Source organism: Rhodococcus sp. NS-SX18 (assembly GCF_057367935.1).
The window spans coordinates 1196507-1251428 of sequence record NZ_CM170633.1; the positions used below are offsets into that span (position 1 = coordinate 1196507).

57 protein-coding genes and 1 pseudogene (2 of these 58 cut by a window edge) are annotated in these 54922 nt (G+C 70.4%); 26 read left to right on the forward strand and 32 right to left on the reverse strand.

Annotation, left to right across the window (positions count from 1 at the left end):
• Nucleotides 1–65 carry the final stretch of a class I SAM-dependent methyltransferase gene (locus AC2IPW_RS05555; RefSeq protein WP_486376457.1) on the forward strand. Its footprint begins 655 nt before the window's first position, so only the last 65 of its 720 coding nucleotides appear in the window; the start codon falls outside the window, past its left edge; it ends in the stop codon at nucleotides 63–65.
• Nucleotides 66–206: 141 nt separating this feature from the next.
• Nucleotides 207–494 (forward strand): hypothetical protein, encoded by a 288-nt coding sequence (locus tag AC2IPW_RS05560; protein WP_054372928.1) that lies wholly within the window; start codon nucleotides 207–209, stop codon nucleotides 492–494.
• Nucleotides 495–593: 99 nt separating this feature from the next.
• Here the strand turns inward: AC2IPW_RS05560 and AC2IPW_RS05565 are convergent, their stop codons facing one another.
• A complete protein-coding gene (locus tag AC2IPW_RS05565) occupies nucleotides 594–1511 on the reverse strand; it encodes an MBL fold metallo-hydrolase (protein ID WP_486376458.1) in 918 nt (305 codons plus the stop codon).
• Between the two features lie 129 nt (nucleotides 1512–1640).
• On the opposite strand from AC2IPW_RS05565, the gene AC2IPW_RS05570 reads away from it, so the two are divergent.
• The 4 genes and pseudogenes from AC2IPW_RS05570 (at nucleotide 1641) to AC2IPW_RS05585 (ending at nucleotide 4891) form a co-directional block, all read left to right on the forward strand.
• Complete coding sequence (locus AC2IPW_RS05570) at nucleotides 1641–2579, forward strand: aldose 1-epimerase family protein (RefSeq protein ID WP_486376459.1); 939 nt, start codon at nucleotides 1641–1643, stop codon at nucleotides 2577–2579.
• A 261-nt stretch (nucleotides 2580–2840) separates the two neighbouring features.
• Entirely contained in the window at nucleotides 2841–4139 is a 1299-nt protein-coding gene (locus tag AC2IPW_RS05575) for a citrate synthase (RefSeq protein WP_486376460.1), read from the forward strand.
• Nucleotides 4140–4165: 26 nt separating this feature from the next.
• Nucleotides 4166–4516, forward strand: a pseudogene (locus tag AC2IPW_RS05580) (FKBP-type peptidyl-prolyl cis-trans isomerase); the annotation flags it as partial.
• 21 nt (nucleotides 4517–4537) lie between these two features.
• On the forward strand, nucleotides 4538–4891 hold the full coding sequence (locus AC2IPW_RS05585) for an FKBP-type peptidyl-prolyl cis-trans isomerase (RefSeq protein ID WP_274521210.1): 354 nt from the start codon (nucleotides 4538–4540) through the stop codon (nucleotides 4889–4891).
• A gap of 73 nt (nucleotides 4892–4964) precedes the next feature.
• Here AC2IPW_RS05585 and AC2IPW_RS05590 read toward each other — a convergent pair whose 3' ends face one another.
• The 4 genes from AC2IPW_RS05590 to AC2IPW_RS05605 all read right to left on the reverse strand — a co-directional run bounded on the left by AC2IPW_RS05590 (nucleotide 4965) and on the right by AC2IPW_RS05605 (nucleotide 7981).
• Entirely contained in the window at nucleotides 4965–5252 is a 288-nt protein-coding gene (locus AC2IPW_RS05590; protein WP_486376461.1) for a hypothetical protein, read from the reverse strand.
• A gap of 88 nt (nucleotides 5253–5340) precedes the next feature.
• On the reverse strand, nucleotides 5341–6663 hold the full coding sequence (locus AC2IPW_RS05595) for a sensor histidine kinase (protein ID WP_486376462.1): 1323 nt from the start codon (nucleotides 6661–6663) through the stop codon (nucleotides 5341–5343).
• On the reverse strand, nucleotides 6660–7355 hold the full coding sequence (locus AC2IPW_RS05600) for a response regulator transcription factor (protein ID WP_486376463.1): 696 nt from the start codon (nucleotides 7353–7355) through the stop codon (nucleotides 6660–6662). The genes AC2IPW_RS05595 and AC2IPW_RS05600 overlap by 4 nt, the downstream gene beginning before the upstream one ends.
• Nucleotides 7352–7981: a TetR/AcrR family transcriptional regulator gene (locus AC2IPW_RS05605; RefSeq protein WP_486376464.1), complete on the reverse strand. Its 630-nt coding sequence runs from the start codon at nucleotides 7979–7981 to the stop codon at nucleotides 7352–7354. The genes AC2IPW_RS05600 and AC2IPW_RS05605 overlap by 4 nt, the downstream gene beginning before the upstream one ends.
• Before the next feature lie 104 nt (nucleotides 7982–8085).
• Here AC2IPW_RS05605 and AC2IPW_RS05610 point away from each other — a divergent pair, with 104 nt between their 5' ends.
• A complete protein-coding gene (locus tag AC2IPW_RS05610; protein ID WP_486376465.1) occupies nucleotides 8086–9885 on the forward strand; it encodes an acyl-CoA dehydrogenase in 1800 nt (599 codons plus the stop codon).
• Here AC2IPW_RS05610 and AC2IPW_RS05615 read toward each other — a convergent pair.
• Nucleotides 9882–10451: a dihydrofolate reductase family protein gene (locus AC2IPW_RS05615; protein ID WP_486376466.1), complete on the reverse strand. Its 570-nt coding sequence runs from the start codon at nucleotides 10449–10451 to the stop codon at nucleotides 9882–9884. The genes AC2IPW_RS05610 and AC2IPW_RS05615 overlap by 4 nt on opposite strands.
• Nucleotides 10452–10533: 82 nt before the next feature.
• Here AC2IPW_RS05615 and AC2IPW_RS05620 point away from each other — a divergent pair, with 82 nt between their 5' ends.
• Complete coding sequence (locus tag AC2IPW_RS05620; protein ID WP_486376467.1) at nucleotides 10534–11148, forward strand: TetR/AcrR family transcriptional regulator; 615 nt, start codon at nucleotides 10534–10536, stop codon at nucleotides 11146–11148.
• On the opposite strand, the gene AC2IPW_RS05625 is transcribed toward AC2IPW_RS05620, so the two are convergent.
• On the reverse strand, nucleotides 11117–11605 hold the full coding sequence (locus tag AC2IPW_RS05625; protein ID WP_003936388.1) for a CinA family protein: 489 nt from the start codon (nucleotides 11603–11605) through the stop codon (nucleotides 11117–11119). The two genes, AC2IPW_RS05620 and AC2IPW_RS05625, sit on opposite strands and share 32 nt — an antisense overlap.
• Nucleotides 11606–11685: 80 nt before the next feature.
• Here AC2IPW_RS05625 and AC2IPW_RS05630 point away from each other — a divergent pair, with 80 nt between their 5' ends.
• On the forward strand, nucleotides 11686–12738 hold the full coding sequence (locus tag AC2IPW_RS05630; protein WP_486376468.1) for a carboxylate-amine ligase: 1053 nt from the start codon (nucleotides 11686–11688) through the stop codon (nucleotides 12736–12738).
• Here the strand turns inward: AC2IPW_RS05630 and AC2IPW_RS05635 are convergent.
• On the reverse strand, nucleotides 12713–13465 hold the full coding sequence (locus tag AC2IPW_RS05635) for a pyrimidine reductase family protein (RefSeq protein ID WP_486376469.1): 753 nt from the start codon (nucleotides 13463–13465) through the stop codon (nucleotides 12713–12715). The two genes, AC2IPW_RS05630 and AC2IPW_RS05635, sit on opposite strands and share 26 nt — an antisense overlap.
• 116 nt (nucleotides 13466–13581) lie before the next feature.
• Here AC2IPW_RS05635 and AC2IPW_RS05640 point away from each other — a divergent pair, with 116 nt between their 5' ends.
• Nucleotides 13582–15144, forward strand: coding sequence for a YhjD/YihY/BrkB family envelope integrity protein (locus tag AC2IPW_RS05640; RefSeq protein ID WP_486376470.1), 1563 nt, complete (start codon nucleotides 13582–13584; stop codon nucleotides 15142–15144).
• Nucleotides 15141–15434 (forward strand): DUF3618 domain-containing protein, encoded by a 294-nt coding sequence (locus AC2IPW_RS05645; RefSeq protein WP_003936384.1) that lies wholly within the window; start codon nucleotides 15141–15143, stop codon nucleotides 15432–15434. The genes AC2IPW_RS05640 and AC2IPW_RS05645 overlap by 4 nt, the downstream gene beginning before the upstream one ends.
• A 91-nt stretch (nucleotides 15435–15525) precedes the next feature.
• On the opposite strand, the gene AC2IPW_RS05650 is transcribed toward AC2IPW_RS05645, so the two are convergent.
• The 8 genes from AC2IPW_RS05650 to AC2IPW_RS05685 all read right to left on the reverse strand — a co-directional run bounded on the left by AC2IPW_RS05650 (nucleotide 15526) and on the right by AC2IPW_RS05685 (nucleotide 24112).
• On the reverse strand, nucleotides 15526–17418 hold the full coding sequence (locus AC2IPW_RS05650; RefSeq protein ID WP_486376471.1) for a propionyl-CoA synthetase: 1893 nt from the start codon (nucleotides 17416–17418) through the stop codon (nucleotides 15526–15528).
• A 120-nt stretch (nucleotides 17419–17538) separates the two neighbouring features.
• Entirely contained in the window at nucleotides 17539–19041 is a 1503-nt protein-coding gene (locus AC2IPW_RS05655) for a carboxyl transferase domain-containing protein (RefSeq protein ID WP_486376472.1), read from the reverse strand.
• 9 nt (nucleotides 19042–19050) lie between these two features.
• A complete protein-coding gene (locus tag AC2IPW_RS05660) occupies nucleotides 19051–20247 on the reverse strand; it encodes an ABC transporter permease (protein WP_486376473.1) in 1197 nt (398 codons plus the stop codon).
• Nucleotides 20244–21134, reverse strand: a complete 891-nt coding sequence (locus tag AC2IPW_RS05665) for an ABC transporter ATP-binding protein (RefSeq protein ID WP_003936380.1) — start codon at nucleotides 21132–21134, stop codon at nucleotides 20244–20246. Before AC2IPW_RS05665 ends, AC2IPW_RS05660 begins: the two co-directional genes overlap by 4 nt.
• A 33-nt stretch (nucleotides 21135–21167) precedes the next feature.
• Entirely contained in the window at nucleotides 21168–21713 is a 546-nt protein-coding gene (locus tag AC2IPW_RS05670) for a hypothetical protein (protein WP_003936379.1), read from the reverse strand.
• Complete coding sequence (locus AC2IPW_RS05675; RefSeq protein ID WP_003936378.1) at nucleotides 21710–22000, reverse strand: helix-turn-helix transcriptional regulator; 291 nt, start codon at nucleotides 21998–22000, stop codon at nucleotides 21710–21712. The genes AC2IPW_RS05670 and AC2IPW_RS05675 overlap by 4 nt, the downstream gene beginning before the upstream one ends.
• Before the next feature lie 103 nt (nucleotides 22001–22103).
• Nucleotides 22104–22478 (reverse strand): RNA-binding S4 domain-containing protein, encoded by a 375-nt coding sequence (locus AC2IPW_RS05680; protein WP_003936377.1) that lies wholly within the window; start codon nucleotides 22476–22478, stop codon nucleotides 22104–22106.
• Nucleotides 22475–24112: an ABC-F family ATP-binding cassette domain-containing protein gene (locus tag AC2IPW_RS05685; RefSeq protein ID WP_486376474.1), complete on the reverse strand. Its 1638-nt coding sequence runs from the start codon at nucleotides 24110–24112 to the stop codon at nucleotides 22475–22477. The genes AC2IPW_RS05680 and AC2IPW_RS05685 overlap by 4 nt, the downstream gene beginning before the upstream one ends.
• An 86-nt stretch (nucleotides 24113–24198) precedes the next feature.
• On the opposite strand from AC2IPW_RS05685, the gene AC2IPW_RS05690 reads away from it, so the two are divergent.
• On the forward strand, nucleotides 24199–25023 hold the full coding sequence (locus AC2IPW_RS05690) for an aldo/keto reductase (RefSeq protein WP_289377706.1): 825 nt from the start codon (nucleotides 24199–24201) through the stop codon (nucleotides 25021–25023).
• A gap of 218 nt (nucleotides 25024–25241) precedes the next feature.
• Complete coding sequence (locus tag AC2IPW_RS05695; RefSeq protein WP_054372909.1) at nucleotides 25242–25748, forward strand: pyridoxamine 5'-phosphate oxidase family protein; 507 nt, start codon at nucleotides 25242–25244, stop codon at nucleotides 25746–25748.
• A gap of 75 nt (nucleotides 25749–25823) precedes the next feature.
• Here the strand turns inward: AC2IPW_RS05695 and AC2IPW_RS05700 are convergent, their stop codons facing one another.
• Entirely contained in the window at nucleotides 25824–26888 is a 1065-nt protein-coding gene (locus AC2IPW_RS05700) for a S1C family serine protease (protein ID WP_486376475.1), read from the reverse strand.
• On the reverse strand, nucleotides 26885–27985 hold the full coding sequence (locus AC2IPW_RS05705; protein WP_486376476.1) for an NAD(P)-binding domain-containing protein: 1101 nt from the start codon (nucleotides 27983–27985) through the stop codon (nucleotides 26885–26887). Before AC2IPW_RS05705 ends, AC2IPW_RS05700 begins: the two co-directional genes overlap by 4 nt.
• 150 nt (nucleotides 27986–28135) lie before the next feature.
• Between AC2IPW_RS05705 and AC2IPW_RS05710 the strand changes: the two genes are divergently transcribed.
• From AC2IPW_RS05710 to AC2IPW_RS05730, 5 genes are all read left to right on the forward strand, one after another.
• Complete coding sequence (locus tag AC2IPW_RS05710) at nucleotides 28136–29023, forward strand: SPFH domain-containing protein (RefSeq protein ID WP_003936371.1); 888 nt, start codon at nucleotides 28136–28138, stop codon at nucleotides 29021–29023.
• Nucleotides 29024–29038: 15 nt separating this feature from the next.
• Complete coding sequence (locus AC2IPW_RS05715) at nucleotides 29039–29239, forward strand: type II toxin-antitoxin system antitoxin (protein WP_486376477.1); 201 nt, start codon at nucleotides 29039–29041, stop codon at nucleotides 29237–29239.
• A gap of 70 nt (nucleotides 29240–29309) precedes the next feature.
• Nucleotides 29310–30041: an enoyl-CoA hydratase gene (locus AC2IPW_RS05720; protein ID WP_003936369.1), complete on the forward strand. Its 732-nt coding sequence runs from the start codon at nucleotides 29310–29312 to the stop codon at nucleotides 30039–30041.
• A gap of 55 nt (nucleotides 30042–30096) precedes the next feature.
• Nucleotides 30097–31212 carry an MBL fold metallo-hydrolase gene (locus AC2IPW_RS05725; protein ID WP_289377701.1) on the forward strand — a complete coding sequence of 372 codons (1116 nt, stop codon included), beginning with the start codon at nucleotides 30097–30099 and terminating at the stop codon, nucleotides 31210–31212.
• Nucleotides 31213–31322: 110 nt separating this feature from the next.
• A complete protein-coding gene (locus tag AC2IPW_RS05730) occupies nucleotides 31323–32087 on the forward strand; it encodes a ZIP family metal transporter (protein ID WP_416062885.1) in 765 nt (254 codons plus the stop codon).
• Between the two features lie 6 nt (nucleotides 32088–32093).
• On the opposite strand, the gene AC2IPW_RS05735 is transcribed toward AC2IPW_RS05730, so the two are convergent.
• Together AC2IPW_RS05735 and AC2IPW_RS05740 are read right to left on the reverse strand one after the other, a co-directional pair.
• On the reverse strand, nucleotides 32094–32438 hold the full coding sequence (locus AC2IPW_RS05735) for a hypothetical protein (RefSeq protein WP_003936366.1): 345 nt from the start codon (nucleotides 32436–32438) through the stop codon (nucleotides 32094–32096).
• A gap of 51 nt (nucleotides 32439–32489) precedes the next feature.
• Complete coding sequence (locus tag AC2IPW_RS05740; RefSeq protein ID WP_486376478.1) at nucleotides 32490–33413, reverse strand: LysR family transcriptional regulator; 924 nt, start codon at nucleotides 33411–33413, stop codon at nucleotides 32490–32492.
• Between the two features lie 99 nt (nucleotides 33414–33512).
• On the opposite strand from AC2IPW_RS05740, the gene AC2IPW_RS05745 reads away from it, so the two are divergent.
• From AC2IPW_RS05745 to AC2IPW_RS05760, 4 genes are all read left to right on the forward strand, one after another.
• Nucleotides 33513–33878 (forward strand): YybH family protein, encoded by a 366-nt coding sequence (locus AC2IPW_RS05745; RefSeq protein WP_486376479.1) that lies wholly within the window; start codon nucleotides 33513–33515, stop codon nucleotides 33876–33878.
• Nucleotides 33879–33942: 64 nt separating this feature from the next.
• The gene (locus AC2IPW_RS05750) at nucleotides 33943–36420 is read left to right on the forward strand and encodes an HAD-IC family P-type ATPase (protein ID WP_486376480.1); all 2478 of its coding nucleotides are present in this window, start codon (nucleotides 33943–33945) and stop codon (nucleotides 36418–36420) included.
• 96 nt (nucleotides 36421–36516) lie between these two features.
• Nucleotides 36517–36801 carry an antitoxin gene (locus AC2IPW_RS05755; RefSeq protein WP_054372901.1) on the forward strand — a complete coding sequence of 95 codons (285 nt, stop codon included), beginning with the start codon at nucleotides 36517–36519 and terminating at the stop codon, nucleotides 36799–36801.
• 125 nt (nucleotides 36802–36926) lie between these two features.
• Nucleotides 36927–37154 (forward strand): antitoxin, encoded by a 228-nt coding sequence (locus AC2IPW_RS05760; RefSeq protein ID WP_054372900.1) that lies wholly within the window; start codon nucleotides 36927–36929, stop codon nucleotides 37152–37154.
• A 224-nt stretch (nucleotides 37155–37378) separates the two neighbouring features.
• Here the strand turns inward: AC2IPW_RS05760 and AC2IPW_RS05765 are convergent, their stop codons facing one another.
• From AC2IPW_RS05765 to AC2IPW_RS05800, 8 genes are all read right to left on the reverse strand, one after another.
• Nucleotides 37379–38041 carry a TetR/AcrR family transcriptional regulator gene (locus AC2IPW_RS05765; protein ID WP_416062889.1) on the reverse strand — a complete coding sequence of 221 codons (663 nt, stop codon included), beginning with the start codon at nucleotides 38039–38041 and terminating at the stop codon, nucleotides 37379–37381.
• Between the two features lie 110 nt (nucleotides 38042–38151).
• Nucleotides 38152–38904, reverse strand: coding sequence for an enoyl-CoA hydratase/isomerase family protein (locus AC2IPW_RS05770; RefSeq protein ID WP_486376481.1), 753 nt, complete (start codon nucleotides 38902–38904; stop codon nucleotides 38152–38154).
• A 2-nt stretch (nucleotides 38905–38906) separates the two neighbouring features.
• Nucleotides 38907–39569, reverse strand: coding sequence for a TetR/AcrR family transcriptional regulator (locus AC2IPW_RS05775; protein ID WP_416062891.1), 663 nt, complete (start codon nucleotides 39567–39569; stop codon nucleotides 38907–38909).
• 31 nt (nucleotides 39570–39600) lie between these two features.
• Nucleotides 39601–40749 carry an acyl-CoA dehydrogenase family protein gene (locus AC2IPW_RS05780; protein WP_003936356.1) on the reverse strand — a complete coding sequence of 383 codons (1149 nt, stop codon included), beginning with the start codon at nucleotides 40747–40749 and terminating at the stop codon, nucleotides 39601–39603.
• A gap of 13 nt (nucleotides 40750–40762) precedes the next feature.
• A complete protein-coding gene (locus AC2IPW_RS05785) occupies nucleotides 40763–41953 on the reverse strand; it encodes an acyl-CoA dehydrogenase family protein (protein WP_003936355.1) in 1191 nt (396 codons plus the stop codon).
• Nucleotides 41950–43620, reverse strand: coding sequence for a class I adenylate-forming enzyme family protein (locus AC2IPW_RS05790; protein ID WP_486376482.1), 1671 nt, complete (start codon nucleotides 43618–43620; stop codon nucleotides 41950–41952). Before AC2IPW_RS05790 ends, AC2IPW_RS05785 begins: the two co-directional genes overlap by 4 nt.
• Before the next feature lie 28 nt (nucleotides 43621–43648).
• On the reverse strand, nucleotides 43649–44380 hold the full coding sequence (locus AC2IPW_RS05795) for an SDR family NAD(P)-dependent oxidoreductase (RefSeq protein WP_054372895.1): 732 nt from the start codon (nucleotides 44378–44380) through the stop codon (nucleotides 43649–43651).
• A 38-nt stretch (nucleotides 44381–44418) separates the two neighbouring features.
• Nucleotides 44419–45213 (reverse strand): enoyl-CoA hydratase-related protein, encoded by a 795-nt coding sequence (locus AC2IPW_RS05800; protein WP_003936352.1) that lies wholly within the window; start codon nucleotides 45211–45213, stop codon nucleotides 44419–44421.
• 217 nt (nucleotides 45214–45430) lie between these two features.
• Between AC2IPW_RS05800 and AC2IPW_RS05805 the strand changes: the two genes are divergently transcribed.
• On the forward strand, nucleotides 45431–46279 hold the full coding sequence (locus AC2IPW_RS05805; protein WP_486376483.1) for a 3-hydroxyacyl-CoA dehydrogenase family protein: 849 nt from the start codon (nucleotides 45431–45433) through the stop codon (nucleotides 46277–46279).
• Nucleotides 46280–46355: 76 nt separating this feature from the next.
• On the opposite strand, the gene AC2IPW_RS05810 is transcribed toward AC2IPW_RS05805, so the two are convergent.
• The 3 genes from AC2IPW_RS05810 to AC2IPW_RS05820 all read right to left on the reverse strand — a co-directional run bounded on the left by AC2IPW_RS05810 (nucleotide 46356) and on the right by AC2IPW_RS05820 (nucleotide 51571).
• A complete protein-coding gene (locus AC2IPW_RS05810; RefSeq protein ID WP_003936350.1) occupies nucleotides 46356–47711 on the reverse strand; it encodes an MFS transporter in 1356 nt (451 codons plus the stop codon).
• 342 nt (nucleotides 47712–48053) lie between these two features.
• Complete coding sequence (locus AC2IPW_RS05815; protein WP_486376484.1) at nucleotides 48054–49205, reverse strand: acyl-CoA dehydrogenase family protein; 1152 nt, start codon at nucleotides 49203–49205, stop codon at nucleotides 48054–48056.
• 188 nt (nucleotides 49206–49393) lie between these two features.
• Nucleotides 49394–51571: an acyltransferase family protein gene (locus tag AC2IPW_RS05820; RefSeq protein WP_486376485.1), complete on the reverse strand. Its 2178-nt coding sequence runs from the start codon at nucleotides 51569–51571 to the stop codon at nucleotides 49394–49396.
• 119 nt (nucleotides 51572–51690) lie between these two features.
• Here AC2IPW_RS05820 and AC2IPW_RS05825 point away from each other — a divergent pair, with 119 nt between their 5' ends.
• Together AC2IPW_RS05825 and AC2IPW_RS05830 are read left to right on the forward strand one after the other, a co-directional pair.
• Nucleotides 51691–52356: a universal stress protein gene (locus tag AC2IPW_RS05825; RefSeq protein WP_486376486.1), complete on the forward strand. Its 666-nt coding sequence runs from the start codon at nucleotides 51691–51693 to the stop codon at nucleotides 52354–52356.
• Nucleotides 52357–52420: 64 nt separating this feature from the next.
• Complete coding sequence (locus tag AC2IPW_RS05830; RefSeq protein WP_486376487.1) at nucleotides 52421–54058, forward strand: Na+/H+ antiporter; 1638 nt, start codon at nucleotides 52421–52423, stop codon at nucleotides 54056–54058.
• 26 nt (nucleotides 54059–54084) lie between these two features.
• Here AC2IPW_RS05830 and AC2IPW_RS05835 read toward each other — a convergent pair whose 3' ends face one another.
• Nucleotides 54085–54594 (reverse strand): DUF4385 domain-containing protein, encoded by a 510-nt coding sequence (locus tag AC2IPW_RS05835; RefSeq protein ID WP_289377693.1) that lies wholly within the window; start codon nucleotides 54592–54594, stop codon nucleotides 54085–54087.
• Between the two features lie 179 nt (nucleotides 54595–54773).
• On the opposite strand from AC2IPW_RS05835, the gene AC2IPW_RS05840 reads away from it, so the two are divergent.
• Nucleotides 54774–54922, forward strand: the beginning of a protein-coding gene (locus AC2IPW_RS05840) for a sensor histidine kinase (protein WP_003936344.1). It continues 1063 nt past the right edge of the window; the window shows 149 of its 1212 coding nt (coding positions 1–149); it begins with the start codon at nucleotides 54774–54776; its stop codon lies beyond the right edge, outside the window.

A 54922-nucleotide genomic window follows, 5' to 3' on the forward strand; every position in this document is an offset into this window, starting at 1 on the left:
CACAGATACAAGAGCGCCTCGGTCTCGGCCGCAGCCTGGTGCTGGTCGCCTCCAAGACCTCGTGAACGAACGGTAGCGGCGCTCGGCGGATGGCGGTGCCCCCTGCCGATCGTCCCGGGCCGTGTTCGAGTCGGAGTTCGTGCGATATCCACGCGGGCAGGGCACGATGGACGGACGTGATCGCAAGCCCTGAAGCGGGAGCCGGTATGCCATCGAATCGTTCCGTCCGATCGCCGGACCGCAACGGAGCGGGGACCGCGGCCCTCGTTGCGGGCATCGTCGCCGCAGGGTGTGCCTTCCTCCCCTTTCTCGGTGATCTGGTCACGATCCCCGCAGGTGTGGCTGCGGTGGTGTGCGGCTGGGTCGGCCTGGGCCGGGTGGACAAGGGCTCGGCGACGAACCACGGGGAGGCCCTGGCGGGTGCGGTCCTGGGGATTGCGGCACTGTTCGTGGTGTTCGTCGTCTTCGCGGCAACGCACACTGCGAGCGGATGACCACCCGCACATTCGCGGAACCCGCGCCGGCCTCTCACCGATCGGCGCCGGGCCGTTCGTTTCCACGGGGTACCGGGATGCTCGGGGTAGGAGAATCCGTCACCGCCACGGATCCTCGCGCCGCCACACCTGCGGCAGGTGCAGCTCCACCCCGTCGCGCTCGGCGAGCGCGCCGAGGACCCGCATGGTGACGTCGAGGTCGTCCCCGGCGTAGGGCAGCGCGCGCAGCGGCCGGTCGAGCGGGCGGAAGAAGTCGTCCCAGTGCACGAGCACCGCCCGGCGCGCGCCGACCGTGCCGACGGTCTCCGCCCAGTAGCTGCGGATGTACTCCTCGCTCTGCACACCGAGCTGGCCGACGCCGAGATAGACGACCTCCGCGCGCCGGCCGGCGAGCGCCCCCGGCCGGAAACCGGCACTGCCCTGGATCAGCAGGGAACGGCCGTCGGCGTGCGCGACGAACGTCGACCACGCCTCACCGCACCGGTACGCCCCGGCCCGCGCGGGCGGGACGACGGGCGCGTCGATCGTGCCCGGGTAGCGGTCCGGCGGACAGTGCTCCGACGCGACGAGCGTGACGGTGAACCCGCCGAACCGCAGCGGCTCGCCGGGCGTGGCGACGACGATCCGCTCCGGCGGGAGGCCGTGCCCCCGCCCGACGTTCGCCGTCGATTCGCCGCCGACGAGCACCGCACCCGTCCGCTCGGCGACGACCGCGGAGTCGAGTACGTGGTCGAAGTGGCTGTGGACGGGTAGGACGGCCGCGAGTCGCGTCGCGCCGGCCCGGGTCAGGCACGCGTCGATCCGGGCCGGGTCGGGTGCGAGCCGGCCCAGCGCGACGGCACCGAGGCCCGGGCGGGTGAAGAAGCCGTCGGTCAGCAGCGCGTCGGTGCCGTCGTCGACGAGCAGGGTGGACACCCCGAGGAACGTCACGGCCGGGCGGGACGCCGCCGTAGCGGCGGGGACGTCGAACCGGTCGGCGTAGGCGGCGAGGTCCGGGCGGCCGAGGCGCAGTCGCATCCGGTCATCGTAGGCGCGGAGGCACCCCGGCGGGCCGATCCGCCCGACGACCCCACCGCGATGGGCGAGGTCGCCGCCGCGATCGTCGATTCCCCGACCCGCCGCGCCCGTCCGCGGGACACTGGGCCCATGTCCGATCCGACGAACTACCGGATCCGAAGGGGTGGGTACCGCGCGGAGGTCTCCAGCTCGGGGGCGGCGCTGCGGGTACTCGAGCACGAGACGGCGGACGGGCCGTACCCGCTGACGGAGAGCTGGCCGGCGAACGAACGGCCCCCGCTGCGCTCCGGCACGGTGCTCGCCCCGTGGCCGAACCGCATCCGGGACGGGCACTTCTACTTCGACGGCATCGAGCACCAGCTCGCGCTCACCGAACCCGAACGCGGCAACGCGGTCCACGGATTCGTCTGGCATCGAGATTGGGTTCTGGTTTCCCACAACGACTTCCGAGTCGAGCAGGCGCTGGATGTGGGACTGCACAAGGGGTGGCCGTACCAGCTGCGGCTCACCGTGAGCCACGAGGTGGGCGACGACGGCCTCACCGTCACGCACACCGCCACCAACGTCGGCGGCTACCACTCGCCGTTCGGGCTCGGCGTGCATCCGTACGTCCGAGCGGGCGATGCGCCGCTCGACGAGTGCACGCTGCGCCTGGCCGCCGGCACCCGGCTGCCGATCGATCCCGGCCGCGGACTGCCGAACGCGTACTCGCAGCCGGTCGAGGACACCGACTTCGACTTCACCTCGCCGCGATCGCTGCGCGGAGTCGAGCTCGACGCCCCGTACAGCGCACTCGACGTGGACGTGGACGGCCGGGCCCGGCACGACCTGCGTGGCCCCGACGGGCGGGGTGTGCGGTTGTGGGCCGGGCGCGAGTTCGGCTGGCTGCAGGTGTTCACCGCAGGCGCCGTGCCCGAGCTCGAGTATCCGGGACGGGGGCGTGCGCTGGCGCTCGAACCGATGACGTGCCCGCCGGACGCCTTCAACCTCGGCATCGATCTCGTCGTGCTGCAGCCCGGACAGACCTGGACGGGCCGGTGGGGCCTGACCGCGCTGCTGTCCGCATGACGGGATCCTGCACCGCCGGTGCGGGACACGGACGGGTGCTCACCGCACCGGCGGCGGGAACGTGATATGCAATATCGGCGCAGGTGAGCGCCGTGCCGGAGGGGATTCTCGGACGCTCCGGTGCCCCGGCGGCGCGTCTGCGCGCAGGTGCGATCGGGGACCTTCGACGGACCCTCCCTGGGCACATGGCCTGCGCAAGGGCTAGGTTCTACGTGAATGTTCGGCAGAATCGCTTTGATCTGAGCTTGAGAGGGATCCTTCGTGCCCGCTGAGAATGACACCCGACCCACCCTCAGCTACCCCGGTGGCGAGCACACAATGTCTATCGCCAAGGCGACGGAAGGCAACGACGGCATCGAGCTGGGCAAGCTCCTTGCGGAGACCGGGTACACCACCCTTGACCCCGGTTTCGTCAACACCGCCTCCACCACGTCGGCCATCACCTTCATCGACGGGGAGAAGGGCATCCTGCGCTACCGCGGGTACCCCATCGAGCAGCTGGCGGAGAAGTCCACCTTCATCGAGGTCAGCTACCTGCTGATCTACGGTGAGCTGCCCACCGCGGAGCAGCTCGAAGTCTTCACCGACCGGATCCGCCGGCACACGCTGCTGCACGAGGATCTCAAGCGCTTCTTCGACGGCTTCCCGCGCAACGCCCACCCGATGCCCGTCGTCTCCAGCGCCGTCAACGCCCTCTCGGCGTACTACCAGGACGCGCTCGATCCCGACGACCCGGAGCAGGTGGAGCTGTCCACCATCCGGCTGATGGCCAAGCTGCCGACCATCGCGGCCTACGCCTACAAGAAGTCGGTCGGTCAGCCGTTCCTGTACCCGGACAACTCGCTGAACCTGGTCGAGAACTTCCTGCGTATGACCTTCGGCTTCCCGGCCGAGCCGTACCAGATCGACCCGGAGGTCGCGCAGGCCCTCGACATGCTGCTGATCCTGCACGCCGACCACGAGCAGAACTGCTCGACGTCGACGGTGCGCCTCGTCGGTTCGTCCGACGCCAACCTGTTCACCTCGATCTCCGGCGGCATCAACGCCCTGTGGGGCCCGCTGCACGGCGGTGCCAACCAGGCCGTCCTCGAGATGCTCGACGAGATCAAGACCAGCGGCGGAGACGTCAAGGAGTTCGTCCGCAAGGTCAAGAACAAGGAGGCCGGTGTCAAGCTCATGGGCTTCGGACACCGCGTCTACCGCAACTACGACCCGCGCGCCGCCATCGTCAAGAAGACGGCGGACTCGATCCTGAACAAGCTCGGTTCCGGCGACGAACTGCTCGAGATCGCGATGAAGCTCGAGGAGGCCGCGCTCACCGACGACTACTTCATCGAGCGCAAGCTGTACCCGAACGTCGACTTCTACACGGGCCTGATCTACCGGGCGATGGGATTCCCGGATCGCATGTTCACCGTGCTGTTCGCGCTCGGCCGCCTGCCCGGCTGGATCGCGCACTGGCGCGAGATGCATTCCGACCCGACCCTGAAGATCGGCCGCCCGCGGCAGATCTACACCGGTTACACCGAGCGCAACTACAACAGTATCGACGCGCGCTGACCCGTCCCCTACCGGAAGACCGACACATGAGCAGCAAGCCCGAGATCGAATTCCAGGAAGGCCCCGCCCCGACCGGTCTGGTCGTCAAGGACCTCACCGTCGGCGACGGCGCCGAGGCGACCCCCGGGGCCAAGGTCGAGGTCCACTACGTCGGCGTCGAGTTCGACTCCGGCGAGGAGTTCGACTCGTCGTGGAGCCGGGGCGAGTCCATCACCTTCCCGCTCAGCGGCCTGATCGCCGGCTGGCAGGAGGGCATCCCCGGTATGCGGGTCGGTGGCCGCCGTCAGCTGACGATCCCGCCGGAGATGGCGTACGGCCCGGCCGGTTCGGGGCACCGCCTCGCCGGCAAGACCCTGGTGTTCGTCATCGACCTGCTCGGGGTCGAGGCCAAGCCCGAGGTGCCGGAGATCGAACCGGCCACCGGGCCGGCCCCCGCCGAACTCGTGATCGAGGACATCACCGTCGGTGACGGGACCGAGGCGCAGCCGGGGTCGGTGGTCGACGTGCACTACCACGGCGTCGAGTACGACACGAACGACGTGTTCGACTCGTCGTTCGCCCGCGGCGAGTCCGTCAAGTTCCCGCTCGGCCGGCTCATTCCCGGCTGGCAGGAGGGCATCCCCGGCATGAAGGTGGGCGGTCGCCGCAAGCTGACGGTGCCCCCGCAGCTCGCCTACGGCCCAGCCGGGTCCGGACACCCGCTCGGCGGCAAGACCCTGGTCTTCGTCATCGACCTCCTCGGCACCGAGTAGGTCCCGCGCACGGCCGAAGCCCCGCACCGCTTTTCGCGCTGCGGGGCTCCGTCGCATCGGGGTGCTCCCGGGGTCAGTGCCGGACGAAGGGAGTGGGGGCGATGTCGCCGCTGTCGAGGAAGTGCCACTGATCGTCGCTGCGGCAGATCCGCCCGTCGAACCGGGAACCGGCGTTGCGGAACTCGGTGCGCAGGAATTTGCCGTTCCGGTCGAAATGCGTGATCGCGCAACCACGGTCGCGACGGTCGCGGCGATCGTGGTCGTCGTGGTGGTCCGAGGACGCGGCCGCCGTCCCGGCGCCGCCGAAGACGGGCAGGGCGATCAGCGCGGCGGTAACGATCAGCTTGCGGCTCTTCGACATTCGGATCTCCTGGGATCGGTGGAGGGGATGCATACGATCCTGCGCCCGCCCCGTCCCGTGTCGTAGGGACCCGAGGGGTGGAATTCGGTCACCCCGCGGCGAACCGCACCGTCAGCCGGGCCCCGCCGAGCGGGCTCTCCTCCAGCCGCGCGGTACCGCCGTGCAACGCCGCCTGCTGCGCCACCAGCGCCAGGCCCAGACCCGAACCGCCCCGGACGGCGCCACTGCCCCGGCGGAACCGTTCGAACACCACGCCGCGCTCGACGGCCGGCACCCCGCGGCCGTCGTCGTCGACGATGAGCACGGTGTCGGTGCCCTCGGCGGCGACCGCCAGCCGGATCCGGCGGGCACCGCCGTGCCGTACCGAGTTGGCCACGGCATTGTCGACGACGAGCCGCAGCCCGCTCGGCAGCGCCCGGATCTCGCGCCCCGGCTCGCCGACCACCTCGATCTGCACGCCGGGATGCCGGCTCGTCGCGTCGGCGGCCGCGGCGTCGCAGATCTCCACCGGGTCGGTGGGCACGAAGTCCCGAGATGTGGACAGATCGCCGCGGGCGAGCCGCTCGAGGTCGTCGAGCGTGGCTTCGACCCGGCTCTGTGTGCGGGTGAGGTCGTCGAGAATCTCGGTGCGTTCCTCGACGCTCAGGACGTCACCCGCCGGATCCAGGGTGGAAAGGACCTCGAGGTCGGTGCGCATCGCGGTCAGCGGGGTCCGCAGCTCGTGAGCGGCGGCGGCTGCGAAGTCCCGCGCCGTGGCGAGAGCGGCGTCGGTGGCGGCCTGGGCGCGGGCGACGTCGTTGAGCATGTCGCCGGCTGCGGCAGCGAGTTCGTCGGCCTCGCGGATGCCGGAGCGCCGCGGCTCGAGAGTGGGTTCGCGGGCCACGATCCGGCGGGTGAGGTCGACCAGGGGTCGCACGGCGCGGCCCCCGAAGATCCAGCCGAGGGCCGTCGCGACCGCGACGGCGATCACACCGGCGACGGCGAGCTGCCGGTGCTGCTCGGTCGTGATGTCCTGTGCCTCGGCATAGGGCACCGCGACGGACAGGAGCGAGGGCAGCCGGTCGGTCGGCGCGGTGTACGTCCGGTAGGCGGTGCCGCCGAGATCGACGGTATGGGCGCCGGGGGAGAGGACGGGCAGTTCGGTCGGGGTGCTGCTGAGCAGTCCGCCGGATTCGGTGCGGATGGTGACGGCGAAGGCTCCGGCGTCGCCCAGCGCGGGCAGGAACAGGCCGGCGGTGCCGGCATTGGCGACCAGTACCTGTGTGGCCGTCTCGAGGCGGCGGTCGAGCTGCGCGAGGTTGTTCCGGGTGATCGCCAGAGCGACGAGCACACCCAGGACCGCGACGACGAGCGTGGTGCCGAGCGCAGTGGCCGCGGCGACCCGCGCACGCAGCGAGAAGCGTTGCATCACGCCGCATCCCGCAGCACGAAGCCCACCCCACGCACGGTGTGCAGCAGCCGCGGCCGCCCCCCGGCTTCGAGCTTGCGGCGCAGGTACCCGACGAACACGTCGACGACGTTGGTGTCCGCGTCGAAGTCGTAGCCCCACACGAGGGCCAGCAGCCGGTCGCGGCTCAGGACGATGCCCGCGTTGCGGACGAGCACCTCGAGCAGTTCGAACTCGCGCTTGGTCAGCTCCACCTCGGTGCCGTCGAGGCGCACCCGGCGACCCGCGGTGTCGAGCTCGAGCCCGCCGGCCCGGACGACGGAGCCGGCGCCGGGAGTGCCGGGCGCGCTGCGCCGCAGCATCGCCCGGATCCGTGCGACGAGCTCGGCGAGCACGAAAGGCTTCGTCAGGTAGTCGTCGGCGCCGGACTCGAGCCCCGCGATCCGGTCGCCGACGGTGCTGCGGGCGCTGAGCACGCAGATCGGGATGTCGTTGCCGTTCGAGCGCAGAGCGGTGACGACCCCGGTGCCGTCGAGGACCGGCATGTTCATGTCGAGGACCATCGCGTCCGGCCGCTGGCGCGCGACGACGTCGAGCGCCTGTGTCCCGGTCGCGGCGGTGAGCACGTCGAATCCGGACAGGCGCAGCCCGCGCTGCAACGAGGACAGGACGTCCTCGTCGTCGTCGACGACGAGGACGGTGGCTGGTTCGGTCACCCCTGCATTGTGCCCGCGCCGAGCATGCCGAGGACGAGCTCGACGTAGTTCCCGGCCAGGGTGTCGACGTCGATGCGGCCCGGCTGGTACCAGCGGGCGACGTCGATGCCGAGCGACAGGATCGCCAGGGCGGTGGTCGGCACGTCCCGGACGGAGAAGACCCCGGCCGCGATGCCGTGCTCGATCTCGGCGCGGATCACGGCATCGGTGTCGCGGCGGATCGCCGCGATCGTCCGGTAGTGCTCCGGGGTGAGGGCGTGCAGCTCGTACTGCGACACCCGGCAGACGGTGTGGTGCACCGCGTGGGTGCGGACGAAACCGTCCACGATCGCCCGCATCCGGCCGGCCGGGTCGGTGGTGGAGGCGGCGGCGGCGGCGACGGCGTCGAGGACGTGCTGATGCCCGATACGGCTGACCTCGAACAGCACCTCCTCCTTGGACTTGAAGTGCACATACAGCGCGGCCGGGCTCAGGCCGGCACCGACGGAGATGTCACGGGTGGTGGTGGCGTGGTAGCCGCGCCGGGCGAAGGACTCCACGGCCGAGCCGATGAGACGACGCGCGACGTCGGATTCGACCTCGGTGAAGATGCCGGCGAGGTCGTCGGTGGTGGGCGTGTCGATCATGCTGGGTTCTCTCCGTCGCCGGGCTGGTCCGTTGACATCATGCACCGTCGTTGCTCTACTAAGTGAGCGCTTAGTGAACTCGCGGCCCTGTGAAAGGAACCTCCATGCCCGCTCCCGTCCTGTCCCGGCGTGACCTCGACTTCCTGCTCTACGAGTGGCTGGACGTCGAGTCGCTCACCGCACGCGGCCGGTTCGCCGAGCACTCGCGGGAGACGTTCGACGCCGTCCTCGACCTCAGTGCGGACATGGCCACCAAGCACTTCGCGCCGCACAACAAGAAGGCGGACGCCCAGGAGCCGCGGATCGGCGACGACGGCAGGGTCGAGATCATCCCCGAGGTCAAAGCGGCGCTGGATCTGTTCGCCAAGGCCGGGCTCATCGGCTCCTCCTTCGACGAGGAACTCGGCGGCATGCAGTTGCCGGTCACCGTGCTGCGGGCGGCGATGGCCTGGTTCCAGGCCGCCAACGCCGGCACCTCGTCGTATCCGTTCCTCACCGTCGGCAACGCCAACCTCATCGCCACCCACGGCAGCGAGGAGCAGATCGCCACGTACGTTCCGTCGCTCCTCGAGGGCCGGTTCTTCGGCACCATGTGCCTGTCCGAGCCGCAGGCCGGCTCGTCGCTGGCGGACATCACCACCAAGGCCGTGCCGCAGGACGACGGCAGCTACCGCCTCACCGGCACCAAGATGTGGATCTCCGGCGGCGACCACGAGCTGTCCGAGAACATCGTCCACCTCGTGCTCGCGAAGATCCCCGGCGGTCCGGCCGGGGTCAAGGGCATCTCGCTGTTCATCGTCCCGAAGATCCTCGTCGGCGCGGACGGGCAGCTCGGTGAGCGCAACGACGTCGCCCTCGTCGGCCTCAACCACAAGATGGGCAACCGCGGCACCACCAATACGCTGCTGAACTTCGGCGACGGCACCTTCACCCCCGCGGGCCGCGCCGGCGCCGTCGGCTACCTGCTCGGTGAGCCGCACAAGGGCCTGTCGTACATGTTCCACATGATGAACGAGGCCCGCATCGGCGTCGGGTTCCTCGCCACCTCGCTCGGCTACGCCGGCTACCTGCAGTCCCTCGAGTACGCCCGCACCCGCACCCAGGGCCGCCCGCTCGGCGACAAGGACCCGTCGTCCCCGCCGGTGCCGCTGATCGAGCACGCCGACGTGCGCCGGATGCTGCTCGCCCAGAAGGCCTACGTCGAGGGCGCACTGGCGCTGGGGCTGTACTGCTCGCAGCTCGTCGACGAGCAGCAGACCGCCGAGGACGAGGACGCGCGTGCCCGCGCCGGACTGCTGCTGGACATGCTCACGCCCGTCGCGAAGTCCTGGCCGTCGCAGTGGTGCCTCGAGGCGAACAGCCTGGCCATCCAGGTGCACGGGGGCTACGGATACACCCGCGAGTTCGACGTCGAGCAGTACTACCGGGACAACCGCCTCAACCCCATTCACGAGGGCACGCACGGCATTCAGGGGCTGGACCTGCTCGGCCGCAAGGTCGTCATGCAGGGCGGGGCGGGCCTGGCGCTGCTCGGCGAGACGATCGGTCGCACCGTCGCGCGTGGTACGCAGGCCGGCGGCGACGCTGCCCGCTACGCCGAGCAGTTGCAGGCGGCGGTGTCCCGGGTGGGTGCCACCACCGCCCGGCTGTGGGGGACCGGTGATCCCGAACTGGCACTGGCGAATTCGTCGGTGTACCTCGAGGCCGTCGGACACGTGGTCGTCGCGTGGATGTGGCTCGAGCAACTCCTCGCGGCCGGGACCCGGGAGGGCGACTTCTACGACGGTAAGCGCGCCGCCGCCCGGTACTTCTTCGCGTTCGAACTGCCGAAGACCGGTCCGCAGTTCGACCTGCTCGACAGCCTGGACCGGACCACGCTCGACGTACAGCCCACCTGGTTCTAGCGGGCGGCGAAGCGGCAGACCGTCACTCCGCTGTCGAAGGTCCTCGCCTCGAGTCGGTCGAAGCGGTGTGGCTCGAAACCGTGCCGGAACAACGGGATTCCGTCCCCGGCGACGATCGGATGGACCTTGAGCACCAGCTCGTCGATCGCCGGCAGCAGCGTGCCGGCGAGCGCACCTCCGCCGCAGAGCCAGATGCCCAGCCCGTCTTGCTGTTTGAGGTTGCGCACGTACTCGAGCGGGTCGGTCGCGACGAGGGTGACCGTCTCGTCCGGCGCCTGCGTCATCGTCGTGGTGAACACGTACTGCCGCAGGTGCCGGTAGGCGCTCGTCCAGCCGGCGTCCCGGGCCGGCTCCCACGTGCGCCGGCCCATCACGACGGTGTCGAAATGTTTCGGTGGCCCCTCGATGCCGAGCGGCCCGCGGGCGGGCGTCGGGATCGTCTCGGGGAACTCCTGCACCAGGTAGTGCGCGTGGTCCCCGTCGAGGGGGAAGAAGTCGAATCCCCCGGCGGGGTCGGCGATGAAGCCGTCGAGTGTGGTCGCCACGTAGTAGGTCAGTTTTCGCACGGAACGCTCCTCGGCCGGTCGACTACAACACCTGTGGTGGTCAAACTACAACAGGTGTTGTATTCGGTGCTACGGTTTTTCCGTGGCAGCGAATCCGGAGCGCCGAGCCCAGCTCGCGGACGCCGGTCTGCGCGTACTCGGCGCGGACGGTGCCCGCAAGCTGACCCACCGCGCCGTCGACCGGGAAGCGGGGGTACCCCTGGGCACCTGCGCGAACTACTTTCCGACGCGGGACGAGCTTCTCGGCGCCCTCGGCGCGCGGATCTTCGAGCGGCTCGCCCCCGAGCCGGACCGGCTCGAGGCGCTCGCCGGCCGGACCCCGGACGTCGACCTCTACGTCGACTACATGCGATATCTCGTCGAGCGCACGACCGCCCAGCCGGATCTGACCGTCGCCCTGATGGAACTGCGCCTCGAATCCCGCCGAAGTCCCGGCCTGGCCGAGGTGCTCGGTGCGACGCTCTCCCGCAACTACCGGCTCGACGTCGAATTCAACGACGCCGCAGGGCTACCCGCCACCGCGCTCGACGTCGCCCTGCTGCACTTCGCGATCGACGGGCTGCTGCTGGACCTGCTCACCACCTCGATCGGCGCCGACGCCACCCCGGACGAACTCGTCACCGCACTCGTCACCCGGCTGCTCGCCCGGCCGGGCACCGGCCCTCTCAGCTCCCCACCCGGCCCGCCAGCAGAGTGAGCGCATGGAAGACCGTCTCGGCCAGCACCTCCTCGGGCTCACCCGGGAAGAACTTCTCCTCGGCGTGCGTCGGTCCGCGACCTGCCACCCCGAACCACACCGTGCCCGGCTCCTGCCCGTCCTGGCTGTCCGGGCCGCCCGCGCCCGTCACCGCCACCGCGACGTCGGCACCGAGGAGGTCGACCGTCGACTCGGCCATGGCCCGCGCCGCGGACTCGCACACCACCGGCCCCTCCGGCACCCGCAGCAGCGAGTGCTTCACCTCCCGCGAGTAGGCGACGACGCCGCCGCGGAACCACTCGGCGCTGCCCGGTGCCGCGCCGAGCCGCGCGGCCAGGGCGCCGGAGGTGAGCGATTCGGCGCACGCGACGGTCAGGCCGCGGTCGGCGGCGAGCTCGCCGATCCGCTCCGCGGTGGCACTCGACCGTGCCGAGCCTTCGGGAACGTCGTCGGGCATGGGGAACTCCTTCCGCCGGATGCTGTCCGGACTGTACCGGCCGGCGTGTCGTCGCCGGCGGCAACGGGTAGCCCGCAACCATGAACTCCGAAACCTCCCGCCCGGATCCGGGCGACGGCGTCACCATCGGTGTGGAGGAGGAGTTCCTGCTCGTGGACCCGGCGTCGGGTCGTCCCACCCCGGGGTTCGACGCGCTGTACGAACAGCTTCCGCAGGTGCCCGGGGTGACCTTCGTCGGCGAGTTGCACCCGACCCAGATCGAGGCGGTGGGCGGGGTGTGCCGGACCCTCGACGACCTGCGGGCCCAGCTGACCGCATCCCGATCGGCCCTCGACGGTGCCGCCCTCCGATGCGGGCTGCGTATCGCCGCCACCGGGGTGCCCGAGCGCGACGCCGGCCCCGGCACCGCCGTCGCGACGGGACGCCGGGCCGCCATCGCCGAGCGGTACCGCGCGCTGGTCGACGACTACCACGCCTGCGGCTGCCACGTGCACGTCGGCGTCGCCGACCGGGACACCGCCGCCGCCGTGGTGAACCATCTGACCCCGTGGCTGCCCACCCTCGTCGCGCTCGGCGCGAACTCGAGGCGGCACGCCGGCCGCGACACGGGCTACGCGAGCTGGCGCATCGTGCAGCAGAGCCGGTTTCCCGGCTTCGGCCTGCCCCCGTACCTGCGTTCGGCCCAGCACGCCGCCGACCTGGTCGCGCGCCTGGTCGGCGCCGGGGTGCTGCTCGACTCGCGGATGACCTTCTGGCTTGCCCGCCCGTCGGTGCACGTGCCGACGGTGGAGATCCGCGCGGCCGACACCGCGGCCACGGTCGACGGGACGGTCGTGCAGGCCGCCCTGGTCCGGGGCCTGGTCGGCGCGGCTCTCGACGATCTGCGCCGCGGCGACGAGGCACAGGCCGTCGAGCCGGATGTCGGTGCGGCGGCGGTGTGGAGTGCCGCCCGGTACGGTCTCGACGGTCCGGCGGTGGACGTGCGCACCGGCGCCCGGATCCCGGCTCGGGACCTGCTCGCCCGTCTGCTGGACCGCGTCGCGCCGGTGCTGCGGACCCACGGTGACCTCGACGTGGTGCGAAATCTGCCGGTCCGGCCCCGGCCGGTCACTCCCCGCGTACCCACCGCATGAGCACGGTGCCGTCGTCGTCGGCGAGGACGTGGGCGGGCCGCATCGACGTCGGCGCCGTCCGCGGGGCGGTGGCGATCCGGCCCGCCGGGCCGGCGGCGAGCAGCGGCGCCAACGTCAGACACAGGTCGTCGACCACACCGTCGGCGATCAGCTGACCGAACAGCCGCGGTCCGCCCTCGCACAGCGCACGACTCCAGCCTGCCGCCGACAGTGCGTTCCGCACCGCGTGCCCGTCGATCGAGTGCTCGGCGACCAGCCGCACGTCCGCACCGGCGTCGGCGAGGGCCCGGCGGCGTTCCTCCGGTGCCGTCTCGCACGTGAGGACGACCGGAGCGACGGTGGTGTCGGTGAACAACCGGCAGTCGGGATCCAGGTCGCACGTCGCGGTGACGACCGCGATCGGCGGAACCTCCGACAGCCCCGACTCGGCGCGCCGCGCGCGCAGTGCCGCGCTCGTGCGGGCGCCGCCGTAGTTCTCGCTGCGTGCCGTGCCCGCGCCGACGACGATCACGTCGGCCAGCGCCCGCAACAGACCGAACACCTTCTTGTCCGACGGCGTGCCGAGCCCACCCGAGCGTCCCTCCACGGCGACGGCACCGTCGAGGGACGACACGAAGTTCACCCGGAGCCACGGGGAGGACAGCTCCGCCGGGTAGGCGTAGAGGGCCCGTAACTCGTCGTCGTCGAGTGGACGGGCCGGGCAGGTCGGATCGTCGAGGCGCCGCATCGCTCGATCACACCATGCTCCGCCGCGCCGGCGGGTTCCGGTGCGCCGCACAGGCGCGGTCGTGGGTGCCCGGTCGCGGCGTTTGGTCCGCCGGTGCCACGGGTACCTCGGGAACCATGACCGCAGATCACCGGGTCCGCGACGGGTCGGAGGCCCGGGCCGAAGATTCGCGCAAACCCGACTCGCCGACCGACCTGACCAAACCGTCGTGGACGTACGTGCTGCGCAAGACTGCTCGCGAGTTCAGTCACGATCAGTGCACCGACCTCGCTGCCGGCCTGACCTACTATGCCGTCCTGTCGCTGTTTCCCGCTCTCCTCGTGGTCGTGTCGCTCCTCGGCGTGTTCGGCCAGGGGGCGACGACGGTGGACACGGTGCTGCAGCTGGTCGAGGATCTCGGGCCCACCGATGCGGTGAACACGCTGCGCGGCCCCGTCGAACAGCTGGTGCAGGCACCGACCGCGGGCCTGGCTCTGATCCTCGGTATCGCCGGCGCCCTGTGGTCGGCGTCCGGTTACGTCGGCGCGTTCGGCCGCGCCATGAACCGCATCTACGAGATCGAGGAGGGGCGGCCGATCTGGAAGTTGCGGCCCTGGATGCTCCTCATCACCGCGCTCGCCCTGATCGCGATGGGCGCGACGGCGCTCATGCTCGTCGTCAGCGGTCCCATCGCCAGGGCTGTGGGAGACGTGATCGGGCTCGGTGAGACTTCGGTGACGATCTGGAGCATCGCGAAGTGGCCGGTCATCCTGCTGCTCGTCATCATGATCATCGCGGTCCTGTACTACGCGACGCCGAACGTGTCGCAGCCCAAGTTCCGCTGGATCAGCCTGGGCGCGACCATCGCGATCGTCACGTGGATCGTGGCGTCCCTCGCGTTCGCCTTCTACGTCTCCAACTTCGGCAGCTACAACAAGACCTACGGCTCCCTCGCCGGCGCGATCGTCTTCCTCCTGTGGTTGTGGATCACCAACCTCGCGCTGCTGTTCGGCGCGGAGTTCGACGCCGAGCTCGAGCGCGGACGGCAGCTGCAGGCCGGCATCGAGGCGGAGGAGACGCTGCAGCTGCCGCCGCGGGACACCCGCAACATCGAGAAGAACGAGGAGAAGCGGCAGGAAGACATCGAACGCGGCCGCGAACTCCGCCTCGCGCACACCGTCCCGGGCCGCGAGATCGCCGACGATGCGGAGGGCGACAGACCGGCCCCAGCAGTCGCACGACCCCCAGAAGTCGCACGACACGGAAAGGACTCGACCATGACCGCGTCCCCCGGTGGCACGCCCAGCGCCACGGACCCGAGTGAACTGTCCACCGCGCAATTGACCGAGCGGCTCACCACCCAGGTGTCGATGCTCGTGCGCACCGAGGTCGGCCACGCCCTCGACGAGGTGAAAGCCAAGGGCACCCGGATCGGAGTGGGCGTCGGCATCTCCGGCGCCGGACTCATGCTGATCTACCTCGGCATCGGCGCCCTCATCGCAACGGCGATCCTGGGCCTCGCCACGGTGCTCTCCCCGTGGCTGGCCGCGTTGATCGTCTCGCTGGTCGTCCTGGCCATCGGCGGGACGTTGGCTGCCGTCGGTGCGTCGCGGGCGAAGAACTCGGCCCCACCGGTACCCAGCGAGACGGTGGAGAGTGTCCGCAAGGACGTGAACACCGTGAAGGAGCATGTGCGATGACCGGTCCCGACCCTGTACGCAACACCGAGGCCGCCGACGCGATGCCCAGCGTCGAGCAGCAACGCGCCGAACTCGCCGAGACGGTGGAGGCTCTCGCCCACAAGGTCGACGTCCCGGCCCGCGCGAAGTCGGCCGCCCAGGAGAAAGTGCACGAAGTCCAGGTGAAAGCGCAGGAACGTCCGCAGATCGTCGCCGCCGTCGTCGGGGGCATCGTTGCGGCCCTCGTCGTGGGCCGGGTGGCGCGTCGTCGCGGCAAGCGCAAGACGGTGCGCCGCCGTCGGAAGCGCTGAGCGGGAGGTCTCCGCGTCGAGAGGGAGGTTGTTGCGGCATCGCCCGGAAGGGCGTCGCAACAACCTCCCTCTCGACGTTTCGAGCGGCGGGTTATCCGCGCAGTTGCTGCTCGAGCGCCTCGAGCACCGACGGGTCCTCGATGGTGGACGGGACCGTGTACTGCTCGTGGTCGGCGATCTGCCGCATCGTCTTGCGGAGGATCTTGCCGGAGCGGGTCTTCGGCAGGGCCTGCACCACGGTGACGTCCCGGAACGTCGCCACCGCGCCGATCTGGTCGCGCACCATCGCCACGAGTTCCTGTCGCAGCGTCTCGGGGTCGATCTCGACACCGGACTTGAGCACTACGTACCCCGACGGCCGCTGACCCTTGAGCTCGTCGCGGATGCCGACGACCGCGCACTCGGCGACGGCCGGATGCGAGGCGACGACGGCCTCCATGCTTCCGGTCGACAGGCGATGGCCGGCGACGTTGATGACGTCGTCCGACCGGCCGAGGACGAAGACGTAGCCGTCCCCGTCGACGTAGCCGGAATCGCCGGTGAGGTAGTAGCCCGGGAACGTCTCCAGATACGACCGCCGGTAGCGGTCCTCGTCCTGCCACAGTCCGGTCAGTGTGCCCGGCGGCAGCGGCAGCGCGATCACGATGTTGCCCTCGGTGTTCGGTCCGACCGGCTTGCCCTCCGCATCGACGATGTCGAGGCGGTAGCCGGGTACCGGCACTGTCGGCGAGCCGGCCTTGATCGGCATGGACTCGAGTCCGCGCAGGTTTGCGGCGATCGCCCACCCGGTCTCGGTCTGCCACCAGTGATCGACGACGGGCCGGTCGAGCACCTTCGTCGCCCACTCGTAGGTGTCCGGGTCGAGCCGCTCGCCCGCCGCGAACAGCGTCCGGAGGGAGGAGATGTCGTAGTTCTCCAGTTCTTTCGCCTCGGGGTCCGCCTTGCGGACCGCGCGGATCGCGGTGGGGGCGGTGAACAGCGCGACGACGTCGTTCTCGTTGACGATGCGCCAGAACGCACCGGCGTCCGGCGTGCCCACCGGCTTGCCCTCGTACATCACGGTCGTCGCACCGATCAGCAGCGGGCCGTAGACGATGTACGAGTGGCCGACGACCCAGCCCACGTCGGAGGCCGTCCACCACACGTCGCCGGGGGAGATGTCGTAGATGTTGCGCATCGACCAGGTCAGGGCCACCGCATGCCCGCCGTTGTCGCGCACCACACCCTTCGGCTTCCCCGTGGTTCCGGATGTGTAGAGGATGTACAGCGGGTCGGTGGCGGCGACGGTCACCGGCTCGGCGGGATCCGCGTCGGCGACGAGTTCGTCCCAGTCGAACCACGCGGCGGCGGACGCCTTGTAGTCGGCCGCCGTGCCCGGGATCATCTCCCGGTTCTTGACGATCACGGTGTGCGGCGGGGTCTGCGACAGCGACAGCGCCTGTTCGACCATCGGCAGGTACTCGACGGTGCGGCCCGGTTCGAGTCCGCCGGAGGCGGTGACGAGCAGAACGGGCCGGGCGTCGTCGATGCGGGTGGCGAGCTCCTTGGCGGCGAACCCGCCGAACACCACCGAGTGCACGGCACCGATGCGGGCGCACGCGAGCATCGCGATCGCCGCCTCCGGGATCATCGGCATGTAGATCACGACGCGGTCGCCGGCAACGACGCCCTGATCGCGCAGCACCCCGGCGAACGCCGCGACCTCGTCCAGCAGCTCGGCGTAGGTGTAGGTGTGCTTGGCGGGGACCATCGCCGAGTCCCAGATCAGGGCGGGCCGGTCGCCGTGTCCGGCCTGCACGTGCCGGTCGAGGGCGTTGAAGCTGGTGTTGAGCGTGGCGTCGGGGAACCAGCGGAACGACGGTGCCTGCGAGCCGTCGAGGGCCCGCGTCGGCGCGGCCACCCAGTCCACGGCGCGGGCCGCCTCGAGCCAGAATCCCTCCGGATCCTCCACGCTCTGCCGGTAGGCCTCCGCGTACGAGCTCATCGATTCGCATCCTCTCTGACCACAGCTTGTGACGCCGACCACCCTATTCGAGATTCCTCGACGCGAGGCACTGCCCGTTCGGGCGGTGCGCCGGACGGCGCCTCGGCGTCGGTGAGCGGGTTACCGCGGCAGCCCCAGCTTCCGGTAGCGCTCGAGCCGCCGCCGGTACCGCAGCGTCGCGTCCTGACCGACGAGCATGCCGAGTTCACGGGCAACGGCGGCCCCGACGCGCTTGGCGAACTCGGTGGGCTCCGCCGCGGCGTCGGGGAACTCGGGGATCACACCGTCGACGACACCGTCGCGCAGCAGATCCCGGGAGCGGATGCCCTGGGCCGCTGCCATCTGTGGGGCGTGCGTGGTGTCGCGGTGCACGATCGCGCTGGCGCCTTCGGGCGGCAGCGGGGCGAGCCAGCCGTTCTGGGCGCACAGCACCCGGTCGGCGGGCAGCAGCGCCAGGGCGCCGCCGCCGGTGCCCTGCCCGAGGAGCACCGACACCGTAGGGGTCGGCAGAGTCACCAGGTCGGCCAGGCAGCGGGCGATCTCCGGCGCGAGTCCACGCTCCTCGGCCTCCTTCGACAACGAGGCTCCGAGCGTGTCGATCACCAGCACGAGAGGAAGGCGGAGCTCGTCGGCCAGCCGCATCGCGCGACGCGCCTCACGCAGCGCGCCCGGACCCATCGTCCGGGCCGCGGACTGGCCGCTGCGGTCCTGACCGAACAGCACGCACGACGCGCCGCGGAACCGGGCGAGGGAGACCAGCACGGTGCGGTCGGACTCGCCCTGTCCGGTGCCCGACAGCGGAACCTGCGCGGATGCCGCATGCCGCAGCAACTGCCGGATGCCGGGACGTTCCGGCCGGCGGGAGAGCATCACCGACTGCCACGCCGGGACGTCGGGCACGTCGTCGGCGGAGGTCACTGCGGGACCCGCCGACGCGTCGACGATCGTCGGCTCGGTGAGCACACGCAGCATCCGGTGCACGAGCCGGCGGACCCCGGCGAGAGGCACCACCCCGTCGATCACACCCTTCTGGGACAGGTTCTCGGCGGTCTGCACGCCCTCCGGGAAGTCCTCGTGGTAGAGCGCCTGATAGACGCGGGGCCCCAGGAAGCCGACGAGCGCACCGGGTTCCGCGGCGGTGACGTGCCCGAGCGAGCCCCACGAGGCGAACACCCCGCCGGTGGTGGGGTTGCGCAGGTACACGAGATAGCCGAGGTGCGCGGCCTTGTGGGCGGTGACGGCCGCCGCGATCTTGACCATCTGCACGAACGCGAGCGTGCCCTCCTGCATCCGGGTGCCACCGGAGGTGGGGGAGGCGAGCAGAGGCAGCTTCTCGCGAGTCGCGCGTTCCACGGCGAGGACGATGCGCTCGGCCGCCGCGACCCCGATCGATCCGGCGAGAAAGGCGAACTCGCAGGCGATCACCGCGATGCGGCGGCCGTGCACGGTTCCGACGCCGGTGATCACGGACTCGTCCACGCCGGACTTCGCCGCCGCGGCCTCCAGTTCGGCGCGGTACTGCTCGTCGGGGTGCACGTCGACGGGGGCGGTGTCCCAGGAGTGGAAGGTGCCTGCGTCGAGCACGCTGTCGATGAACTCCTGCGCCGAGATCCTGGGGGCCATGGCACGACCCTAGCGGTGCGCGCCCATCGCTTCCTTCCACGTGACGACGCGGCCGATGCGCAGGATGGACCTGCGGTAGATCCGCGCCCCGAGCACGCTCAGGGCGGCGGTCACGAGCAGCATCAGCACGATGGTGCCGACGATCTGCAGCGGTGTCGCCACACCGGCGGCGATGCGCAGCGGCATGAGGATCGCCGAGAACGGCGGGATCCAGCTCAGCACGGTGCTCCACGTCGACTCGGGGTCGTCGACCGACGAGAAGGCCGCGAAGAACATCGCGACGATCAGCACCATCAGCGGCGACGCCGTGGCGTTCACGTCCTCCTGCCGTGACACCATCGACCCGGCAGCGGCGTAGAGGACCGCGAAGAACGCGAACCCGAGGACGAACCAGCCCAGGGTGCCGGCGAGCGTGCCCAGGGCCGCGCCGGTCACGGTGAGTGTCCCGGTGGCGAGACCGGCACCGACCCCGGCCACTCCGTATGCGGTGAGTTGCAGCAGCCCCACGGCGCCGATGCCGACGATCTTGCCCCACAGCAGCTGCAGCGGGCGCAGCGTCGACAGCAGCAGTTCCACCACGCGCGACGACTTCTCCTCGACCACGCCCATCGCCACGTACATGCCGAACATCATGATCTGCATGTACAGCAGCACGACCGCGGCGATCGCCAGGGTGGTGCGCTGTCCCTGCTCGGGGTCCGGGGGGTCGAGGGCTTCGACGGTCACGGTGGCGCGGGCGGTGTCCGCGGCCAGCGCCGACGGGTCGACGCCGCGCGCAGTGAGGGCGTCGACCTGGGCCTGCTGCGCGACGGCCGTGTCGATCGTCGCGCGCAGGGCCGGATCGATCTCCGATTCGGCGACGGCGGTGACCGAACCTCCCGGGCCCGGGATCAGCGCGACGTCGAGTTCGCCGTCGCGTACCCGGTCGCGGCCGCTTTCGGCGTCGGGAATCTCGGAGACGTCGACGGAGCTGCCGGTGGCGTCTCCGATCGCGGTGATCGTCGCGCCGAGCGCCGGGTCGCCGACGACGCCGACGGTGGCGGGTTCGTCGTCGCCCGAGAACAGCGACACAGCGACGATGCCGCCGACGATGGCGAGCAGGATGATCGCGTTGCTGATCAGAAAACTCTTCTTGCGGACCTGGGTGAGGAACTCGCGGCGGGCCACCAGGGCCACGGCGTGGACGGGGCTCAACGGGGCGCTCACGCGGCCACCACCTCTCGGAACAGGTCGGTCAGGGTCGGGCGGTGGACGGAGAATTCGTGCACTGGACCGGTGGCGAGGGCGGCCCGGAGGATCTGCTGGTCGTCGGCGCCCTTCCCGAGCAGCAGAACGGTGCGGCCACCACCGTGGGCGACGGTGGTGACGCCGGGCAGATCGGCTGCCCAGCCCTCGGGGGCGTGCGGGGCGTGCACCTCGAGCCGGGCCGCGCCGTGGCCGCGCAGTTCGTCGACGGTGCCGACGGCGCGCATCGTTCCCTTGGAAATGATCCCGACCCGGTGGCAGAGCCGTTGCACGAGGTCGAGCTGGTGGCTCGAGAAGATCACCGGCACTCCGGTTTCCGCCTTCTCGATCAGCACGTCGCTCATCACGTCGACGGCCACGGGGTCCAGGCCCGAGAACGGCTCGTCGAGGACCAGCACCTTCGGGTCGTGCACCAGGGCGGCGGCGAGCTGGACCCGCTGCTGGTTACCGAGGGAGAGCGCGTCGACGGCATCGTCCACCCGCTCGGCGATGCCCAGCCTGCTCGTCCAGCGTGCGACGGCCGCATCGGCGTCGGATCGGGAAAGTCCGTGCAGGCGAGCAAGGTACGACAGCTGCGCCCCGACCTTCATCTTCGGGTACAGCCCTCGTTCCTCCGGCATGTACCCGATGGTGCGGCGCACGTCGAGGTCGACGGGCCGGCCGTCGAGCCGGACCGCACCGGAGTCGGCCGCGAGCACACCGAGGACGATCCGCATGGTGGTGGTCTTCCCGGCGCCGTTGCTGCCGACGAAGCCGAACAACTCGCCGGGTCGCACATCGAAGGTGACGTCGTCGAGTGCGACGACGTCACCGTATCGTTTCGAGACACCGTCGATCGTGAGGGTCACGTTTCCTCCGTATTCCTCGGGTTGTCTTGCAAATCAGTCGATCTCGTCCGGATCAGGGGTGTTCCAGGCCAGGATCATGGCGGGCAGGCAGCCGCCGACGAGTGTCGCGGTCAACGTCATCAGCCCGCCGGCGTACGCCATCCGCGGATGCATGCCGTCGGTCTGCACGCTGCCCACGACGAGGTAGAGCACCGGAATCATGACCAGGGCCTGGGTGACGGTCAGGGCGATGGAGCGAGCGCTGTTGCGTTCCTGGATCTCTCGTTCGTCGAGCGCGGCGCGCGGGGCGTCACCCTGGCGGCCCGAGACGATCTGGAGCGAGATCCAGACGGGGAAGAACACGAGGCACGCCGGCAGCCACAGCAGCGGTGCCCGCTCGAAGAAGTGGCACAGCACGCTCACGGTGAACATGAGAACGAACGTCGCGGCGAGGGCTACCACGAGGACGCGACGTCGCCGGCGAGTACGCCAGCGCGGCAGCATGTTCCGGAACTTCTCCTCGTTCTTCAGGAAGCGCCGGGTGCGGAACGCCTCGTACCGCGCGAGGAGAGTGGTGTCGTGCACGGGCATCTCGGTCACTGTGCGTCACGTCCTTCGGTTGCGGTGCGAATGCGGTACACCTCGGTGGACAGCGGCCCGAATTCGTTGCGGGAGAACACGGCTTCGACCGGCAGGCCGAAGACGTCGCAGATCCGGAAGGCCAGGTCGAGGCTGGGGTAGTGGTCGCCGCGCTCGAGGGCGCCGACGGTCTGGGGATTGACGTCGACGAGTTCCGCGAGTTGCGCGCGGCTCATTCCGCGTTCCGCGCGCAGGACACGGATGCGGTTGTGGATCGGCAGGGTTTCCCCCCGACGGACCGGGCTCATGCAACGAATTGTTGTAAAAACACAACGGTTCGTCAAGTGGGATTCGCCGGATCGCATGCGAAACAACCATCGGTACGGTTGTCGATGTCCGAAACGGGTGCGGCTATTCGAGCAGCCCCCGCAGCCGGTCGAGTTCGCGACGGTCCCGCTTGGTGGGCCGGCCCGCACCGCGGTCCCGGCGCGGGAGGGAGGCCAGGATCTCCCGGGGCGGAGGTGGGGGACTGTGGTCCTCGTAGGCCTGTGCTGCGATCGGTGCACCCACCCGTTTGGTGAGCAGCTGCGTCACGCGCACGATCCGTTCCGCCCCGGCGACCCGCACCCGCACCTCGTCGCCGACCTTCACCGCCTGCGACGGTTTCGCGGGGGCGTCGTTGACCCGCACGTGCCCGCCCCGGCACGCGGCCGCGGCTGCGGACCGTGTCTTGAACAGGCGCACCGCCCAGGTCCAGCTGTCGACTCGCACACTGCCCGCCGTCATGCCGGGTCCTCCGTCAGCCGCCCGCCGTCGAGGTGCCATCGGCGGGTCGAACGGGTGGTGGCCAGCATCCGGCGGTCGTGGGTGACCAGCACCAGCGTGCCCTCGAAGCTGTCGACGGCCTGCTCGAGCTGCTCGATCGCGGGCAGGTCCAGGTGGTTCGTCGGTTCGTCGAGCACCAGCAGGTTCACCCCCCGGGCCTGCAGCAGGGCGAGTCCGGCCCGGGTGCGTTCCCCCGGTGACAGCGACGACGCGGACCGCAGCACGTGATGGCCCTTGAGTCCGAACTTCGCGAGCAGCGTCCGCACTTCCGCATCCGGCCAGTCCGGCACCTGCGCGGCGAACGCGTCCACGAGCGGCTCGTCGCCCTCGAACAGCGCGCGCGCCTGATCGATCTCGCCGATCTTCACCCCCGACCCAAGGGCCGCGGTGCCCGTGTCGAGGCGGATCCGGCCCAGCAGTGCGCGCAGCAGCGTCGTCTTCCCCGCGCCGTTCGGGCCGGTGAGGACGATCCGGTCCCCCCACTGCACCTGCGTGGTGACGGGCCCGAGCACGAAGTCGCCCCGGTCGACGCACGCGCCGTTCAGGGTGGCCACCACCGCGCCGCTGCGCGGCGCCGCGGCGATCGACATGCGCAGCTCCCACTCCTTGCGCGGCTCCTCGACGACGTCGAGCCGCTCGATGCGGCGCTGCGTCTGCCGTGCTTTCGCCGCCTGCTTCTCGGTGGCCTCGGCACGGAACTTCCTGCCGACCTTGTCGTTGTCCTTGGACTTGCGCCGGGCGTTGCGGACCCCGTGCTCGAGCCAGTTGCGTTGCATCCGGGCGCGATCCTCGAGCTCCTGCTTGGTGTCCGCGTACTCCTCGTACGTTTCGCGGGCGTGCTTCCGCGCCACCTCGCGTTCGACGAGGTACGCCTCGTAGCCGCCGTCGTACACCGCGATCTGCTGCTGCGCGGAATCCAGTTCGACGATTCCGGTGACCGTGCGGGCCAGGAACTCGCGGTCGTGGCTGATCACCATCAGCGCGGTGCGGGTTTCGGCGACGAAACGCTCGAGCTGGTCGAGCCCGGCCAGGTCGAGGTCGTTGGTGGGTTCGTCGAGCAGCAGCACGTCGTACCGCGACAGCAGCAGGGCCGCCAGCCCGGCCCGCGCCGCCTGTCCCCCCGACAGGCCCGTCATGGGCGCGTCCAGCCCGACGTCGAGGCCCAGGTCGGCGACGACCTTCTCGGCGCGTTCGGCGAGATCCGCGCCGCCGAGGGCGAGCCAGCGCTCCAGCGCGGGGGTGTAGTCGTCGACGTCGGTGGTCCCCAGCGCCTCGGCCGCGGCGTTCATCGCGTGCTCGGCGTCGGTGACGCCCGTTCGCCGGCCGAGAAAGCCGAGGATCGTCTCGCCCGGGACGCGCTCGGGTTCCTGCGCGAGATACCCCACGGTGGCGTCGGGCGGACTGAATGCGACCGTGCCGGTGACGTCGGCGGTGCCCACCCCGGCGAGCGTCGTGAGCAGGGTCGACTTGCCTGCGCCGTTCGCGCCGACCAGGCCGATCACGTCGCCGGGCGCGACGGTCAGATTCAGGTCGGTGAACAGAGTGCGTTCGCCCCGGGAGGCGGACAGGCCGCTGATGCGCAGTGTTGCAGTCACCACTCGATTATCCCCACGCGGGCTGGTGGGTTTCCGGATGGTGGGATAGGGGGAACATCGGGCGGCCGGAACCCGTTGGGCCGATCATGACCGTTCCCACGATCACCCTCAACGACGGCAACACCATTCCACAGCTCGGCTTCGGCCTCTGGCAGGTCGAGGACGACCGGAGCTACGACGCGGTGACCGAGGCCCTGCGGGTGGGCTACCGCAGCATCGACACCGCGGCGATCTACGGCAACGAGGCCGGCACGGGCCGCGCGCTGCGCGACTCGGACGTCCCACGCGACGAGCTGTTCGTCACCACCAAGCTGTGGAACAGCGACCAGGGCTACGACTCGACGCTGCGCGCCTTCGACACGAGCCTCGATCGGCTCGGCCTCGACTATGTCGACCTGTACCTGATCCACTGGCCGGCACCGGGCCAGGACCGCTACATCGACACCTTCCGCGCCTTCCAGAAGATCAAGGCCGAGGGCCGGGCCCGTTCGATCGGTGTCTCCAACTTCCGGATCGAGGATCTCGACCGGCTGATCGACGCCGTCGGCGAGGTTCCGGCCGTCAACCAGATCGAACTGCATCCGCGGTTCGATCAGGCCGAGCTGCGGGCCTACCACACGGGTAAGGGCATCGCGACCGAGGCGTGGAGTCCCCTCGGCCAGGGCACCGTGCTCGACGACCCCACACTGACGGCCATCGCGCAGGCTCACGGCCGCAGCGTCGCGCAGGTGATCCTGCGCTGGCACATCCAGCTCGGCAACATCGTCATCCCGAAGTCCGTCACCCCCGAGCGCATCGCGAGCAATTTCGACGTCTTCGGCTTCGAGCTGTCCCCGGACGACCTCGACCGGATCCGCGGGCTGCACGACGACAGCGGCCGCATCGGCGGGGACCCCGCCACGTTCTCCTGATCGTCGGCGTCGGCGTCGGCGTCGGCGGCGGCGGTGGTGGCGGTGGCGGTGCAGTGGTGGTGCTGGCGGCCGAATGTGACATGCGTTCGATCTGATCGACGCAATGTGACATTCGGCCACCACATTCGGTCCGCACACTCGGCTTGCGCGATGAGTTCTCCCGGTCCGGCCGGTCGGTACCGATACGGGCTCCGGCCGGAGCCGGGAGAGGAGTCGTCGTGAGTACACCGGTCACCACTACCGTCGATGCGCGTTTCGGGGACGACGGGGAGCCGCCCCTGCCGTGGCCCGACACCGAGGAGCTGCTCGAGTCCGCGCAGCTGTACTGGCTCAGCACGGTCCGGCGCGACGGCGTCCCGCACGTGACGCCGCTGATCGGACTGTGGCAGGCGGGCGGATTCGTCTTCTGTACGGGTCCGGGCGAGCAGAAGACCCACAACCTCCGGCACAACGATGCCGTCGCGGTCACGACGGGTGTCGCGACCTGGGCGGCCGGCACGGACGTCGTCGTCGAGGGGCGCGCCCGCCGGGTCACCGACGGCGACGAGCTGCGCGCCGTCGCCGAGGCGTACTTCGTCAAGTACGGCCAGCAGTGGCGTTTCGAGGTCCACGGTGACGCCGTCGGCCCGGTGGACGATCCGGGTTGGGTCTTCCGCGTCGTGCCGAGCAAGGTGCTCGTCTTCGCGAAGGGGCCGTTCGGTCAGACCACCCACCGGTTCGCCTGACCTGCCCGTGACCGAATGTCACATTCGGTCGACGTGACCGACTGAATGTGACATTCGGCCAAGGGGGTTCGGGGGTCAGCGTGGCGGGCCGGCGTCCAGCACGACGCGGGCGGTGTGTTGCCGGCCGGCGGCGTCGAGCCAGCCGATCTCCACGCTGTCGCCCGGTCGGCGCGCCATCAGCATCTCCTCGAGGTCCACCGTGGTCGTGACGGGGCGCCCGTCGAACGCGACGATGACGTCGCCGATCTCGAGGCCGGTGCCGGCGGCGGGGGTGCCGTAGCCGACCCACAGCACTTCGGCGCCTGTTTCCTCGTTGCCGGTCCGGTCGGTGGTGACGCTCACTCCGAGCAGCGGCGTCGGGCCGACGTGCACCGTCCCGGCGCTCGTCCCGGCACGGACCTGGTCCACCACGTCGAGGGCGGTCCCGATGGGCACCGCGTACGCCTCGGGTGGGTCGGGGACGGCGGCCGGGTCCGGTTCGACCGCCCCGGCGGTGTTGACCCCCACGACGGTGCCGAACGCGTCGACGAGCGGACCGCCGGAGTCTCCGGGCCGGATCGCCGCGCTGACCTGCAGCATTCCGCGCAGCCGGCGTAGGGATCCGTCCATCGAGTCGCGTACCGACACCGTCTTGTCGACGGCGACGATCGTGCCGGGTGCGGGCACGACGACGCCGCCGCCGTCCGCGTTGCCGAAGGCCGTCACGGGCGCGCCCGGTTGCGGGAGCGGAGTCTCGGTCACGGCCGCGACCGGCAGATCGGCGGCGGAGCCGAGTTGCAGTACGGCGATGTCGAGGGTGGAGTCGTAGCCGAGCACCGCGACGTCGTAGCTCGCGCCGGTGTGAGGACTCACCGCGCTGATGTCGGTGGCCCCGGTGACGACGTGGTGGTTGGTGAGCACCGTGCCGTCGGCGGTGAGGACGATGCCGGTGCCCGAGATTCCGCGCCAGCCGCGGCTCGCGGTGAGGGTGACGACGGCCGGAGCGATCCGTGCCGAAACCTCCTCCGCCGTGGGCGGCACGATCGGCGGGGCGGGTGCCGGGGGCGGTGGCGGCGGCACGGCGATCTCGACCGTCGCCGGTGCGGTGAGCACCAGGCCGGCGGCCACCATCGCCAGAACGGCGCCGAGGCGGCGGATCACGGCCCCGGCGCGGTAGCCGCGAGGTGGTCGACGAGTTCGCGGGCGGCGGCGCGTCCGGCACGGTTCGCGCCGATGGTCGACGCCGAGGGCCCGTACCCGACGAGATGGATCCGCGGGTCCGCCGCGACCTGCGTCGCCAGCTTGCCCGTCATGGTGATTCCGCCGCCGGGATTACGCAGGCCGAGGGGAGCGAGATGGTCGAGGGAACTGCGAAAACCGGTGCACCACAGGATGACGTCCACGTCGAGCGTGGTGCCGTCGGACCAGCGGACGCCGGTCTCGGTGATCTCCTCGAACATCGGGAGGCGGTCGAGGGCGCCGCGCTCACGCGCCGCGCGGATCGCCGGCGTGACCGGCAGACCGGTCACCGACACCACCGAGCCCGGCGGCAGCCCCTGTCGTACCCGCTCCTCGACGAGTGCGACGGCGGACCGCCCGAGTTCCGGCGTGAAATCCTCGTCACGCCAAGCGGGTTCGCGACGAGTGACCCACGTCGTTTCGGTGACGCGGGAGATCTCGTCGAGCAGCTGTACCGCCGAGATGCCGCCGCCGACGACGAGGACATGACGGCCGGCGAACTCGTCGGCGCTGCGGTAGTCCCGGGTGTGCAGCTGGCGCCCGCGGAAGCGCATGGCTCCCGGATACCACGGCACGAAAGGATGTTCCCACGTGCCGGTGGCGTTGACCAGCCCGCGGGCGGAATACACCCCGTGGTCTGTCTCCACCCGCAGGCGCTCGCCGCGGTCGCACACCACGCCGACCTGGACGGGGCGGTGCACCGGCAGGTGGAAGCGCGCCTCGTAGGCGCGGTAGTACTCGGGCACCGCGGCGGAGGCCGGGACCTGTCCGGCGGTGGTGTCGACCGCCTCGGAGAACGGCCACCCCGGCAGGTCGTGCACTCCGTTGACGGTGCTCAGCGTCAGTGACGGCCACCGCTGCTGCCACGCGCCGCCGGGGCCGAACGACCGGTCCAGGACGACGAACCCGGACTGCGGTTCGACGCCGAACCGTTGCAGGAAGTAGGCGGTGGACAGCCCGGCCTGGCCCGCGCCGATCACGACGACGTCGACGGCGGTGGCCGGTGCGTCCGTCGTCATCGCCGCTCTCCCTTCCGTGGCCCGTCTTCATGATGCACCGACGTGTCCGTCGCGTGATGCACCGACGTGTCCGTTGCCGCTGTCCGGCCGACCGATAATGTGATATCACTTTAATATCTCATTGAACTTCTCCGGGAAGGGAGTCCCGCCATGTCCGCCACCCCCTCCGTCGTCACGGAGCGACCCGGAAGGTCCGTCGACGGCTGGTCCGTCCTCGCGATCGCGCTCGCCGTGGATGCCGCGGCCGTGGCGCTCGTCGTGTTCGGCGCGCTGAACCGCAACGTCGCGCTCATCGTGGTCGGAGCGGTGCTGATCGTCCCTGCCACCGTGGCGCTCGCCGGCCTGGTCCTCGTCGAGCCCAACGAGGCGCGGGTGCTGCAGTTGCTCGGCAGCTCGTACTCGGGCACCCTCCGCAAGGACGGGCTGCGCTGGATGAATCCGCTCAACACCCGGCGCAAGGTCTCGACCCGGATCCGCAACCACGAGACCGGGATCGCCAAGGTCAACGACGCCGACGGTAACCCCATCGAGATCTCGGCGGTCATCGTGTGGCAGGTCGAGGACACCGCCCGGGCCGTGTTCGATGTCGACGACTTCGAGGAGTTCGTCGCCGTGCAGACCGAGGCCGCGGTCCGTCACATCGCCGGTAGCTACCCGTACGACGCGGGCCCGGAGACGTTGTCGCTGCGGCAGAACGCCGACGAGATCACCTCGAGGCTGTCCGCCGAAGTCGACGAGCGGGTCGGATCCGCCGGCGTGCGGGTCGTCGAATCCCGGATCAACCGGCTCGCGTACGCGCCCGAGATCGCGCAGGCCATGCTGCGCCGGCAGCAGGCGGGTGCGGTCATCGCCGCGCGTGAGCAGATCGTCAAGGGCGCGGTCGGCATGGTCGCAACCGCCCTCGAACAGCTCGAGAAGGAACACACCATCGAACTCGACGAGGAGCGCAGGGCCGCGATGGTGAGCAACCTGCTCGTGGTCCTGTGCGGCGACCAGAGTGCGCAACCGGTGCTCAACACCGGGTCGCTCTACGCCTGACGCGTCGTCGACACCATGGACGAACGCAAGAAGCTGCTGCTCCGGCTCGATCCTGCGGTCCACGACGCGCTCGCACGGTGGGCCGCCGACGAGTTGCGCAGCACCAACGCACAGATCGAGTTCCTGCTCCGTCGTGCGCTGAGCGAGGCAGGACGCATGCCGCGCGAGGCCGGGCGCATCCGCAAGCCCGGCCGGCCGCGCGCGGACGAGGACTGAGGCGGAGCGCCCTCGCGCCTGCCCGCGGCGGGTGCGATGATGCGTGCCGTCGACGAAAGGTGAAGCACACATGATGGGGATCAGCCGTGACGGCGACGTGGTCACGCTCGAACTGCGGCGCGAGGAGCGCCGCAACGCGCTCAACACCGAGCTGTGCGTCCAGGTCCGGGAGGGACTCGAGGAGGCTCTCGACGGGGGTGCGCGTGCGGTCGTGATCACCGGGCGCGGCTCGAGCTTCTGTGCCGGCGCCGACCTGTCGGGCGACGTCTACGCGGAAGGATTCCTCGACAGCCTGGGGGAGATGCTCCGTGCAATCCAGGAGGCGCCCGTCCCGGTGATCGCCGCGATCAACGGCCCCGCGATCGGAGCGGGCACCCAGCTCGCCCTCGCGGCGGACCTGCGGGTCGTCGCACCGGGGGCTCGATTTGCGATTCCGGCGGCGCGTCTCGGTATCTCGGTGGACCGTTGGACGGTGCGGCGACTCGTCGCCCTGCTCGGCGGCGGCCCCGCGCGGGCCGTGCTGCTCGCCGCCGAACCGGTCGACGCACACGAAGCGGTCGACCGCGGCTTGGCCAACCGGATCGGCGATCTCGTCGCCGCGCAGTCCTGGGCACGCGAGATCGCCGAACTCGCCCCGTTGTCGCTGCACGCGATGAAGCTGTTCCTCAACGACGACGGCACGCGCGACGAGCCGTCGCCCGAGCAGACGGCCGCGCTCGCCGAGGCGTGGCTCAGCGAGGACGCCCAGGAGGCGCGCCGGGCCCGCACGGAACGCCGGGCGCCGGTCTTCCGCGGTCGCTGAGGCGCGACCGCGCCAGCCGAGCGCGCCCGCGTCCCTGCGCCCCTACAGTGGTGGGGTGAGCGTCAAGCAGACCGCCTCGTCCGCCCTTGCCGGCGCCGGCTTGCTGTGGGTGGCGCGGGCCGCCCGCGGCGTCCCGGGCACGATCGGCGCGACCCCGGCGGACATCCGCCCGTACGCCGCCGGGTCCCCCCGGTATCGGAACGGGCGCTTCCACAACTCGGAGCCGAGTAGCACCGTGCTGCCCGAGGCCGGCGGCAGCCTCGTCAAGGACATGCTCACCCGGCGGTCCTCCGGGGTGCCGCGCGACGCGGTGCCGCTCGCGCCGCAGCTCGCCCCGGTGCAGGCCGCGGAGCTCGCGGTGACCTGGTACGGCCACTCGAGTGCCCTTCTCGAGATCGACGGCCACCGGATCCTCGCCGACCCGGTGTGGAGCGAGCGGGTCTCGCCGTCGCCGGCCGTGGGCCCGGCCCGGTTGCACCCGTCGCCGGTGGAGCTGGCGGAACTGCCGCCGATCGACGCCGTCGTGATCTCCCACGACCACTACGACCATCTGGATCGCGGGACCGTCGAGGCCCTCGCGGCCACGCAGCCCGAGGCCCGGTTCCTGGTCCCGCTCGGCGTGGGGGCGCACCTGCGCCGGTGGCGGATCCCCGCCGACCGGATCGTCGAGCTGGACTGGGACCAGCACACCGAGGTGGGTGCGCTCACCGTCACCTGCACCGAGGCGCGGCACTTCTCCGGCCGCGGCCTGATCCGCAACATCACGTTGTGGTCGTCGTGGGTGATCGCCGGGCCGACGCGGCGGGTGTTCTTCGGCGGCGACAGCGGCTACACGCCCCGGTTCGCCGACCTGGGAGACCGCTACGGGCCGTTCGATCTGACGTTGCTGCCGGTGGGCGCGTACGACCCGCGCTGGCCCGACGTGCACATGAACCCGGAGGAGGCCGTGCGCACGCACACCGACCTCGGCGGCTGCGACTATCCCAGCCTGCTCGTCCCCGTGCACTGGGGCACCTTCAATCTGGCGTTCCACGCGTGGTCGGAGCCGATCGCGCGGCTCCTGCCGGCCGCGCGGGCGGAGGGGGTGCCCACGGCCGTGCCGATGCCGGGCCAGCGGGTCGACGCGCTGCGGCCGGGCTCGCAGGATCCGTGGTGGGTTCCACTCGGCTGACTTCGGTTCGGTTGACTTCGGTGCGCCGGTAGGGTTTCTGGCCCGTCGCCGCGGGTATCCGGTCGTCCGTCGGGGAGCGTCGGAGGGAGGGCCGGGTCATCGTCGAATCGTTGCTTTTCGGGGTCATCGCGTCGAGCGCGCTGGTGCTCGGCGCGTTGGTGGGCGGATGGGTGGAAATCCCCAAACGCGTTCTCGCGGCGATGCTGGCGTTCGCCGCCGGCGCGCTCATCACCGCCTTGTCGTTCGAGTTGTTCGAGGATTCGTACGAGAAGGGTGGCATCTGGCGTGCGGCGATCGGCCTCGTCGTCGGCGCCGTCGTGTTCACCGCGCTCAGCGCGTGGCTGGACCGGGTGGCCGAGGGTCGCCGCGAAAAGGACCACGGCAGTGAAAAACTCGACGTCGATGCGGCCGCCGAGGAAACCGCGCCGTCGTCGTCCTCGGTCAGCGGGGCCGCCGGGCTGGCGCTGCTGGCGGCGGTCACCCTCGACGGGGTGCCCGAGAACGTGGCGCTGGGTGTGTCCCTGGGGGAGGGCACCGGCGGTCTCGCTCTGCTGGTCGCGATCTTCGTGTCCAACTTCCCGGAGTCGCTCGTCGGCAGCGCCTCCATGCGCGCCCAGGGCCGGTCCCGGAAATACATCCTCGGAATGTGGGTGGCGTGCGCCGCGCTGCTGACCGTCGCCGTCGTCGTCGGAGCCGGGCCACTGGCGGTGACCCCGCCCGAGACGATCTCCCTGCCCTTGGCGTTCGCGGCGGGCGCGGTGCTGGCCTCGCTGGCCGACACCCTGATGCCGGAGGCCTACGAGAAGGGCGGTCCCACGGTGGCGCTGAGCACCGCCGCGGGATTCGTGCTCTCGTTCGTCCTCGCGACGCTGTGAGCGGCGTCAGCTCGTCGCGGCGGCCCGCTTGCGTTCGACGAGTGCCCGGGTGACGAAGAAGGCGATCGCCACACTCGCGACGGTGCGCACCAGCCGGTTGACGTCCACGGCCGGCTGCCACGACAGCTTGCCGCCGCTGATGACGTACGCGCCCACCGGGCGAGCACCCACCCCGAAGCCGCCGCCCTCACCGTTCTCCCCGTCGGGTGAGTAGCCCCCACCGCCGCCGGCCCCGCCGGAGACCACGGCCGCGGTGATGACGGTCAGGCCGTCCTTCTCGACCGGTTCCGAGTACACGCGCTTGACGGTCACCGTGTCGCGCGCCTTGGCCATCAGTTCCTCGAGATTCACTTCCGCCCCCTGTCCGTCGTGGATTCGACTCCGGCCGGCCGGCCGCGCCCCTCATTCTCGGCCGCGCCCCGGCGCCGGGGAAGTGTCCAAGGTCCCTGCGCGCGCGAACGCGCGACGGCTGTGCCGGACGAATTCGCGCAGCGCCGGAGCGCCGGTATCCGACCAGACCAGCGACAGCACCGCGGGCGCGGTGGCGTCGTCCACAGTGAGGCCACACAACCGCCCCTCGAAATACTCGACCATCGAGCGGCTGAGGATCGCCACGCCCAGTCCGCGGACGGCGAGGTCGGCGACGGTGTCCGGCGAACTGGCCTGCAGGGCGATGTCGGGGCGCAGGCCGGCGGCGGCGCACGCCCGGTCGAACACGGTCCGGATGCCGGTGCCCGGGGGCATGGACACGACGGGGTGGGCGCACACGTCCGCGAGGGTGAGACGGGCGCGTTCGGTGAGCGGGTGACCGGGCGGCACGGCGGCGACGATCGGTTCGCTGACGAGGGTGAGCGCCTCGAGACCCGGGGGCGGGGCGGCGGCGGTGCCGACGAGGGCGAGGTCCACCGTGGCGGCACGTACCCGCTCGACGAGCCGGTCGGAGGCATCCTCGACGAGGGTGATCTCGACGCCGGGGTGCGCGTGGTGGAACGCGGCCAGTGCGTCGAACAGTCCGGTGACGGTGCAGGCGGTGACCATGCCGACCACCAGCCGTCCCCGGAGCAGGGCCGTCACCTCCTCGACTGCCTGCCGGGCGGCCGCGGCGGACGCCAACGCCGCCCGGGCGTGCGGCAGTGCCGCCTTTCCGGCCGTGGTCAGGGTGGCGGCACGGGTGGAACGGTCGAACAGGACGGCGCCGAGGTCGCGCTCGAGCCGGCGGATCTGGGCGCTGATCCCGGACTGGCTGATGTGGACGCGGTGAGCGGCACGGGTGAAGTTCGCCTCCTCGGCCACCGCGACGAAGTACTCGAATTGCCGCAGTTCCATAACCCAGGATTCTAGATTCCATCGATATGATCTGTTGGACTTCTCGAGGCGCGCGGCGGACCCTGGAGGTGTCCACGTCCGTTCGCAGAGAGGATCGTCATGTCGAACGATGAGAAGGCTTGGCAGCCAGAGGATCTCACCCGCCTGTTCGTCGAGCGGTCCAACGCCGGCGACGCCGCGGGGGTGGCCGCCCTGTACGAGGAGGACGCCGTGATGGCCTACCCACCGGGCAGCCACACGGTGGGACGCGAGGCCATCCGCCGCCTGTGGGAACAGGTGCTCGAGCACGCGCCCCGATTCGAGCCCGAGCCGCCGCTGCCGACCCTGATCAGCGGTGACCTCGCGCTGACCGCCACACCGCCGAAGGACGGCGCCGGCGCCCGGGCCCAGGTGGCCCGCCGCCAGCCCGACGGCAGCTGGCTGCGGGTGCTCGACCAGCCCGAGTTCGTCCGCCCGGACCGCTGAGCCGGGTCGCGAGCCGCGTCACGGTGTGGGGGCGGATCGCAACGGGTGGCTTAGCCTGTTTCCCATGGCAGCAGAGGAGCCCACCGCGGTCGCCGACCAGGCAGCTGTGCCCCCCACCGACGCGCGGCACGTCGAGCTGGGTCTGACCACCGAGCAGGTCGCCGAACGGGTGGCCCGGGGCGCCACCAACGACGTGCCGGACCGGGCGTCGCGGTCCGTCGGAGAGATCGTCCGCGCCAACGTCTTCACCCGCATCAACGCGATCCTCGGCGTCCTGCTGGCCATCGTCCTGGCCACCGGGTCGATCATCGACGGCATGTTCGGCCTGCTGATCATCCTCAACAGCGCCATCGGCATCGTGCAGGAGATCCGCGCCAAGTGGACCCTCGACCGGCTCGCGATCGTCAGCCAGGCCAAGCCCCTCGTCCGCCGCGACGGCGTCGTGGCCGAGCTGCCGCCGCACGACGTCGTGCTCGACGACATCATCGAACTCGGACCCGGCGACCAGGCGGTGGTCGACGGGGTCGTCGTCGAGACCGAGGGGCTCGAACTCGACGAATCTCTGCTCACCGGCGAGGCCGACCCCGTGCACAAGGAACTCGGTGCGCGAGTCCTCTCGGGCAGCTTCGTCGCGGCGGGCAGCGGCGCCTACCGCGCCACGAAGGTCGGCCGCGATGCGTATGCGGCCAGGCTCGCCGAGGAAGCCAGCAAGTTCACGCTCGTGCACTCGGAACTGCGCTCGGGAATCGACAAGATCCTGAAATTCATCACTTACCTGATGATTCCGGCCGGCCTGCTCATCATCTACAACCAGCTGTTCTCGAGCGGCCAGCCCCTCGGTCCCGCGCTCAGCGGCATGGTCGCGGCCCTCGTGCCGATGGTTCCCGAGGGGCTGGTGCTGATGACGTCGATCGCGTTCGCCGTGGGCGTGATCCGTCTCGGTCACCGGCAGTGCCTCGTGCAGGAACTGCCGGCCATCGAGGGGCTCGCCCGCGTCGACGTGGTGTGCGCCGACAAGACCGGCACGCTCACCGAGAACGGCATGCGCCTGGCAGACCTGGTGTGCGTCGACGGCAGCGACGAGACGGCCGTCCGTGCCGCCCTCGCGGCGATGGCGGCCGACGATCCTCGTCCCAACGCCAGCGTCCTCGCCGTACGCGAGGCCCTGCCCGACGACCCCGGCTGGGGCGATGCCACCGCCGCCGCCCCGTTCTCGTCGGCGAAGAAGTGGAGCGGTCAGTCCTACGGCACTCACGGCAACTGGGTGCTTGGCGCCCCCGACGTGCTCCTCGACCCGGCCTCGGCGACGGCCCGGCAGGCCGAGGAGCTCGGCGCGCAGGGATTGCGGGTGTTGCTCCTCGGGCGATGCGAGCGCGCCGTCGACGACCCGCAGGCCCCCGGCACCGTCACCGCGCAGGCCCTCGTGGTGCTCGAACAGCGGGTACGGCCCGACGCCAAGCCCACCCTCGAGTACTTCGCGAACCAGCACGTCGACGTCAAGGTCATCTCCGGCGACAATGCCGTCTCGGTCGGCGCCGTCGCGACGTCGCTCGGCCTGCCGCACGCCGAGCATCCCGTCGATGCGCGCGCCCTCCCGGAGGACCGCGACCGGCTCGCCGACACCCTCGACTCGGCCACCACGTTCGGACGTGTGCGCCCGGACCAGAAGCGCGCGATGGTCGGCGCGCTGCAGTCGCGCGGGCACACCGTCGCCATGACCGGCGACGGCGTCAACGACGTGCTGGCGCTCAAGGACGCCGACATCGGGGTCGCGATGGGGTCCGGCAGCCCGGCCACCCGCGCGGTCGCGCAGATCGTGTTGCTGGACAACAAGTTTGCGACCCTGCCCTACGTCGTGGCCGAGGGACGCCGGGTGATCGGCAACATCGAGCGGGTGTCGAACCTGTTCCTCACCAAGACCGTGTACTCCGTGCTGCTGGCCTTCCTGGTCGGGCTGTCGGGTGCGCTGTCCCAGGTGTTCGACTACGAGCCGCTGCCGTATCCGTTCCTGCCGCGGCACGTGACGATCGCGGCCTGGTTCACCATCGGAGTCCCCGCGTTCATCCTCTCGCTCGCGCCCAACAACGAACGGGCCCGTTCCGGATTCGTCTCGCGCGTGATGCGCCTGGCGATCCCGTCGGGGGTGATCATCGGCGTCAGCACCTTCGTCTGCTACCTGCTGGTGTACGCCGGGCCCGACCAGACCGAGGCGCAGAAGATGCAGGCCGGCACCGCGGCGTTGATCACCCTGATCATGATCGCGTTGTGGGTGCTCGCCGTGGTGGCCCGGCCGTACGTGTGGTGGAAACTGGTGCTGCTGGCCGGTTCGGTGCTCGGCTACGTCGTCCTGTTCGCCTTCCCGTTCGCCCGCGAGTTCTTCGCCCTCGACGTGTCGAACGTCGGTGCCATGGTCACGGCGTTCACCTGCGGGGCGATCGGCGTGGTCCTCGTGGAGGTCTCGTGGTGGGTGACCGGGCGGATCCACGGTGAGCACCGTCGGCTGTTCGCCGCCAGTGAGGACCTGCTGCCCGGCGAGCACTGACCGGGGACGAGGTCACTACGCCGACCGCGGCATGTTTGGGAACGGGCCTGCGGTGGCACGCTGAGGCATCGATCCCCGAGCGGAAGGAGCAGGCAGATGGGTTTGAAGGATTCCATCAAGGGCCTGGTCGACAAGGGCAAGGCCTACGCGGAGCAGAACCCGGACAAGGCCGGCCAGTTCGTCGACAAGGCGGGCGACGCCGCCGACGCCCGGACGGGCGGCAAGTACGCCCAGCACGTGGACAAGGTGCAGGATGCCGCGAAGAAGCACCTCGGCACCGCAGACAATCCCGTCCCCGGAACGACCCCGGCGCCCGGAGGGCAGCCCGGTCCGGAGGCGGACCCCGGACCGCAGGCGCAACCGGGTCCACGCACGCCGTAGTTGCGCACGTGCTCGGCGGGCGACCCCGGCCGGGGATCTCCCGCCGAGCTGGTGGCACGGTCGGCTCTGCCGGTGGCACGCTGGTGAGGACCCACGAATGCACACGGAGAAGGGGTGAGCCTGCGATGCGATTCATGGATTCGGTCAAGGGTCTGGTCGGCAAGGGCAAGGACTATGCCCGGAAGAACCCGGACACGGTGAATCGCGCCATCGACAAGGCCGGGGATCTCGCCCGGACCAAGGGACCGCGAAAGTACTCCCGGCACGTCGGCAAGGCGCAGGACGCGGTGAAGAAGACCCTGGGAACCGAACGTCGCGGGCCCGGCCCGGAACCCGGGCCCGACGTCCGATAGCGAGTCGGCGGCACGGCCCACGTCCGGTCGCAGCCTGCTGTGTGGCAGGCTGGGCCCGCTCGCTCTTTCGGACGAAAGGGATGCGACGTGGGCTTCATGGATTCGGTGAAGGGGATCGTCGACAAGGTGCAGGACGCGGCCCGGACGGCACTGCGCGCCGAATAGGCCGCGCCGACCGGCCCGCGCCCGGTCGCTCACGCTCGGGAGCGACCGGTGCCCGCGCGCTACCCGAGCAGGTGCGCGTAGTCGTCGCGGCGCTCGGCCGGGAGAAGAGTGTTCAGCACGAAGCGGGTCTGGAGCCGGATGTAATCGTCGAGCGAGTAGATCGCACCGAAATGCCAGTGCTTGAGCGCCCAGCCGTGTGCCAGCAACATGATGTCGAAGACCATCAGGTCGACGTCGACCGGACTCATCACGCCCGCCTCGATCCCCGCGTCGAGCGCGGCGCGCAGCGGCGCCGACGACTCGACCTCGAGCTCCTTGATCCGGGCCCGCCCGGCCGCGTCGAGGGTGCGGCTCTCGCGGTAGGTGAGCACCGTGGCGTCGAGGTTCTCGTCCACGATCTCGATGTAGCGGCGCATCCCGGCGACGAGCCGGTCGATCGGGTCGTCGCCGACGGCGTCCATGGCCGGTTCGAGCTGGTCGCGGAAGGCGTCGAGGATCGCGAGGATGGTGGCGAGGAGGACGTCCTCCTTGCCACCGAAGTACTTGTAGATCAGCCCGACGCTGACCCCGGCCTCGTCGGCCAGCGCCTGCATGGACATCTGGTGGAACCCGGTCCGTTGCATGACCGTCACGGCTGCGTCGAGCACCTGCTTGCGCCGGGAGCTGGTGCGGACGGCTCGCACGGCCTCGTCCACGGGTAGCGCGTCGTGGTCGGTGGTCATGGTGGTGCTCCTCGTCGCCGCTGGGTCGGATCCACAGTACCGAGTGATCCGGGCGGGTCGTCCGGCGCAGCCCCGGGCGACGGAGATCCCGCGACGGTCCGCACGTCGGGCTACCGGGCGCGCGCGACGAATCCTGCCAGCAATCCGGCGGTGTCCGGCGTCTCGATCAGCCGGCTGATCTCGTCGAGTTCGCGGGCGAACCCGTCATCGCCTCGAGCTGCGACGATGCAGCGCTTGGCGGCCGCGTAGGCGGCGGGCGGCAGCTGCGCGAGTCGATCGGCCAAGGCTCGTGCCTCGGTCTCGACGTCGACGTCGGTAGCCCACTGCACGATTCCGAGCTGCTCGGCCGTACGGCCGGTGACCAGTTCGGCGCCGAGAACGAGCCGGTGCGCCACCGACGGACCGGCCAGCCGGGTGAGCCGTTGCGTGCCCCCCGCCCCGGGCAGGAGCCCGATTCCCACCTCGGGAAGCCCGAGCTTCACCGAGGCGCCCGCGACGCGGAAGTCGCACGCGAGGGCCAGCTCGAGGCCGCCTCCCGTGGCGGCACCGGCGAGGGCGGCCACCGAGGGCTTCGGCAGCGCCTCGATGCGGGCGAACACGTCCTGGAGCCGTGCGGTGAAGCGGCGCAGGCGTGCTCCCCGATCGGGCTTCGTGCTCCAGGACTCCATCATCGCGATGTCCGCGCCTGCGCAGAAGATCCGCCGGGCACTGCGGATGAGGACGGCCCGTACCGCGGGGTCCTCGCCCAGCGTCGTGACGGCCTCGGCCAGGGCGTCCGCCTGCGCCTCGTCGAGGGCGTTGGCGGGGGGACGGTCGAGGGTGATGATCCCGACGCTTTCTTCACGTGTGGTGGCGACGCTCACGGTTACTCCAGCAGGTGTCGGTAGCGGGTTCGGTGTGTCTGTGGCAGAACGGTGTTGAGCACGAACCGGGTCTGCAGCCGGATGTAGTCGTCGAGGCTGTAGACCCGGCCGAAATGCCAGTGCTTGAGCGCCCAGCCGTGGGCGAGCAACACCAGGTCGAAGACCATCAGGTCGACGTCGACGGGGTTCATGATGCCGGCGTCGATGCCCTCGGTCAGCACCGCACGCAGCGGTGCGGAGGTGGCGATCTCGAGCCGCTTGAGCTTCTCCCTCCCGGCCGGGTCGAGCGTGCGGCTCTCGCGGTAGGTCAGGGCCACGGCGTCGAGGTTCTCGTCGACGATCTCGACGAATCGACGGATCCCCGCGGCCAGGCGCTCCACGGGGTCCGGGCCGGCCGCCGCCATCGCGGGTTCGAGCTGATCCCGGAACGCGTCCAGGATGGCGGTGATGGTGGCGAGGAGGATCTCCTCCTTGTTGCCGAAGTACTTGTAGAGCAGTCCCACGCTGACGTTCGCCTCGTCGGCCAGCGCCTGCATGGACATCTGATGGAACCCTGTGCGCTGCATCACCTTCGCGGCAGCGGTCAGGATCTGCCTGCGCCGGGAGTTCGCACGGACCGCGCGCACGGCCTCGTCGATCGGCAGCTCGCTGGGATCGGCCGACATGGACGTCCTCCTCGTCGCTCGGGACGGCCGCTCAGATCCCGAGATCCTTGGCGACGATCGTCTTCATGATTTCGGTGGTGCCGCCGTAGATGGTCTGGATGCGGGCATCGACGAACGCGCGTGCCACCGCGTATTCGCGCATGTACCCGTAGCCGCCGTGCAACTGCAGGCACCGGTCCGCGACCCGGACCTGCAGTTCGGTGGCCCACCACTTCAGTCGCGCCGCGCGGGCGGCGGTGAGCTCGCCGGCAACGTGCTCGGCGATGCAGTCGTCGAGGAAGGTGCGGGCCAGATCCAGCTCCGTGGCCAGTTCGGCCAGCACGAACTGGGTGTTCTGGAAGCTCGAGACCGGCTTGCCGAACGCCTTGCGCTCCCTGACGTAGGTGAGGGTCTCGGCGAACACGCCCTCCGCCGCGGCGACCGCGCCGATCGCGAGCGACAACCGTTCCTGCGGCAGGTTGTGCACGAGCTGGTAGAAGCCCTGTCCCTCCTCGCCGAGCCGGTTCGCGACCGGGACCCGCATGTCCGTGAAGGCCAGCTCGCTGGTGTCCTGTGCGTGCAGGCCGATCTTCTCCAGATTGCGCCCACGGGAGAAACCGGCGGTGCCGGCCTCGACGACGAGCAGGGTCAGGCCCTTGTGCGGGTCGTCGGAGGTGCGGGTCGCGACGACGAACAGGTCGCCGTTCTGCCCGTTGGAGATGAACGTCTTGGCGCCGTCGACCACGTAGTGGTCGCCGTCGCGCACCGCGGAGGTGCGGATGCCGGTCAGGTCGCTGCCGGTGCCGGGTTCGGTCATTGCGATGCCGAGGACGGTCTCGCCGCTGACCACGCCGGGCAGCCAGCGGGCCTTCTGCTCGTCGGTGGTCATGTCGGTCAGGTACGGCAGCACGACGTCGTTCTGCAGCGAGAACGCGATCCCGGCGGCGGCGTTGCCCGCCCGGTTGACCTCCTCGATCAGGATGGCGTTGTAGCGGAAGTCGTCGACGCCGGGGCCGCCGTACTCCTCCGGGACCGGGAAACCGAGCAGGCCCAGCTTGCCGGCCTCGGTGAACAGGGACCGGTCGAGACAGCTCGCCCGTTCCCAGTCCTCGTGCACCGGGGTGATCTTGTCTCGGACGAAGTTCCGGACGACCTCGCGGAACTGCAGGTGCTCGGACTCGTGGATCAATCGTGCGTTCATGGTGGGATTCCTGTCAGCGGAAGGCGTTTTCGCCGGTGAAGGCCTGACCGAGCACCAGCTGGTGCATCTCGGGGGTGCCCTCGTAGGTGAGCACGGACTCGAGGTTGACCATGTGCCGGATGACGGGGTACTCGAGGGAGATGCCGTTGCCGCCGAGGATGGTTCGCGCAGTGCGGCAGATCTCGATGGCCTCGCGGGTGTTGTTGAGCTTGCCGAAGCTCACCTGCTCGGGCCGCAGCCCGACGCTGTCCTTCAGCCGGCCGAGGTGCAGCGACAGCAACTGGCCTTTGTGCAGTTCGACGGCCATGTCGGCGAGCTTGGCCTGGGTGAGCTGGAATCCGCCGATGGGGCGGCCGAACTGGGTGCGCTGCATCGAGTAGTCGCGCGCGGCCTCCCACGCCGAGCGCGCCGCGCCCATCGCACCCCAGATGATGCCGTACCGCGCCTCGGACAGGCTCTGCAGCGGCGCCTTGACGCCCTTGCCCTCGGGCAGCAGCGCGTCGGCAGGTAGGCGCACGTTGTCCAGTACGAGTTCGCCGGTGACCGAGGCGCGCAGCGACAACTTGTGCTTGATCGTGTTCGCGCTGAAACCGGGTGTGTCGGTCGGCACGACGAAGCCACGCACGCCCTCGTCGGTGTTCGCCCAGACCACGGCGACGTCGGCGATGGAGCCGTTGGTGATCCACATCTTGCGACCGTCGAGGACCCAGTCGGACCCGTCCCGGCGGGCGCGGGTCTTCATTGCGGCAGGGTCGGAGCCCACGTCCGGTTCGGTCAGGCCGAAGCAGCCGATGATCTCGCCCGCCGCCATCCCCGGCAGCCAGCGCTGCTTCTGCTCCTCGGAACCGTTGTTCCAGATCGAGAACATCGCGAGCGAGCCCTGCACCGAGACCAGCGAGCGGATGCCGGAATCGGCGGCCTCGAGTTCCAGGCAGGCGAGGCCGTAGTGCACGGCGGACGAACCGCCGCACCCGTAGCCCTCGAGGTGCATGCCGAGTACACCGAGCTTGCCGAATTCGCGGGTGAGTTCCCGGATCCCGGGCAGGTCCCCGGCCTCGAACCACTCCGCGATGTGCGGAGCGACGTGCTCGGTGCAGAACCTGCGGACGGTGTCGCGGACGGCGAGCTCGTCGTCGGAGTAGAGCGAGTCGATGGTGAGCGGGTCGCGGGCGTCGAACTCGGGGAGGGTGGTGGCGGTGCTCATCGGGTCATCCTCGAGTCGGAGGGAGTGGAGAAGAGGCCGCCGGCGAACTCGGCCGCGGCGGCTTCGGTGGCCTTGTAATGCAGCTTCTTGCCGGTGGGGGAGACGGGCAGCGTCTCGACGAACCGGTAGGCGCGCGGCCGCTTGAACGACGAGAGCATCGGGTGGGAGCGGCAGTGGGCGTCGAGGTGTTCGACCGTCAGCGCGGGATCCGCCGCGACGACGTAGGCGACGACGATGCGTCCCCACTTCTCGTCCGGAACTCCGACGACGAGCGAATCCTGTACCTGCGCATGGGCGTTGAGTGCCTCTTCCACCTGCACCGGGTGGACGTTCTCGCCGCCGGAGATGAGCATGTCGTCCTTGCGCCCGACGATGGTGACGAACTCGTCGGCGTCCCAGGTGGCGAGGTCGCCGATGTGCAGCCAGCCCTGATGGAACTTGGCCTTCTCCTGGTCAGGGGTGTCGAAGTAGGCGTTGGCACACTTGGGGGAGCGGACGATGACCTCACCGACGTCGTTGCCGTCACGCGCGACGACGTCGTCGGGCTCGGCGAGCCGATCCGGGTAGACGTGCACGACGCGTACGTCGTCGTCGGTGCAGGCGCGGCCGGCGCTGCCGGCGCGGTCGGGCAGGTCGGCCGGCCGCAGGAAGGTGTTCCAGAACGCTTCGGTGGTGCCGTAGCCGTTGAAGATCCGGGGGTTGAGCACCTTCTGGTAGTGCAGCGCCGCCTCCTTCTCGAGCGGCGCGCCCATCGTGACGATGCCGCGCAGGCTGGACAGGTCGCGGGGGCGTGCCTCCTGGGCGGCGGCGAGCATGGCGAGATTGGTCGGTGCGCCGATGAGGAAGGTCAGTCCGTACTCGGCGACGAGGTCGAGGACCCGGTCGGCGTCGAACGACCGCAGCGGCACCACTTCACCGCCGACGTAGAACGTCGGGTTGGGCCCGCCCGCGTGCAGGCCGCCGCGGTGGAACCACGGGGTCATGTTGAGCGTCTTGTCGTCGGGGCCGAGCGGGAAGTGCATGATCACGTCGTGCGCGCTGAAGATCTCGATCATGCTGTTGAGCGGCACGCCTTTCGGCATGCCCGTAGTGCCGGAGGTGTAGAGACGGGTGGTCTCGTCCCACACCGTGCGATGCAGCGGCGGTAGTGCAATGCGGTCGGCGGCCAGGTGCCGGTACCGCATCACCGTGACGCCGGCGGCTTCGACCGTGGCGCCGTCGCCGACGGCCACGATCACCCTCGGGGTGTGCGCTGCGAGCCGCAACGCCTCCTGCACCATGTCGGTGAGTTCGGTGTCGTAGACGAACACCGCAGGGGTGCACTTGTCGAGGACGAACGCCGTCTCGCCGGCCGCCAGCCGGAAGTTCACCGGCGAGCCGACCGCCCCCACGGCCTGCGTCGCGAGGTAGAGCTCGGCGAATTCGACGCCGTTGAACAGCTGGTAGGCGACGACGTCCCCGGTCCGCACCCCTGCGTCCGCCAGGCCCGTCGCGATCCGGTCGACGCGCTCCCCGAGCTGCGCGTAGGTCCACTGCCGCCCGGTGCCGGGGTCGCTCAGAGCGATCTGGTTCGCGTAACGCTTGGTGTTGCGCCGGAATCCGTTGAGGTACGTGAAGTCGTTCTCGAAGTACTCCCGGTAGGCCCGGGCGTTGTACGACGCGCTCATGGTGTCCGTCCTTCCTCGGTGGCCCGCGTCAGCCGGCCATCGTGAGGCCGCCGCTGACGCTGATCACCTGACCGGTGACGAACGACGCGGCCTCCGACGCGAAGAACAGCACGGGGGCGGCGACTTCGTCGGGCCGGGCGAGCCGGCGGAACGGGATGGCCTTGATCAGTGCGGCCTTGAGCTTCTCGTCCTGCGCCTGGAACAGCGGGGTGTCGGTGGGGCCGGGGCACACGCAGTTGACGTTGATGCCGTGCCGCGCCATCTCGCGGGCGAGGGACTTGGTGAGCGCGATGACGCCGCCCTTCGCTCCGGCGTAGATCGACTCGCCGGAGCTGCCGACACGGCCGGCGTCGGAGGCGAGGTTGATCACGCGGCCGCCCTTGCCGGCTTCGATGATGCCGGGCAGGAAGGCGCTGCACACGTGTACCGGGCCGAGGTAGTTGATCGCCACGACCTTCTGCGCGAATTCGGTTGTGGCGTTGAGGAACTGATCCGTGCGATCCCAGCCGGCGGCGTTGACGAGCACGTTCGGCACGCCGACCTCGGCATGGGTGCGCTCGCGCAGCTCGTCGACCTGGGCGCGATCGGCGATGTCCACCGGCAGGGCGGTGATCAGCTCGGGGTACTCCTTGGCGGTGGCCTCGGCGGCGGCGAGGTCGAGGTCGGCGGCGACCACGCGGTCGCCCTGTGCGGCGAAAGCCAGCGCGATGGCCTTGCCGATGCCGGATCCGGCGCCGGTGACCAGTGCGATGTTGCTCATGAGGGGTCCTCTCGGAAATCCGAAGTGGGGGATCGGGATCAGGCCTTGACGAACTTGGCGAAGTCGGCGGGCCGCTTCTCGGCGAAGGCCTGGGCGCCCTCGAGGCCCTCGTCGGACTTGCCGAACAGGTCGAGCGCAGACATCGCGAGGTTGCTCAGGCCGGCCTGGTGGTCGGTGTCCGCGTTGAACGACTGCTTGAGGAACTTGATGGCGGTGGGGCTCTTCTCGGCGATCTCGGCGGCGATCGCCTTGGCCTCGTCGAGCAGCTTGTCCTGCGGCACGACCCAGTTGACCAGGCCCCAGCGCTCGGCGGTGGCGGCGTCGTACTGGCGGCACAGGTACCAGATCTCGCGGGCGCGCTTCTCGCCGACCACGCGGGCGAGGAAGGCCGAGCCGAAACCGGCGTCGAACGATCCGACCTTCGGGCCGGCCTGGCCGAACTTGGCGTTCTCCGAGGCGATCGTGAGGTCGCACAGCACGTGCAGCACGTGCCCGCCGCCGACGGCGACACCGTTGACCGCGGCGATGACCGGCTTCGGGATGTCGCGAATCAGCTTGTGCAGGTATCCGATCTCGAACATCCCGCTCTCGGTGGGGCCGTAGTCGCCGGTCTCGGCGCGCTGCTTGACGTCGCCACCGGTGCAGAACGCCTTCTCGCCGGTGCCGGTGAGGATGATCGCCGAGACCCGGCTGTCGGCCCACGCGGCGCGGAACGCCTTGATGAGTTCCTCGACGGTCTTGCCGCGGAACGCGTTGTAGCGGTGCGGACGGTCGATCGTGATGATCGCCGCGGGGCCGTCGATCTCGTAGGTGATGTCCTCGAACACGGTCATGATGTCTCCTCGTCAGCGCAGGTCGGGTCAGGAATTGACGTTCTGTTCATGAGAGATGAATTTTGCTTCACTGTTTATGAACGTACATTCACCGAGGGAGGGTGTCAAGGGTCACACACCCCCGGTTTCGGAAGGCGGATATGCGGATGATCGTCGTCGACGGCTCCGCATGCCGTAGAAAGCGAATGACCCGATTCCTGGAGAAGAGGACCAGCAGATGACAGGACTTCCCGACCGTGTTGCCGTGATCGGCGGAGGCCGCATGGGCGTCGGCATCGCCCATGCCTTCGCCGCACTCGGGGCGACCGTGACCGTGTCCGAGACCGGCGACCTGGGCGCCGCACGAAAGCGGCTGACGGACAGCCTCTCCCGAGCGGCCGAGCGCGGCAAGCTCGTCGATCCGCTCGACGTGGTGGCCGACCGGGTCGCGTTCGTCGCGTCGATAGCCGAGCTGCCCGGCGACACCCGGCTGCTCGTCGAGGCGGTGCCCGAGGATCCCGGCCTGAAGAGGCGCGTGCTCGCCGACGCCGAGCGCGTCGTGCCCGACGACGCGGTGATCGCCACCAACACCAGCTCGCTGTCGCCGACGGAGCTGGGCGCCGCCTTGAGAAACCGGTCCCGGTTCCTGGGCATGCACTTCTTCAATCCGGTGCCCGCGTCGGAGCTGGTGGAGATCGTGCGCGCCGACACGACCTCCGATGCGCTGGTGCGCGACGTCGCGGGCTGGGTGGAGCTGCTCGGCAAGACGCCTGTGGTGGTGTGCGATTCGCCGGGCTTCGCCACCAGCCGCCTCGGCGTGCTGCTCGGACTGGAAGCGATCCGGATGCTCGAGGAGGGCGTGGCCGACGCCGAGTCGATCGACCGGGCAATGGAATTGGGATACAAGCATCCGATGGGCCCGCTGCGCTCGACGGATCTCGTGGGGCTGGACGTCCGGCTGGCCGTCGCGGAGTATCTGCACGGCGCCCTCGGCGAGCGGTTCGCCCCGCCGCAGTTGCTGCGCGACAAGGTGGCTCGCGGCGAACTCGGCCGCAAGTCCGGCCGCGGCTTCTACGACTGGGGCTGAGCGAGCAAGAATTGGACGTCCACGCACGAACGAGGGCGGGTCCGTATCCACGGACCCGCCCTCGTGCCGGGTGCGGTCAGTCGACGGTCACCATGGCCGCCCGGTGCGTGTCGCTCGGGCTCGTCGCGAGGGTTTCGTGACGGGTGGGCACCAGCACGGTGAGGCCCGCGCCGAGCAGCGCAATGCCCGCGAAGATGTAGAAGGCGATATTGCTGCTCAGTCCGGCGCCGAGGATCAGCCCACCGACGAGCGGCCCGAAGATCCCACCGAGACGGCCGAATCCGGCGCACCACGCCACGCCGGCGGCGCGTGCCGTGGTCGAGTAGTAGTTGGCGACGAAGCCGTAGATGAGGATCTGGGTGCCGATCCCACCGATGCCGGCAGCCGCGACCGCGCCGAGCAGCACCGCCAGCGGCAGGTCGAGAGTGAGCACGACGAGCGACAGCACCGCGAGCAGGAACGTGGCGACGATGACCCGTTGCGGGCCGGTGCGGTCCGCCGTCCGCGAGGCGAGCACAACGCCGGCGATCGCGCCGCCGTTGAGCACCAGTAGGAACGCCAGCGAGTTCTTCGCGTCGAACCCGGCGTTCTCCATGATCTTCGGCAACCAGGTGTTGAGCCCGTAGGTGAGCATGATGCCGCCGAAGCTCATCAGGCCGAGCAGTGCGGTGCCGAGCGCGTACCGGCGGGTCGCCAGCGCGGCGAATCCGACCTTCTGGGCGCCCGCCCGCTCGACGGTGAGTTCTTCGGCGGTCGGAGACGGGATGCCGGTGCGTGCGGTGATCGCGTGGGCCTCGTCGATCCGGCCACGGGCGACGAGCCAGCGGGGCGACTCGGGAAGCCTCAGCAGCACGAGCGGCAGCAGGATCACGAGGGGCAGCGCTCCGATCCAGAACAGGCCGCGCCAGCCGATGGCGTCCCGCAGCAGCAGGGCGAGCAGCGACGCCATGACACCGCCGAGGGGGACGCCGCAGTAGACGATCGCGTTGTACATGTTCTTCTTGCTGGGCGGCGCGAACTCGGCGACCACTGCACCGGCGGTGGCGATGAGTCCACCCACGCCGATCCCGGTGAGCAGTCGCATGGCGCCGAACATCGTGACGGAGTGGGTCATCGCCGCGGCGGCCATGCCCACGGAGAACCACGTGATGCTGATCAGCGTCAGCTTTCGGCGGCCGACGCGGTCGCCGAAGGCGCCGGCGAGCAAGGCGCCGATCAGGACCCCGATCAGGGCGTACGAGCCGAGCATCCCGGCCTGTTCGGCAGAGACGGCACCGAGCTGGGTCGGATCCTTCATGAGGATCGGGAGGATGGTTCCGTACACGACCAGGTCGTATCCGTCGAATACGAGCGCTGCCGTCGCGAGGGCGACGATCCAGGTCACCGAGCGCCGATGCTGCGCACTGGTCCAGTCGGCCGAGACAGGGGGCATGAGAACTCCGTGTGTTCTGGGGCGAGTTTTCGCCGGGGCGGGTCGGCCCGCCGGAGCGACAGTGACGAATGAGCGGAAATTCTCAGTGGATGAATGCTCATTCATTGTGTTCGACCGGAACGATAGTGTGGTGCATGTCACTCTGTCAAGGGTGCGCGTCAGGCGGTGCCGGGGCCCGTGCCCCTGCCCCTGTCTGGTGCCCCTGCCTCGGACGTCCAGGGCCGGTCACGCACAACGCTCGACCGGGAGACCCCGGCCGAGCGTTGTGCGTGATCTACTGCCCGCCGATGCGGCGACGAGCCCCGGCTTTGCTGTCGATGTCGCCCCGCCGTCGTGGACGGCCTAGAGGAACGCGCTGATGCTGGTCTCGGCGCGGCCGATCAGCAGCTTCTGGATCTGGCTGGTGCCCTCGTACAGGGTCATCACGCGGGCGTCGCGCATGTATTTGGCGACGGGGTACTCGTCGACGTAGCCGTAACCGCCGAAGAGCTGGATCGCATTGTTGGCGGCTCGCACCGCGGCCTCGCTGCAGAAGTACTTCGCCTTGGATGCGGCGGTGCCGAACGGTTCTCCGCGCTCGATGAGATCGGCTGCCCGCCAGGTCAGTAGGCGGCCGGCGTCGGCGTCGACGGACATGTCCGCGATCATGTCCTGGATTAGCTGGTACGAGGCGATGGGCCGGTCGAACTGCTTGCGGTTCGTTGCGTAGTCGACGGCGGCCTCGAGGCAGCCCTGGATGATGCCGACGCAGCCGGCGCCGACCGAGACCCGGCCCTTGTCCAGCGAGTGCATGGCGATCGAGAAGCCCTGGCCCTCCTCGCCGAGCAGCGCGCTCGCGGGCACCTTCATGTCGGTGAAGTACAGCTCCGCGGTGGCCTGGCCGCGCAGGCCGAGCTTGCCGTGGATCTCCCGGGCCTCGAAGCCCGGGGTGTCGGTGGGGACCAGGAAGGCGGACACGCCCTTCGGGCCGGGGCCGCCGGTGCGGGCGAAGACCAGGCACAGGTTCGCCCACGTTCCGTTGGTGATGAAGATCTTCGACCCGTTGACGATGTAGTGGTCGCCGTCGCGCACCGCGCGGGTCTTCAGATGTCCGGGGTCGGAGCCGTTGTCGGGTTCGGTGAGGCCGAAGCACGCGAGCGCCTCGCCCGAAGCGATGCGCGGCAGCCACTCGTGCTTCTGCTCCTCGGTGCCGTGGGACAGAATCACCTTGCCCACCAAGCCCATCGAGACGGACACGATGCCGCGCACGGCGGAGTCGGCACGGCCGAGTTCCTCCATGCCGAGGCAGTAGGTGATGTAGTCGCCGCCGAGGCCGCCGTACTCCTCGGGGATGGTCAGCCCGAAGAATCCGATCTCGGCGAGCTTGGGCACGATCGAGATGTCGACCGATTCGGCGCGGTCCCATGCGGCCCGGTGCGGGATCACCTCCTTGTCGAGGAACTCGCGTGCGAGTTGCCGGAAACTCTGCTGCTCCTCCGTCAACGCCAGATCCATGTCGACTCCTTGCTGGGGGCACCACCGGGCCTTCGGGGCGGGGTGCGTCGGATTCCGAAAAGTACACGAGCAAAATGAATGCTCATTCACCTAGCGTGAATATAGATTCGTTTCTCGGGACGTGTCAAGGGCGCGGTGCAATGGCACGCGGGTAGCGGTGCCGGTTCGGATGCCGCGCCCGGCGCAGCTCACCACCAGCCGGTGGCGATACCGATCTGCCGGTCCAGTTCCGGGGTGAGGCTGCGCACGTAGGTCGCGGCCAGGTGGTGTGAGTCGTGGTAGACGAGGATGTTGCCCTCGGCCACCCGGCAGATCGCCGTGTCGCAGACGGCGTCGGACAGATCGAGCGCACGGACCGTCGGCAGCCCCGCGGCGGCGTCGAACGTCGGGTTCTCCGCAGACGGAACCGCGTCCCGCGGCATGCCGCACGACGTCGCGTCCCCGCCCTCGGCGAGGCAGTCGACGGCGCTGTACGGCACCCCGTCGTGGTGCAGCCACGGCGTGTCACGAATGCCCAGGAACGGCAGCCCGTAGTCGGCGAGCCGCTCCCACACCGCCACGTAGTCGCCGGGGGTGTAGTCGCCCGGCCCGTCCGGTCGCGGACGGGTGGCGGTGGAGAACACCCAGTCCGGAGGCTCCTCGCGGAGCCGGTCGAGCACGTCCCGGGACCAGTCCCGGCAGTCGGGGTACGGCTGGTCGCCGAGCATCGGTTCGTCGGCGAGCGTGAGCGGGCAACCCATCTTCAGGTAGGTGACGAGGCGCACGCCGCGTGATTGCCCGATCTCGTCCAGTGCCGTGAGCCAGTGCTCCGCATGGGAACTACCCGCGAGGGCGACGGTGCGTTCCGCGGCCGGATCCCCGTAGGTGCACACGATCACGTCCCGAGTGCTCAGGTCGGAGATGCAGCCGTCGTACGTCGAGGGGGGAAGATCGTTGGGTGCCTCGAGCAACGTCGGACGCATCGGCGCGTCGGGAGTGAACGCCCCGTCGGTCAGGCTCGCGGCGCCCGGATAGCGGGCCGGATCGAGGTCGCCGACCCGCGTCGCCGTCTCCGGATTGTGCGTCACATACCACTGCCAGGCCGCTGCGCAGGTCACGACGGTGAGCCCTGCCGTCAGCACCAGAGCCGTGGCCGCTCGGGACGCGAGGGGACGTGCACCCCCTTCGACGGCGGGGCGGGGCGACTTCCGCAGGGGTGACTCGATCCAGGTGTGCGTCAGCCACGCCAGGACGAGCGAGACACCGAGGACCACCAGTCCGCCGAGTGGTCCCACGGCCGGCCGATCCCGCCACGAGAGGTAGAAGATCAGCACCGGCCAGTGCCACAGGTACAGCGCGTACGCGATCCGTCCCAGCGCGAGGAGGGGGCGCGAGGCGAGGATGCGGCTCGCGCCGGGTCCTCGCGTGGTGTGGGCACCCGCGAGCACGAGCGCGGCGGTCGCCCCCACGGGCACCAGGGCCGCCGGGCCCGGGAACACGTTCGCGCCGTCGAGGAACACCCCGCACGTCAGGACCAGCGCCAGCCCGGCGGCCGCGAGAAGCGAGCGCCGGCGACGCGGCAGCGACACCCGCCCGAGCGCGAGATACAGCAGCGAGCCCGCCAGCAGCTCCCACAACCGTGCGCCCGTGTCGTAGTACGCCCAGGCCTGTTCGGTGCGGGAGACGATCGTCGCGTAGAGGAACGACCCCACGAATCCGGCGGTGAGGACGACGGTGAGCACCGGCCGCGTGGCGTGCGGGCGGCCGCGTCGGCGGCACATCCAGGCGACGGCCGCCACCACCGTCAGCGCCAGCACGTAGAACTGGCCCTGCACCGACATGGACCACAGGTGCTGCATCGCGCTGACCGACGCGTCCGCCGCCTGGTAGTCGGCGGCCGTCCGGGCGAGATGCCAGTTCTGGACATAGAGCAGCGAGGCGAGCAGTTCCTCGACGGTGTCGCTCCACTGCGTGAAGGGCCGCCCGATCGCGGTCGCCACGGCGACCGCGGCCAGAACGACGACCAGCGCCGGCAGCAGCCGACGTGCGGTGCGGGCGACGGTCTGCGCCACCGGGGGTCCGCCGCTGTCGTCGGTCCGGCGCAGGAGCAGGCCCGTGAAGAAGAAGCCCGACAGCACGAGGAAGACGTCGACGCCCCCCGAGACGCGGCCGAACCAGAGGTGATAGACGACGACGAGTCCGATCGCCAGACCGCGGAGGCCGTCGAGGTCGTGCCGGTACCCCGCTGCCGACGACGCCTCGTGCCGCACGCTCGCGCCGAGTCGTCGGACGGTCGTCGCTTCCTGCAGCGCGGTGCGGTGCCCGCGCCCGGCAGGCGCACCCGCGGGGCGGGACGGGGGACGCGGCGTGGGGGACTCTGGATTCATAGCGGTTCCGTGGGCCTCGTCGGCCATTCACCAACCTATCAGCGAGACGCGCACGGGTACGTATCGCCCGATTTGTCCGCAGAGTCGGATTCCGGCCGGGGCTGTGTGATCATGGGGTGATGAATCCGGCAGTCCTCGTCGTCTTCCTGATCGTGTGGGCGCTGATCGGCCTGGTGACCGGTCTGTGGATGGCCAGACGCGGGCACGACCCGAGATGGACTCTGATCGCGGTCGCCCTGGGTCCGCTGTTCGTGCCGATCGCCTACGAACGTGTCGAACGGCAGCCACGGTCCGCTCGTCCCGAGTCCCCGACGACCGCGGTCCCCCCGAAACCGGACGGCCTGCGGGTGCTGATCGGCTTCGACGGATCGCCCCAGGCGCAGCAGGCGCTGCGGGAGGCCCGGGCGATCTTCGGTTCCCGGCTCGGCACGCTGATACTGGCGGAGGTGGTCTCGTTCGACACGGCGGTAGAGGACTGCGCCGAGGCGACGGACGAGGTGTCCGGGCGGCTCGCGGCGGCAACCGCGGACGTCACCGGCGTCGAGGTCCGACACGAAGTGCTGGCCGGGCCGCCGGGGGAGACGCTGTGCTGGTACGCCGCCGACGGTAAGGCGGACGTGATCGTCGTCGGCCGTCGCGGACGCGGAATGTCGCGGCGACTGCTGGGCAGCGTCTCCGCGCATCTCGTCGAGCACGCCCGGGTGCCGGTGCTGGTCGTCGAACCGGCCGCGCCCGAGTCGCCGTCCGCGCGGCCGTCCGGCCGAGAGGCCCCGTCGCACTCCTGACGCGCCCGCCCGGCGACCGGTTCGTCCGACGGCGCCGGACCCCCGCCCACGTCACAATCGACGGGTGAACGGGACCTGGATTCTGCTCGTCGTCATCGCCGCCATCGCCGTCACCGGTCTCGCCAACCGGAGCAACCTGCAGGCCCCCCTCGTCCTCGTGACCATCGGCTCGCTCGCGTCCTTCATTCCGGGAATGCCGCGGCTCGAGCTCCACCCCCACGTCATCCTCGGAGTGGTGCTGCCCCCGCTGCTCTACTCCGCGGCGCTGCGCTTCTCCGTCGCGACGTTCCGCAGACACCTCACCCCGATCCTGCGGCTCGGCATCTTCACGGTTCTCGCGACGGCGTTCGCCGTCGCGCTCTCCGCGTCCTGGCTCGTCCCGGAGCTGACCCTCGGGGCGGCGCTGGTGCTCGGTGCGGTGGTCGCGCCGACCGACGCGGTCAGCGCCGTCGCCGTGGGCCGGAAGCTCGGCCTGCCCAAGCGGGTGATCGCGGTGCTCACCGGTGAGGGCCTGGTCAACGATGCGACCGCCCTGACACTGTTCGCGGTCGCGGTGTCGGCGGTCGCCGGCACCCGGGTGTTCGCCACGGATTCCCCGGTGGCGTTCTTCGGCTACGAGGTGATCGGCGGCGTGGCGATCGGCCTGCTGCTCGCCACGGTGGTGCACCTGATCCGCAGCCGGATGTACGACTCTCCGCTGGAAACCGTGCTCGGGCTGGTCCTTCCGTTCACCGCCTACCTCGCCGCCGAGGAGATCGGGGCCTCCGGCGTGCTCGCCGTCGTCGCGGCCGGGCTGTACATGGGGCACCGCGCCACCGACGCGTCGGTGGCCACCCGGATCCAGGAGCGGGCCGTCTGGGAAAGCCTCGACATTCTGCTCGAGATGTTCGTCTTCGCCTACATGGGTCTGCAACTGAAGTTCGTGATCGACGAGGTCCGCGACAACGGACTCGACGTCCACGTCGCCTTCCTCTACGGCTTCGCGATCCTCGGCGTGGTGATCGCCGTGCGTCCCCTGTGGGTGCTGCTGCACTGGGCGCGGCGACGCCTCACGCGGAGCATCGGCCTGGACCGGCTGGGCCGGGACCAGTTCAGCGGACGTGAATACCTGGTCATCTCCTGGGCCGGGATGCGCGGGGTCGTGACCCTCGCCGCTGCCGGCGGCATCCCGTTCGTCCTCGCGTCCGGCGAGCCGTTTCCCGGACGCGAGATCGTCCAGGTGATCGCATTCGTCGTCGCGGTGGGCACGCTGCTCATCCAGGGCGCGACGATGCCGGCACTCATCCGCGCGCTGAACGTCGCCGACCCCTACGAGCGGCTCTACACCGAGGAACAGCTGGAACTCGCGCGGACCATCTCGACCACGGCGGCACGACAGCATCTCGCCGAGCTCGGAGCGAATCCTCCGGCCGGCGTGGACGCCGACGACTTGCAGCGCATCCTCGACCGGGTGAACAGGTCGATACAGGCCCGCGCCGAGGCGCAGCAGGTGGAGGACGCGGGGGAACGCGACCCGTCCGTGCTGCAAGCGGCCGCACTGTTCGAAACGCTCCGGCGCTCGGTGCTGCGTGCCCAGCGGCAGGCTCTGATCGCCGCGCGCGACGACGGCGACCTCGACGACGAGACCTTGCGCACGGTGCTGGAGGGACTCGACATCGAGGAGGCGGCCGCGGAGGAGCGGATCAACCGGCGGCGCCGCTGACCGTTCGCCCGGAGGCCGGCAGACGATCAGCCGTACAGGTCCCGGTGCTTCCGCCGCTGTTCGACGTACCGGGGCTCCGCCGCGGCACGGTCCCACGCCTGCTTGAACACCTCTGCGGCCGCAGCCTTCTCCTCGTCCTCGGGACCCCGGGGGAGCTCCGCGCGGCCGTGCGCACCGCTGCGGCCCCGGCGGTCCCGCGGGACGGGTCCGTCGTACTTGCGGCCACCCGGACGAGCGGCATACCGCCGCGCCCGCGTGTACCCCATCTGGAGGAACTTGCGGGCCATGTCCGCGCCGACGAAATCCCCCTCGTCGAGATACGAGAAGAACATCGTCAGGATCGTCTCGGCACTCGCCCGGGCCTGCTCGACCGTCGCGAATCGCCAGTGCGGCAGCAACTCCGACTTGTACGGTTCGACCTTCAGCACGCCCTGCTCCCCACGGCCGACGCGGTAGAGGTGCGGCTGCCGGCGCAGGTCGAGATTCGCGTAGTCGAGCGAGTAGTCGAACGGGCGGGGCCCACGTCGAGCGGTCACCCCCGGAAGTCTCCCACGGCCGGTTCGTGGCCGCGCCGGCTTCGGTTTCCTGCCCCTTCCCGTGCTCTGCACACGCGGCAACTCGTAGCGTGGAGCCATGACCGACCCGCTCGACCGTGCACGCGCTCAGCCCTCGTCTCCGGCCGGATGCCCGAACACCGGCCGGAACCGGTGACGCGGTGAACGGGACGGTCGTCGCGCTGCTCGCCGTCGCGCTGCTCGTCGTCGCCGGCGTCGCCGCACTGTGGCTGCGCACCCGGCGCGGCCTGACCACCCCGGCCGAGCGCGCCGTGCACGCCACCCTGCACACCGCCTCGCTCGCCGCGCG

Bases quoted from the DNA above. Each gene is read 5' to 3' on its own strand.
- AC2IPW_RS05655 (WP_486376472.1), bottom strand. From the start codon at position 19,041: ATGGCCCCCAGGATCTCGGCGCAGGAGTTCATCGACAGCGTGCTCGAC.
- AC2IPW_RS05710 (WP_003936371.1), top strand. From the start codon at position 28,136: ATGTCCGCCACCCCCTCCGTCGTCACGGAGCGACCCGGAAGGTCCGTC.
- AC2IPW_RS05765 (WP_416062889.1), bottom strand. From the start codon at position 38,041: ATGACCACCGACCACGACGCGCTACCCGTGGACGAGGCCGTGCGAGCC.
- AC2IPW_RS05560 (WP_054372928.1), top strand. From the start codon at position 207: ATGCCATCGAATCGTTCCGTCCGATCGCCGGACCGCAACGGAGCGGGG.
- AC2IPW_RS05775 (WP_416062891.1), bottom strand. From the start codon at position 39,569: ATGTCGGCCGATCCCAGCGAGCTGCCGATCGACGAGGCCGTGCGCGCG.
- AC2IPW_RS05645 (WP_003936384.1), top strand. From the start codon at position 15,141: ATGACCGGTCCCGACCCTGTACGCAACACCGAGGCCGCCGACGCGATG.
- AC2IPW_RS05650 (WP_486376471.1), bottom strand. From the start codon at position 17,418: ATGAGCTCGTACGCGGAGGCCTACCGGCAGAGCGTGGAGGATCCGGAG.
- AC2IPW_RS05780 (WP_003936356.1), bottom strand. From the start codon at position 40,749: ATGAACGCACGATTGATCCACGAGTCCGAGCACCTGCAGTTCCGCGAG.
- AC2IPW_RS05785 (WP_003936355.1), bottom strand. From the start codon at position 41,953: ATGAGCACCGCCACCACCCTCCCCGAGTTCGACGCCCGCGACCCGCTC.
- AC2IPW_RS05720 (WP_003936369.1), top strand. From the start codon at position 29,310: ATGATGGGGATCAGCCGTGACGGCGACGTGGTCACGCTCGAACTGCGG.
- AC2IPW_RS05715 (WP_486376477.1), top strand. From the start codon at position 29,039: ATGGACGAACGCAAGAAGCTGCTGCTCCGGCTCGATCCTGCGGTCCAC.
- AC2IPW_RS05805 (WP_486376483.1), top strand. From the start codon at position 45,431: ATGACAGGACTTCCCGACCGTGTTGCCGTGATCGGCGGAGGCCGCATG.
- AC2IPW_RS05740 (WP_486376478.1), bottom strand. From the start codon at position 33,413: ATGGAACTGCGGCAATTCGAGTACTTCGTCGCGGTGGCCGAGGAGGCG.
- AC2IPW_RS05680 (WP_003936377.1), bottom strand. From the start codon at position 22,478: ATGACGGCGGGCAGTGTGCGAGTCGACAGCTGGACCTGGGCGGTGCGC.
- AC2IPW_RS05590 (WP_486376461.1), bottom strand. From the start codon at position 5,252: ATGTCGAAGAGCCGCAAGCTGATCGTTACCGCCGCGCTGATCGCCCTG.
- AC2IPW_RS05800 (WP_003936352.1), bottom strand. From the start codon at position 45,213: ATGACCGTGTTCGAGGACATCACCTACGAGATCGACGGCCCCGCGGCG.
- AC2IPW_RS05565 (WP_486376458.1), bottom strand. From the start codon at position 1,511: ATGCGACTGCGCCTCGGCCGCCCGGACCTCGCCGCCTACGCCGACCGG.
- AC2IPW_RS05810 (WP_003936350.1), bottom strand. From the start codon at position 47,711: ATGCCCCCTGTCTCGGCCGACTGGACCAGTGCGCAGCATCGGCGCTCG.
- AC2IPW_RS05675 (WP_003936378.1), bottom strand. From the start codon at position 22,000: ATGAGCCCGGTCCGTCGGGGGGAAACCCTGCCGATCCACAACCGCATC.
- AC2IPW_RS05755 (WP_054372901.1), top strand. From the start codon at position 36,517: ATGGGTTTGAAGGATTCCATCAAGGGCCTGGTCGACAAGGGCAAGGCC.
- AC2IPW_RS05760 (WP_054372900.1), top strand. From the start codon at position 36,927: ATGCGATTCATGGATTCGGTCAAGGGTCTGGTCGGCAAGGGCAAGGAC.
- AC2IPW_RS05825 (WP_486376486.1), top strand. From the start codon at position 51,691: ATGAATCCGGCAGTCCTCGTCGTCTTCCTGATCGTGTGGGCGCTGATC.
- AC2IPW_RS05690 (WP_289377706.1), top strand. From the start codon at position 24,199: ATGACCGTTCCCACGATCACCCTCAACGACGGCAACACCATTCCACAG.
- AC2IPW_RS05605 (WP_486376464.1), bottom strand. From the start codon at position 7,981: ATGATCGACACGCCCACCACCGACGACCTCGCCGGCATCTTCACCGAG.
- AC2IPW_RS05820 (WP_486376485.1), bottom strand. From the start codon at position 51,571: ATGAATCCAGAGTCCCCCACGCCGCGTCCCCCGTCCCGCCCCGCGGGT.
- AC2IPW_RS05630 (WP_486376468.1), top strand. From the start codon at position 11,686: ATGAACTCCGAAACCTCCCGCCCGGATCCGGGCGACGGCGTCACCATC.
- AC2IPW_RS05610 (WP_486376465.1), top strand. From the start codon at position 8,086: ATGCCCGCTCCCGTCCTGTCCCGGCGTGACCTCGACTTCCTGCTCTAC.
- AC2IPW_RS05570 (WP_486376459.1), top strand. From the start codon at position 1,641: ATGTCCGATCCGACGAACTACCGGATCCGAAGGGGTGGGTACCGCGCG.
- AC2IPW_RS05635 (WP_486376469.1), bottom strand. From the start codon at position 13,465: ATGCGGCGCCTCGACGATCCGACCTGCCCGGCCCGTCCACTCGACGAC.
- AC2IPW_RS05815 (WP_486376484.1), bottom strand. From the start codon at position 49,205: ATGGATCTGGCGTTGACGGAGGAGCAGCAGAGTTTCCGGCAACTCGCA.
- AC2IPW_RS05705 (WP_486376476.1), bottom strand. From the start codon at position 27,985: ATGACGACGGACGCACCGGCCACCGCCGTCGACGTCGTCGTGATCGGC.
- AC2IPW_RS05750 (WP_486376480.1), top strand. From the start codon at position 33,943: ATGGCAGCAGAGGAGCCCACCGCGGTCGCCGACCAGGCAGCTGTGCCC.
- AC2IPW_RS05795 (WP_054372895.1), bottom strand. From the start codon at position 44,380: ATGAGCAACATCGCACTGGTCACCGGCGCCGGATCCGGCATCGGCAAG.
- AC2IPW_RS05625 (WP_003936388.1), bottom strand. From the start codon at position 11,605: ATGCCCGACGACGTTCCCGAAGGCTCGGCACGGTCGAGTGCCACCGCG.
- AC2IPW_RS05790 (WP_486376482.1), bottom strand. From the start codon at position 43,620: ATGAGCGCGTCGTACAACGCCCGGGCCTACCGGGAGTACTTCGAGAAC.
- AC2IPW_RS05745 (WP_486376479.1), top strand. From the start codon at position 33,513: ATGTCGAACGATGAGAAGGCTTGGCAGCCAGAGGATCTCACCCGCCTG.
- AC2IPW_RS05640 (WP_486376470.1), top strand. From the start codon at position 13,582: ATGACCGCAGATCACCGGGTCCGCGACGGGTCGGAGGCCCGGGCCGAA.